52 protein-coding genes, 1 tRNA gene and 1 riboswitch (2 of these 54 cut by a window edge) are annotated in these 57671 nt (G+C 61.8%); of the genes, 20 read left to right on the forward strand and 33 right to left on the reverse strand.

The features are described 5' to 3' along the window. From FEZ59_RS16205 to FEZ59_RS16230, 6 genes are all read left to right on the forward strand, one after another. Positions 1–1386: the 3' portion of an SDR family NAD(P)-dependent oxidoreductase gene (locus FEZ59_RS16205; protein WP_242459822.1), read on the forward strand. Its footprint begins 156 nt before the window's first position; 1386 of the gene's 1542 nt are visible here — the last part of the coding sequence; its start codon lies beyond the left edge, outside the window; it ends in the stop codon at positions 1384–1386. A gap of 157 nt (positions 1387–1543) precedes the next feature. Further along, entirely contained in the window at positions 1544–1975 is a 432-nt protein-coding gene (locus FEZ59_RS16210; RefSeq protein WP_021344350.1) for a universal stress protein, read from the forward strand. A gap of 44 nt (positions 1976–2019) precedes the next feature. Then, positions 2020–3270 (forward strand): saccharopine dehydrogenase NADP-binding domain-containing protein, encoded by a 1251-nt coding sequence (locus tag FEZ59_RS16215; protein ID WP_021344351.1) that lies wholly within the window; start codon positions 2020–2022, stop codon positions 3268–3270. Between the two features lie 152 nt (positions 3271–3422). After that, on the forward strand, positions 3423–5606 hold the full coding sequence (locus tag FEZ59_RS16220; protein WP_019748551.1) for a malate synthase G: 2184 nt from the start codon (positions 3423–3425) through the stop codon (positions 5604–5606). A gap of 160 nt (positions 5607–5766) precedes the next feature. Further along, on the forward strand, positions 5767–7461 hold the full coding sequence (locus tag FEZ59_RS30415) for a VWA domain-containing protein (RefSeq protein ID WP_021344352.1): 1695 nt from the start codon (positions 5767–5769) through the stop codon (positions 7459–7461). Then, entirely contained in the window at positions 7461–8609 is a 1149-nt protein-coding gene (locus FEZ59_RS16230) for a metallophosphoesterase (RefSeq protein ID WP_021344353.1), read from the forward strand. Before FEZ59_RS30415 ends, FEZ59_RS16230 begins: the two co-directional genes overlap by 1 nt. Before the next feature lie 22 nt (positions 8610–8631). Here the strand turns inward: FEZ59_RS16230 and gcvP are convergent, their stop codons facing one another. The 11 genes from gcvP to FEZ59_RS16285 form a co-directional block, all read right to left on the reverse strand. After that, entirely contained in the window at positions 8632–11490 is a 2859-nt protein-coding gene (gcvP, locus tag FEZ59_RS16235; protein ID WP_172932882.1) for an aminomethyl-transferring glycine dehydrogenase, read from the reverse strand. Between the two features lie 53 nt (positions 11491–11543). Continuing rightward, positions 11544–11673: riboswitch (glycine riboswitch) on the reverse strand. Positions 11674–11893: 220 nt separating this feature from the next. Continuing rightward, a complete protein-coding gene (locus FEZ59_RS16240) occupies positions 11894–12448 on the reverse strand; it encodes a MerR family transcriptional regulator (RefSeq protein ID WP_021344354.1) in 555 nt (184 codons plus the stop codon). Positions 12449–12783: 335 nt separating this feature from the next. Further along, positions 12784–13257, reverse strand: coding sequence for a bifunctional nuclease family protein (locus FEZ59_RS16245; protein ID WP_003946194.1), 474 nt, complete (start codon positions 13255–13257; stop codon positions 12784–12786). 93 nt (positions 13258–13350) lie between these two features. Continuing rightward, a complete protein-coding gene (locus FEZ59_RS16250; protein WP_003946161.1) occupies positions 13351–14088 on the reverse strand; it encodes a MerR family transcriptional regulator in 738 nt (245 codons plus the stop codon). After that, a complete protein-coding gene (gene garA, locus FEZ59_RS16255; RefSeq protein ID WP_003946166.1) occupies positions 14088–14582 on the reverse strand; it encodes a glycogen accumulation regulator GarA in 495 nt (164 codons plus the stop codon). The genes FEZ59_RS16250 and garA overlap by 1 nt, the downstream gene beginning before the upstream one ends. A 211-nt stretch (positions 14583–14793) precedes the next feature. Beyond that, positions 14794–15198, reverse strand: a complete 405-nt coding sequence (gene gcvH / locus FEZ59_RS16260) for a glycine cleavage system protein GcvH (protein WP_020969688.1) — start codon at positions 15196–15198, stop codon at positions 14794–14796. A 44-nt stretch (positions 15199–15242) separates the two neighbouring features. After that, on the reverse strand, positions 15243–16022 hold the full coding sequence (locus tag FEZ59_RS16265) for a DUF881 domain-containing protein (RefSeq protein ID WP_021344355.1): 780 nt from the start codon (positions 16020–16022) through the stop codon (positions 15243–15245). 3 nt (positions 16023–16025) lie between these two features. Continuing rightward, complete coding sequence (locus FEZ59_RS16270; RefSeq protein WP_003946178.1) at positions 16026–16376, reverse strand: DUF1290 domain-containing protein; 351 nt, start codon at positions 16374–16376, stop codon at positions 16026–16028. Between the two features lie 13 nt (positions 16377–16389). Continuing rightward, on the reverse strand, positions 16390–17256 hold the full coding sequence (locus FEZ59_RS16275) for a DUF881 domain-containing protein (RefSeq protein WP_019748559.1): 867 nt from the start codon (positions 17254–17256) through the stop codon (positions 16390–16392). Next, on the reverse strand, positions 17253–17852 hold the full coding sequence (locus tag FEZ59_RS16280; RefSeq protein WP_020907837.1) for a CDP-alcohol phosphatidyltransferase family protein: 600 nt from the start codon (positions 17850–17852) through the stop codon (positions 17253–17255). Before FEZ59_RS16280 ends, FEZ59_RS16275 begins: the two co-directional genes overlap by 4 nt. A gap of 109 nt (positions 17853–17961) precedes the next feature. Further along, positions 17962–18576 (reverse strand): CoA pyrophosphatase, encoded by a 615-nt coding sequence (locus tag FEZ59_RS16285; protein WP_019748561.1) that lies wholly within the window; start codon positions 18574–18576, stop codon positions 17962–17964. Between the two features lie 139 nt (positions 18577–18715). Here FEZ59_RS16285 and FEZ59_RS16290 point away from each other — a divergent pair, with 139 nt between their 5' ends. Beyond that, positions 18716–20851 carry a DUF2156 domain-containing protein gene (locus FEZ59_RS16290; RefSeq protein ID WP_172932883.1) on the forward strand — a complete coding sequence of 712 codons (2136 nt, stop codon included), beginning with the start codon at positions 18716–18718 and terminating at the stop codon, positions 20849–20851. Between the two features lie 4 nt (positions 20852–20855). Next, entirely contained in the window at positions 20856–23123 is a 2268-nt protein-coding gene (locus FEZ59_RS16295; protein WP_141487245.1) for a DUF2254 family protein, read from the forward strand. Here FEZ59_RS16295 and FEZ59_RS16300 read toward each other — a convergent pair. The 5 genes from FEZ59_RS16300 to FEZ59_RS16320 all read right to left on the reverse strand — a co-directional run bounded on the left by FEZ59_RS16300 (position 23085) and on the right by FEZ59_RS16320 (position 29214). Then, a complete protein-coding gene (locus FEZ59_RS16300) occupies positions 23085–24374 on the reverse strand; it encodes an alpha/beta hydrolase-fold protein (RefSeq protein WP_007731985.1) in 1290 nt (429 codons plus the stop codon). The two genes, FEZ59_RS16295 and FEZ59_RS16300, sit on opposite strands and share 39 nt — an antisense overlap. Positions 24375–24439: 65 nt before the next feature. Further along, positions 24440–26923, reverse strand: coding sequence for an aminopeptidase N (gene pepN / locus FEZ59_RS16305; protein ID WP_141487243.1), 2484 nt, complete (start codon positions 26921–26923; stop codon positions 24440–24442). A gap of 48 nt (positions 26924–26971) precedes the next feature. Next, positions 26972–27772: a bifunctional hydroxymethylpyrimidine kinase/phosphomethylpyrimidine kinase gene (gene thiD, locus FEZ59_RS16310; protein WP_003946192.1), complete on the reverse strand. Its 801-nt coding sequence runs from the start codon at positions 27770–27772 to the stop codon at positions 26972–26974. Positions 27773–27865: 93 nt separating this feature from the next. Continuing rightward, entirely contained in the window at positions 27866–28480 is a 615-nt protein-coding gene (locus tag FEZ59_RS16315; protein ID WP_258537308.1) for a class F sortase, read from the reverse strand. Then, positions 28477–29214: a hypothetical protein gene (locus FEZ59_RS16320; protein ID WP_047888131.1), complete on the reverse strand. Its 738-nt coding sequence runs from the start codon at positions 29212–29214 to the stop codon at positions 28477–28479. The genes FEZ59_RS16315 and FEZ59_RS16320 overlap by 4 nt, the downstream gene beginning before the upstream one ends. A 337-nt stretch (positions 29215–29551) precedes the next feature. Here FEZ59_RS16320 and FEZ59_RS16325 point away from each other — a divergent pair, with 337 nt between their 5' ends. Next, positions 29552–29995: a hypothetical protein gene (locus FEZ59_RS16325; protein WP_020969697.1), complete on the forward strand. Its 444-nt coding sequence runs from the start codon at positions 29552–29554 to the stop codon at positions 29993–29995. A 21-nt stretch (positions 29996–30016) separates the two neighbouring features. Further along, on the forward strand, positions 30017–30838 hold the full coding sequence (locus FEZ59_RS16330) for a class II glutamine amidotransferase (protein WP_141487242.1): 822 nt from the start codon (positions 30017–30019) through the stop codon (positions 30836–30838). Between the two features lie 85 nt (positions 30839–30923). Here FEZ59_RS16330 and FEZ59_RS16335 read toward each other — a convergent pair whose 3' ends face one another. Further along, the gene (locus tag FEZ59_RS16335) at positions 30924–31481 is read right to left on the reverse strand and encodes a QsdR family transcriptional regulator (protein WP_020907848.1); all 558 of its coding nucleotides are present in this window, start codon (positions 31479–31481) and stop codon (positions 30924–30926) included. Between the two features lie 275 nt (positions 31482–31756). Here FEZ59_RS16335 and FEZ59_RS16340 point away from each other — a divergent pair, with 275 nt between their 5' ends. The 7 genes from FEZ59_RS16340 (at position 31757) to FEZ59_RS16370 (ending at position 39002) form a co-directional block, all read left to right on the forward strand. Then, positions 31757–32668, forward strand: a complete 912-nt coding sequence (locus FEZ59_RS16340; protein ID WP_241841158.1) for an ABC transporter ATP-binding protein — start codon at positions 31757–31759, stop codon at positions 32666–32668. Continuing rightward, a complete protein-coding gene (locus FEZ59_RS16345) occupies positions 32668–33642 on the forward strand; it encodes an ABC transporter ATP-binding protein (protein ID WP_020907850.1) in 975 nt (324 codons plus the stop codon). The genes FEZ59_RS16340 and FEZ59_RS16345 overlap by 1 nt, the downstream gene beginning before the upstream one ends. 55 nt (positions 33643–33697) lie before the next feature. After that, complete coding sequence (locus tag FEZ59_RS16350) at positions 33698–35305, forward strand: ABC transporter substrate-binding protein (protein WP_020969701.1); 1608 nt, start codon at positions 33698–33700, stop codon at positions 35303–35305. 80 nt (positions 35306–35385) lie between these two features. Next, a complete protein-coding gene (locus FEZ59_RS16355; protein ID WP_157920617.1) occupies positions 35386–36348 on the forward strand; it encodes an ABC transporter permease in 963 nt (320 codons plus the stop codon). After that, positions 36345–37205, forward strand: coding sequence for an ABC transporter permease (locus tag FEZ59_RS30420; RefSeq protein ID WP_020969703.1), 861 nt, complete (start codon positions 36345–36347; stop codon positions 37203–37205). The genes FEZ59_RS16355 and FEZ59_RS30420 overlap by 4 nt, the downstream gene beginning before the upstream one ends. A 65-nt stretch (positions 37206–37270) precedes the next feature. Continuing rightward, entirely contained in the window at positions 37271–38155 is an 885-nt protein-coding gene (locus FEZ59_RS16365; protein WP_172932884.1) for a hypothetical protein, read from the forward strand. Between the two features lie 166 nt (positions 38156–38321). Further along, positions 38322–39002, forward strand: coding sequence for a hypothetical protein (locus FEZ59_RS16370; protein ID WP_041686197.1), 681 nt, complete (start codon positions 38322–38324; stop codon positions 39000–39002). Positions 39003–39375: 373 nt separating this feature from the next. Here the strand turns inward: FEZ59_RS16370 and FEZ59_RS16375 are convergent, their stop codons facing one another. Beyond that, positions 39376–39831: a hypothetical protein gene (locus FEZ59_RS16375; RefSeq protein WP_020969705.1), complete on the reverse strand. Its 456-nt coding sequence runs from the start codon at positions 39829–39831 to the stop codon at positions 39376–39378. A gap of 338 nt (positions 39832–40169) precedes the next feature. Here FEZ59_RS16375 and FEZ59_RS16380 point away from each other — a divergent pair, with 338 nt between their 5' ends. Next, entirely contained in the window at positions 40170–40595 is a 426-nt protein-coding gene (locus FEZ59_RS16380; RefSeq protein WP_172932885.1) for a hypothetical protein, read from the forward strand. A 219-nt stretch (positions 40596–40814) separates the two neighbouring features. After that, positions 40815–40976, forward strand: coding sequence for a hypothetical protein (locus FEZ59_RS29845; protein WP_200865134.1), 162 nt, complete (start codon positions 40815–40817; stop codon positions 40974–40976). A gap of 463 nt (positions 40977–41439) precedes the next feature. Here FEZ59_RS29845 and FEZ59_RS16390 read toward each other — a convergent pair whose 3' ends face one another. The 8 genes from FEZ59_RS16390 to FEZ59_RS16425 all read right to left on the reverse strand — a co-directional run bounded on the left by FEZ59_RS16390 (position 41440) and on the right by FEZ59_RS16425 (position 49412). Beyond that, positions 41440–42195: a hypothetical protein gene (locus FEZ59_RS16390; RefSeq protein ID WP_029255434.1), complete on the reverse strand. Its 756-nt coding sequence runs from the start codon at positions 42193–42195 to the stop codon at positions 41440–41442. 51 nt (positions 42196–42246) lie between these two features. Continuing rightward, complete coding sequence (locus FEZ59_RS16395) at positions 42247–42576, reverse strand: hypothetical protein (protein ID WP_029255435.1); 330 nt, start codon at positions 42574–42576, stop codon at positions 42247–42249. Positions 42577–43045: 469 nt separating this feature from the next. After that, entirely contained in the window at positions 43046–43918 is an 873-nt protein-coding gene (locus FEZ59_RS16400) for a hypothetical protein (RefSeq protein WP_144440114.1), read from the reverse strand. 40 nt (positions 43919–43958) lie between these two features. Next, positions 43959–44621, reverse strand: coding sequence for a hypothetical protein (locus FEZ59_RS16405; RefSeq protein WP_029255438.1), 663 nt, complete (start codon positions 44619–44621; stop codon positions 43959–43961). Between the two features lie 18 nt (positions 44622–44639). Then, entirely contained in the window at positions 44640–44918 is a 279-nt protein-coding gene (locus tag FEZ59_RS16410; protein ID WP_029255439.1) for a hypothetical protein, read from the reverse strand. Positions 44919–46001: 1083 nt separating this feature from the next. Then, positions 46002–48356, reverse strand: coding sequence for an AAA family ATPase (locus FEZ59_RS16415; protein WP_172932887.1), 2355 nt, complete (start codon positions 48354–48356; stop codon positions 46002–46004). Then, positions 48353–48895 (reverse strand): HNH endonuclease signature motif containing protein, encoded by a 543-nt coding sequence (locus FEZ59_RS16420; RefSeq protein ID WP_051636477.1) that lies wholly within the window; start codon positions 48893–48895, stop codon positions 48353–48355. The genes FEZ59_RS16415 and FEZ59_RS16420 overlap by 4 nt, the downstream gene beginning before the upstream one ends. A gap of 121 nt (positions 48896–49016) precedes the next feature. Then, on the reverse strand, positions 49017–49412 hold the full coding sequence (locus FEZ59_RS16425) for a hypothetical protein (RefSeq protein WP_029255442.1): 396 nt from the start codon (positions 49410–49412) through the stop codon (positions 49017–49019). An 829-nt stretch (positions 49413–50241) separates the two neighbouring features. Between FEZ59_RS16425 and FEZ59_RS16430 the strand changes: the two genes are divergently transcribed. Next, positions 50242–51558 (forward strand): tyrosine-type recombinase/integrase, encoded by a 1317-nt coding sequence (locus tag FEZ59_RS16430; protein WP_075833294.1) that lies wholly within the window; start codon positions 50242–50244, stop codon positions 51556–51558. Positions 51559–51659: 101 nt separating this feature from the next. On the opposite strand, the gene FEZ59_RS16435 is transcribed toward FEZ59_RS16430, so the two are convergent. From FEZ59_RS16435 to FEZ59_RS16465, 7 genes are all read right to left on the reverse strand, one after another. Then, positions 51660–51733, reverse strand: a tRNA-Pro gene (locus FEZ59_RS16435). Between the two features lie 102 nt (positions 51734–51835). Beyond that, positions 51836–53263: a ribosome biogenesis GTPase Der gene (gene der, locus FEZ59_RS16440; RefSeq protein WP_019748583.1), complete on the reverse strand. Its 1428-nt coding sequence runs from the start codon at positions 53261–53263 to the stop codon at positions 51836–51838. Further along, on the reverse strand, positions 53260–53940 hold the full coding sequence (gene cmk, locus FEZ59_RS16445) for a (d)CMP kinase (RefSeq protein WP_029255443.1): 681 nt from the start codon (positions 53938–53940) through the stop codon (positions 53260–53262). Before cmk ends, der begins: the two co-directional genes overlap by 4 nt. 11 nt (positions 53941–53951) lie before the next feature. Then, positions 53952–55445, reverse strand: coding sequence for a pseudouridine synthase (locus FEZ59_RS30425; RefSeq protein ID WP_172932888.1), 1494 nt, complete (start codon positions 55443–55445; stop codon positions 53952–53954). A gap of 77 nt (positions 55446–55522) precedes the next feature. After that, complete coding sequence (gene scpB / locus FEZ59_RS16455; protein WP_020907863.1) at positions 55523–56251, reverse strand: SMC-Scp complex subunit ScpB; 729 nt, start codon at positions 56249–56251, stop codon at positions 55523–55525. After that, the gene (locus FEZ59_RS16460) at positions 56248–57069 is read right to left on the reverse strand and encodes a segregation/condensation protein A (protein ID WP_046379919.1); all 822 of its coding nucleotides are present in this window, start codon (positions 57067–57069) and stop codon (positions 56248–56250) included. The genes scpB and FEZ59_RS16460 overlap by 4 nt, the downstream gene beginning before the upstream one ends. Positions 57070–57119: 50 nt before the next feature. Next, positions 57120–57671: the 3' portion of a ParA family protein gene (locus FEZ59_RS16465; RefSeq protein WP_020969711.1), read on the reverse strand. 462 nt of this gene lie beyond the right edge of the window; only the last 552 of its 1014 coding nucleotides appear in the window; its start codon lies beyond the right edge, outside the window; the stop codon is at positions 57120–57122.

Here is a 57671-nt window from a genome sequence, read left to right on the forward strand (position 1 = left end):
GCCGAACTCGACGACGAGCATCCCGATTCGATCACCATGCAGCGCGCTGTCGGCCATCTGTTCAAGCGACTCAAGAAGAAGCGACGCCTCGCCTCGCGCGCAGCCGTCAACGAAGCGGACCGCCAAGTAGTCGCCGCGACTGCCACAGGTTCACCCGATCGCATCGACGACGAGACCGCAGGCATTCCGATCAAGTCGAACACCGCCGGCGCTTCCGCCGGCACGCTCATCAAGGCGCGACCGTGCTACATCTGCAAGCAGCGCTACACCGCAGTCGACGCCTTCTACCACCAACTGTGCCCCGAGTGCGCTGCCACCAGCCGCAGCAAACGTGATGCGAGCACTGATCTCACCGGCCGACGCGCACTTCTGACCGGCGGCCGCGCGAAGATCGGTATGTACATCGCGCTGCGCCTGCTGCGTGACGGCGCACATCTGACCATCACGACGCGATTCCCCAACGACGCGATCCGCCGATTCAAGGCGATGGAAGACAGCAACGACTGGATTCACCGTCTGCGCATCGTCGGCATCGACCTCCGCGACCCCGCCCAGGTTGTTGCACTCGCGGATTCCGTTGCCGCACAGGGTCCGCTCGACATCCTCATCAACAACGCCGCGCAGACCGTCCGACGCTCCCCCGGTGCCTACGGCGCTCTGGTTGACGCCGAGTCCGGAGCACTACCCGCCGGTGAACTCCCTGATGTCCTGACCTTCGGCCAGACGAGCGACGCCCACCCCGCGGCTCTGGCCGGATCGCTGTCGGACGTCGCAAGCATCACCTCCGGAAATCTGTCCGCCGACGCGGTCAGTTCACTCGCACTCGTCGCCAAGTCGGCTTCACCCGATCGCATCGAGCAAGGCATCGCCATCGACGCCGGCGGGCTGCTGCCGGACCTCGCGCACACCAACAGTTGGGTCCAGACCGTCGAGGAAGTCGATCCGATCGAGCTTCTCGAAGTCCAGCTCTGCAACTCGGTCGCGCCCTTCATCCTCGTTTCACGCCTGCGCCCGTCGATGGCCGCGGCAGCTGCGCGACGCAAGTACGTCGTGAATGTCTCCGCCATGGAAGGCCAGTTCAGCCGCGCATACAAGGGCCCTGGCCACCCGCACACCAACATGGCCAAGGCAGCACTAAACATGCTGACCCGCACCAGCTCCAAGGAAATGCTCGACGACGGCATCCTCATGACCGCCGTCGACACCGGCTGGATCACCGACGAACGCCCGCACTTCACCAAGATGCGGTTGGCCGACGAAGGTTTCCACGCACCACTCGACCTCGTCGACGGTGCAGCCCGCGTCTACGACCCCATCGTTCAGGGCGAACTGGGTATCGACCTGCACGGCTGCTTCCTCAAGGATTACAAACCCTCGCCGTGGTGATGGGCGGCACCCCGCAGTGGTGACAGGCAGCACCTAGGCGCCCCGATGTGGCGATCTCGTCACCGCCAAACCCCCGTGTCGAGTAGCTCAATTCAGGTAGGGCACAGCATTGCAGGCGATAATGGACTGCGAACCTGCTCACCGACTCGGAGGAACCATGACGATCGCCGTCGTACACAAGGACAGCCCGGAAGGCCGCGCCGCAATCGTGGCCGCCGCACGGGAATCCGTGGGTCGAAGCGAGGAACTGCTGGTTCTGCACGTCCTGGACGATGTCAACATCGGGGACACGGCCGACACCGGAGACACCGAGGACGATCGGGCCGCTCTTCGCGGCGAGATTCAGTCAGCGCTCGACGCCGGTGGATTCTCGGAGACGAAGTGGGATCTGCGCACCACCGAGCACGACGGCGATCCGGTGACCGCGCTCGTGAACCTGGTCCACGGCGCGGGTGTCGATCTCCTGATCGTCGGAACACGCCGGATGTCCCCCATCGGCAAGTTCCTCCTCGAACGCCCACTGCAGCGTCTCCTGCTCGAAGTGGAGGCTCCGATCCTCGTCGTCAAGGAACCCCTCCCTGTTGAGTGACCTCGGTCACATCACTTTCGAGTGCGCGTTTGTAGGCTGGCTCCATGACTGGAACCTCGCCCGCCCGAGAACTCGACATCATCGTCTACGGAGCGAGCGGCTTCGTCGGAAAGCTACTCGCCGACTACCTCGTCAAACATGCTCCCGAAGGCACGAAAATCGGCCTCGGTGGCCGCTCCCTCGAGAAGTTGGCAGCCACTCGCGCCGATCTGGGTACCGCCGCTGCCGATCTCCCCCTGATCATTGCCGACGCCGACGACGCCACCGCATTGAAGGCGCTCGCGCAGCGAACTCGGGTCGTCGCCACCACGGTCGGCCCGTACGCCAAGTACGGTCACACCCTTGTTCACGAATGCGCCTCCGCCGGAACTCATTACGTCGACCTCACCGGTGAGGTGCTGTTCCACCGCGAGAGCATCGACGCCAACCATGAGCTGGCGGTCTCGACCGGCGCAAAGATCGTCCATTCCTGCGGATTCGATTCCATCCCTTCCGATCTCGGAGTTCACGTCCTCCACGAGAAGGTCACTGCCGACGGCGCCGGTGAGCTCACCGACACAACGCTGGTGGTCACGGCGCTGCGCGGCGGCGTGAGCGGTGGCACGATCGATTCGCTTCGCAATCAGATCGACGTGTCGAAAGACGATGCGCGCCTGCGGAAACTCGCGGCCTCGCCGTATTCATTGAGCCCCGATCGTGACCGGGAGCCCGACCTCGGACGACAGAGCGACGTGAGCGTGGTCGACGGCAAGAAGATCGATCCGTCGTTGAAGGGTTGGAAGGCACCGTTCGTGATGGCGTCGTACAACACACGAGTCGTCCGTCGCAGCAATGCGCTCCGAGAGTGGGCGTACGGCAAGAAGTTCAAGTACAGCGAGGTGATGAGTGTCGGTTCCTCGGTGGTGTCACCGGTAATCGCGGGCGGTGTCGCAGTCGGCCTCGGCGCGCTGGTCGCCGGACTCGCTCTTCCTCCGACGCGTTTCCTTCTCGACAAGGTATTGCCTGCGCCCGGCGAGGGCCCGAGCGAGAGCACCCAGAAGAAGGGGCACTTCACGCTCGATGTGTTCACCACGACCACGACCGGCGCTCGATACACCTCACGAGTGAAGGCGAAGGGCGACCCGGGATACAGCGCGACGGCGGTAATGCTCGGCGAATCTGCGTTGTCATTGGCGAAGGACCACAAGGATCTCCCCGCGGCCACCGGCGTATTGACTCCATCGACAGCGCTCGGCGACGTCCTGGTCGAGCGTCTAACCAAGGCCGGTTTCGAGATTTCCGCGCGCAAACTCTAGACAGAACGAATTTCACTTGATCGTTTCAGCTCTTCGCGCCCGATTATCGCAGCTCAGGGCGCGGACAGCGGTGGGAATACTCCCAGGTAACATTGATGTTGGTTCATGGCATCCATATGTGGTGCTCCGCTTTCGGAAAAGTGAGGCTATTCATGACTGAGCGCGTTCAGGTCGGCAGTCTTCAGGTTGCCAAGGTTCTCTACGACTTCGTGGTCGAGGAGGCTCTTCCCGGCACCGGTGTAGACGCCGAGACGTTCTGGGCCGGCGCCGACAAGGTCATCACCGAGCTCGCACCGAAGAACCGCGATTTGCTTGCCAAGCGTGACGATCTGCAGGCTCAGATCGATCAGTGGCATCGCGATCATGCCGGCGCTCCCATCGACGCTGCCGCATACAAGGCGTTCCTGCAGGAGATCGGCTACCTCTTGCCGACGCCTGCCGAGTTCTCGGTCACCACCGCGAACGTCGACACTGAGATCACCTCGACGGCCGGCCCGCAGTTGGTCGTGCCGATCCTCAACGCGCGCTTCGCTCTCAACGCGTCCAACGCCCGCTGGGGTTCGTTGTACGACGCGCTGTACGGCACCAACGCCATCTCGGAGGAGAACGGCGCCGAGAAGGGTTCCGGCTACAACAAGGTCCGCGGCGACAAGGTCATCGCCTGGGCGCGTGAATTCCTCGACGCGGCAGCACCTCTCGCGTCGGGGTCGCATGCAGATTCGACCAAGTACGTGATCGACGGCAGCGAACTGAAGATCACGTTGGCAGACGGTACGGTCACCACCCTCGCCCAGCCGGAGAAGTTCGTCGGCTACCTCGGCGAGAAGGACGCACCGACGAGCATCCTGCTGCTCAACAACGGATTGCACGCCGAGATCCAGATCGACGCGTCCTCCCCGATCGGCAGCACCGACGCCGCCGGTGTCAAGGACGTCGTTCTCGAATCGGCCGTCACCACGATCATGGACTTCGAGGACTCGGTCGCCGCTGTCGACGCCGACGACAAGGTTGTCGGTTACCGGAACTGGTTGGGCCTCAATCGCGGTGATCTGTCCGAGGAGATCAAGAAGGGCGCCAAGTCCTTCACTCGTACGCTCAACGGCGACCGTAAGTACACCGCCGTCGACGGCAGCGAACTCAGCCTGCACGGTCGTTCGCTCCTGTTCGTCCGCAACGTCGGTCACCTCATGACCAATCCCGCGATCCTCGATGCCGACGGCAACGAGGTCCCCGAGGGCATTCTCGACGCTTTGATCACGAGCACCTGTGCAGTGCACGGCCTCTCGATCAGTGACGCCAACGGCCCGCTCGACAACAGCCGCACCGGCTCGATCTACATCGTCAAGCCCAAGCAGCACGGCCCCGAGGAAGTTGCCTTCACCACCGAACTGTTCGGCCGCGTCGAGCAGGTCCTCGGGCTTCCCGAGAACACGCTCAAGGTCGGCATCATGGACGAGGAGCGTCGCACGACAGTCAACCTCGCTGCCTGCATCAAGGAAGCCGTCGACCGCGTCGTGTTCATCAACACCGGCTTCCTCGACCGCACCGGCGACGAGATCCACACCTCCATGGAAGCCGGCGCGATGGTGCGCAAGGCCGAGATGAAGAAGCAGAAGTGGATCGGTGCCTACGAGGACTGGAACGTCGACACCGGACTGGCCTGCGGCCTGCAGGGCAAGGCGCAGATCGGCAAGGGCATGTGGGCCATGACCGAGCTGATGGCAGACATGCTCGAGCAGAAGATCGGCCACCCCAAGGCCGGCGCCAACACCGCGTGGGTTCCTTCGCCGACCGGCGCAACGCTGCACGCGACGCACTACCACCGCGTCGACGTGTTCGCTGTTCAGGACAGCCTGAAGGGCAAGCCGCGTGCGAGCGTCGACGACATCCTGACCATCCCGCTCGCTCCCAGCACCGACTGGACGGACGCGGAGAAGAAGGAAGAGCTCGACAACAACTGCCAGTCCATCCTCGGCTACGTCGTCCGCTGGATCGACGCGGGTGTCGGCTGCTCCAAGGTTCCCGACATCCACGATGTCGCGCTCATGGAGGACCGCGCCACCCTGCGCATCTCGAGCCAGCTGCTCGCCAACTGGCTGCGTCACGGCATCGTCAGCGAGAGCGACGTTGTCAGTGCACTCGAGCGCATGGCCCCGGTTGTCGACCGTCAGAACGAGGGCGACGCCGAGTACCGCAACATGGCACCTGATTTCGATTCCAACATCGCGTTCCAGGCTGCCAAGGAACTCATCCTCGAAGGCGCGAAGCAGCCCAGCGGATACACGGAGCCGATCCTGCATCGCCGCCGCCGCGAGTACAAGGCTGCCAACGCCTGATTTCACCCTCTTCGAACTCGAAGCTGAACCCGAACAGCCTCGGCACCGCTAACCGGTGTCGAGGCTGTTCGCGTAGGCCCCGAAGATTCGTCACTAGACTGGCTGAGGACACAGTCCGTTCAGCAGACATTCTTCGAGTGACCAAGGTAGGGCAAGGTACGTGGGCGAACATCGCGGCGGGTCAGGCGCCAGAGGTATCAGCAAGGGGCCGATTCTCGTCGTCGTGCTGATCGTCTTGATCGTTGCAGGCTTCTTCGGGTGGAAGGCCCTCAGCAACCGGATCGACGATCAGGGCCAGCAGGCAGCAGGTACGTGCGTCGAAGGCAACAAGACACTCGACGTCACCGCGGATCCGTCCATCGCCCCACAGATCGAGGAACTGGCCAAGCGGTACACCCAGACCTCTCCGGTCGTGCGCGATCACTGCATCACCGTCGTGGTGCACGGTGCGCCGTCCGCGTCGGTCTCGACGGCACTCGAAGCCGGTCCGGCGGCATCCTGGGACGACGCAGCATTGGGACCTCGTCCCTCCCTGTGGATCCCGACGAGCTCGTTCGAACTCGCGCCGCTGGCGGGCAAGGCCGTGATCAACGGTGATCCTCGCTCGCTCGCGAGTTCCCCGATCGTTCTGGCAACCGGCCCCGAGACCGCGGCAGCATTGGCCGGCGCAGCATCGAGTTGGAAGTCATTGCCTTCCGATCTGACGGTCGCCCTGCCGGTCGGAAGTACCGAAACCTCGATGGCCGCACAGGCAATCGCTGCCGACGTCGCCGATGCGGGTGCCGGTCCGGTCACGACGGATCAGGCGAAGTCCGCGCAGGTCAACGCTGCGCTCAGTGCGCGGGCATTGCAGTTCCAATCCTTGCCGACTCCCCCGACGTCCACCGCCGAAGCCCTCGGAGCACTGAGCGCCGGAACACCGGATTCGGTGAAAGCCGTTCCGGCCACGGAACAGTCGATAGCGCAGAGCGCGAACGCGGCGATGACGACGTACTCCCCCGCCGGCGCAACGCCAGTCGCGGACTATCCGGCGGTCATCGTCTCGGGCAGCGGGATCGACGAAACTGCCTCGCGCGCAGCGGCGCAGTTTGCCGATTTCATGCGTGAGCCGAATCAGTCACAGTTGTTCGTCGGCGCCGGTTTCCGGGTCGAGGGTCAAGATCTTCCCGATCTCGGTGCGGTGTCTCCGGCCAAGATCTCGTCCACGTTGAAACCGGCTTCGGCCGAAACCGCAGCTGCGCTCGGTGACATCGTCGCCAATCCGGTCTCTCCGCGTAGTGCCACCATCCTGATGGACACGTCGGCGTCGATGGGTACCGACGACGGTGGCACTACCCGCTTGGCGAACGTTGCCGCGGCAGTGAACACGCAATTGGGTCGCAGCCCTGACGCTTCGGACATCGGCCTTCGCGAGTTCAGCACGGGCACCGACGGAAAACCGTCCGAGCGCATCCTGGTTCCGGGCGGTTCACTGTCCGAGCCGAATCGGCGTGCCACCATCACCGATTTCCTCAACGGGCTTCGAGCCGGCGGAAAGACCTCCAAGTACCCGGCGCTTGCCAGTTCGTACAAAGCCGCGGTTGACGGTTTCGACGCGGGACGAGTCAACTCGGTGCTGCTGATCACCTCGAGTACACCTGACGAATCCACCACGACGCGAGCCGAACTGCTCAGCGCGATCGCCGCTGCGGGCAATCCGTCGCGTCCGGTACAGGTCGACGTGATCGTCGTCGGTGCGGGCGACGACGTCTCCACACTCCAAGACGTCTCGGATCGGACCGGCGGAACCTTGGTTCGCGTCGATTCGACGTCCGACCCCGCTCTCGCGGCCGCAGTGACCAAGATGCTGTCCTGATGGGGCGCGTCGCGGTTTTTGCGGTCCTTCTCGCCCTTCTGACCTGGTTCCTGCACCGCCGACTCGTTCGCGCCACCGGCATCCCGAGGCGATGGGCTCGTCTTGCCGACACTGCGCTTGTGGTCTTGGCTGTCTCGACGCTCATCGGGGTCGGCAGCGGCGAAATCTTCCCGACGTCCTGGGCGCGACCGATCGGATTTCTCGGATGGGTCTGGCTGGCTTCGTGGCTGTACCTGATTCCCGGACTGCTCGTGATCGGGCTGTTTGCCGGGATCAGTCGACTACGTGCACGCCGCACGGATACCACGACCGAAGTCGACCCGGCCAAGCGTCGTACGTTGCAGTTGGCTACAGCAGCAGTCACTCTCGCGGCGATCGGCACCGCCGGCTACGGCGTCTACGAGGCGTCGGGCCCCAAGATTTCACGCGTCCGCGTGCCGCTTGCTCGCCTACCTGAGGGCTTCAACGGATACCGGATCGCCTTGATCACCGACCTGCACGTGGGACCGGCCCGCGGGGTCGACTTCACCCGCAAGGTGGTCGAGATCGTGAACTCGCAGAATGTCGATCTGATCGCGATCGGCGGCGATCTCGTGGACGGCACCGTCGCAAAAGTTGCTCCCGATCTTGCTCCGCTCGCCGATCTTCAGGCGCCGGACGGAATCTTCGGAGTCAGCGGAAACCACGAGTTCTACGCGGACGACGGTGGCAAATGGCTCGACGTGTGGGAAACATTGGGGATCACCACACTTCGCAACAGTCGCGCCTCGATCAAGCATGACGGCGACACCATCGACATCGTGGGCATCCACGACTACACGTCGCCGGCCCCGTACGAGCCGAACCTTACTGCCGCGCTCGCAGGTCGCGATCCGAATACTTTCGCCTTGCTTCTCGCGCACGAACCGCGTCAGGCGATCGAGGCGTCCGAGATGGGTATCGATCTGCAGCTGTCCGGGCACACTCACGGCGGTCAGATGTGGCCGCTGAGGTATCTCGTTCCGCTGCAGCAGCCTTCGGTGCAAGGCTTGGACAGGGTCGGAAACACAGTGCTGTACACGACGCGTGGCGCCGGGGCTTGGGGCCCGCCGGTACGCGTCGGCGCAACGCCGGAGATCACCGTTCTCGAACTCGTACGCGAGAGGTGATGATCTCCGGCGGGCACACGCCTTAGTTGCCTGCGAACGCTTCGATCGGCGGGCACGAGCAGACCAGGTTGCGGTCGCCATGTGCACCGTCGATACGACGCACGGACGGCCACACCTTCGGGCGAGCCTTGCCTCGCGGGAAGACGGCGATCTCACGCGAGTACGGGTGATCCCACTGCGCTGCAATGCTTCCGGCAGTGTGGGGAGCACCGCGTAGCGGGTTGTCCTCCACCGTCCACTCGCCGGCGCCGACGCGATCGATTTCGCCGCGAATAGCGATCATCGCCTCGCAGAACTCGTCGATCTCTTCGAGGTTCTCGCTCTCGGTGGGCTCGACCATCAGTGTGCCGACCACGGGGAAGCTCATGGTCGGTGCATGGAAACCGTAGTCGGCCAGACGCTTTGCCACGTCGTCGACGGTGACGCCAGTGTCCTTGGTCAACCCACGGAGGTCGAGGATGCACTCGTGCGCGACCATGCCGTTCTCGCCGGTGTAGAGAACCGGGAAGTACTCGTCGAGTCGACGCGCGATGTAGTTGGCCGACGCGATGGCGGTCAGGCTGGCGCGGCGCAGGCCCTGAGCACCCATCATCCGGATGTAGGTCCAGGTGATGGGCAGAATGGACGCACTGCCGTACGGCGCTGCCGAGATCGTTCCTCTACCACCGAGTTCGGGGGCCATCGGGTGTCCGGGCAAAAACGGCGTCAAGTGTGAGCGCACACCGATCGGGCCGACGCCGGGTCCGCCGCCGCCGTGCGGGATGCAGAAGGTCTTGTGCAGATTCAGGTGGCTGACGTCGCCGCCAAATCGGCCCGGACGGGCAAGGCCGACAAGCGCATTGAGGTTGGCGCCGTCGACGTACACCTGGCCACCGGCGTCGTGTACCGCTGCGCAGATGTCGGAGATCTCATGCTCGTAGACACCGTGTGTTGAAGGGTAGGTGATCATGATCGCGGCGAGACGCTCGGCGTGATCGGCGATCTTCGCGCGCAGATCGTCGACGTCGACGTCACCGTTGGGACGGCAGGCGACTACCTCGACGCGCATCCCGGCCATGACGGCAGACGCCGCGTTGGTGCCGTGAGCACTCGACGGGATGAGGCAGGTGTCGCGGTGGTCGTCGCCCCGGCTGAGGTGGTAGTTGCGGATCGCGAGCAGGCCCGCGTACTCCCCCTGGCTGCCGGCGTTGGGTTGCAGGCTGACGTTGTCATAGCCGGTGACCGCGACCAGCCAGTCTTCGAGATCCTTGATGATCTTCAGCAGACCGGGTGCATCCGACGTGGGCGCGAACGGATGGATCGCGTTGAACGCGGGCCAGGTGATGGATTCCATCTCGGCGGTCGCATTGAGCTTCATGGTGCACGAACCCAGCGGGATCATGCTGCGATCGAGGGCGATGTCCTTGTCGGAGAGCGCGCGCAGGTAGCGAAGCATTGCCGTTTCCGTACGGTAACGGGTGAAGGCTTCGTGCTGCAGGTAGTCGGAGGTGCGCTCCTGAGCAGCCGGAACCGAATTGCCCTCGGCTTCGATGGCGACAACAGCATCCTCGATCCCGAACGCGTCGAGCACGGCAAGGACGTGGTCGGCGGTGGTGGCCTCGTCGCAGGAGATACCGACATGATCGGCATCGACCAGACGCAGGTTGATCCCGGATTCCTTGGCCGCAGCGACAACGCTGGCCGCCTTACCCGGAACCTGAGCCAGCACAGTGTCGAAGAACGAATCGTGGACTACGGCCACGCCGCCCTCGCGCAGGCCGTTTGCCAACGCGTGTGCGCGGGCAGCGACGCGCAACGCAATCGCCTTGAGCCCCTCGGCGCCGTGGTAACTCGCGTACATCGCAGCGAGGATCGCGAGGAGCACCTGCGCGGTACAGATGTTGGACGTCGCCTTCTCACGGCGAATGTGCTGCTCACGTGTCTGCAGCGCGAGGCGGTATGCCTTGTCTCCGTCGGCGTCGATGGAGACGCCGACCAAACGGCCGGGCAGCTGACGCGCGTGCTTGGAGTGCACGGCCAGGTAACCGGCGTGCGGTCCGCCGTACCCCATGGGAACACCGAAGCGCTGGGTGGTGCCGAAGCACGCGTCCGCACCGAGTTCACCCGGCGAGGTGATGAGCGTCATCGCAAGAAGGTCGGCGCCGACGGCAACTAGCGCGCCGCGCTCGTGAGCTTCCGCGATGATCGAGGTGTAGTCCACGACGCGTCCCGAAGCGCCCGGGATCTGGGCGATGACACCGAAGAAATCACCCTCGGGCAGTCCGGCAGTGAGATCTGCGGAGACGATCTCGATGCCGAGCGGCTCGGCGCGTGTCTCGATGACGGCGAGGGTCTGCGGATACAGGTCCGCGTCGACGACAAAGCGTGGGGACTTGCTGCGGTTCGCGCGGCGCAGGAGCGTCATGGCTTCGGCAGCGGCGGTGGCCTCGTCGAGCATCGACGAGTTGGCCAGTTCCATGCCGGAGAGATCGGCGACCATGGTCTGGAAGTTGAGGAGGGCTTCGAGGCGGCCCTGGCTGATCTCCGGCTGATACGGGGTGTACGCGGTGTACCAGGCCGGGTTCTCGATGATGTTGCGCAACAACACCGGCGGCGTCAACGTGTCGAAGTAGCCGAGGCCGATCATCGACGTCGCGACAGTGTTCTGGGCTGCGAGTGCAGTCAGTTCGGCAAGTGCCTCGTGCTCTCCGACCGGAAGCGGCAGAGCGTCGAGTCCGGCCGCGATGCCGTTCGGGGCAGCGTCGAGGATGACGGAGGGAACGGCCTTGGTTGCCAGTTCGTCGAGTGAATCGACACCGACGAGTTCGAGGATGCGCGCGAGTTCCGCGGCGTTCGGACCGACATGGCGGTCGGCAAATATACGGCTTGCAGCGTCGATCACGACAACTCCCAGACAGATCGGAGGATCAGGACACACACCGAACTGCGGTGCGTTCCTCCCCCTCTGTCGCATGCTCGATTCCCGAGCGCCTGAGAGATTCGGTAGTGATCCGCCGATAGACGGAAGCCACAGCCTTTCCCCGTCGGCGGGTGGGTTGTCCCACCGCTTTCCAGAGGCGTCGGAGCCCGTACGGTCCTTGGTGCCTGAGAGATTGACGGGGAGGTATTGCTCCTTCGGCGCCCTGATCCCGCTCACGACTGACCTTTGAGACAAAGACTGAAACAAAGACAAGTTCGGTGAATCGGTATCCGAGGCTCTCCCGTACGCCGGCGACGCAGGCCCAGTCTAGTTGACCGAAACGCCTACCTGCACCGTGGCATCCTCCAAAGAGATGTGACGTGCGTTATCCGGTTTTGCGGCTGGCGCGATTCTTGCGTCGCGAAGCCAACTCGTCTTCCGGGTTGGGATCGCTTTCGCCGCCGTCAGCCCGCTCGGCTGGGAAGTCGGCGATCGTTCCGGTGAGTTCACGCATCGCTCCACTGACTGCGATGCCGAATACACCCTGCCCACCCTGGAGGAGGTCGACGACCTCTTCGGGAGACGTGCATTCGTACACGGTGGTGCCGTCGGAGAACAGGGTGATGTTGGCAAGATCGCGGACGCCACGCTTACGGAGGTGATCGACGGCAACGCGGATGTTCTGCAGTGAGATGCCGGTGTCGAGCAGACGCTTCACGATCTTCAGAACGAGGATGTCCTTGAAGGAGTACAGACGTTGGCTACCGGATCCGGCAGCGCCACGGATTGACGGAACAACCAACGACGTCCGTGCCCAGTAGTCGAGTTGGCGGTACGTGATCCCGGCGATCTGGCACGCACTGGGTACTCGATATCCGACGAGGTCGTCGGGGATGGAATCGTCCGGGAACAGGCCTGGCTGCAGCTCTTCGGAAGACATTTCTGCAGTCGGCTCGGCACTATCGGCTATGCCCGTTCCGCGCTCATTCGACTGTTCTTCCACTGCCGTCTCCCTCTCGCTTCGCCATCATGTAACCAACCTGTGCTATCAGCAGTCACGAGAATCCCGTGCCGACCGAACTTTCAGATGTGAATCCAAGGCAGGTAATTCCATGAGTGGACTTACCCAGAGTACGCCTCGATCGACAAGGCGAGAAGATCTCCACCGCACGCAACGGTAAGACCACGAGGGTGCTCGGTCAACGCAACACGCCGACCGAGACTCAACCTCTACTTGAGAGTTGAAGACTAAAGCCTGATTACGGACAAACAGGACTAACCGTCAGTGGCTTTGAAGTCGTCCGGCGAGATGGTGTCAAGGAATTCCTTGAACTTCTCGACCTCGTCTTCGCGCTCGTCAGGAATGACCAGACCGGCCTCGGCGAGAACAGCCTCCGACGCGAAGATCGGAACGCCGATGCGCAGGGCCAATGCAATCGAGTCCGACGGACGTGCCGAGACGGTGGTCTGCTCGTCGAAGACGAGATCCGCGTAGAAAGTGCCCTCTTGCAGGTCCACGATCCGCACTTCCTTGAGGCTCCGACCGAATGATTCGATCAAGATCTTGATCAGGTCGTGAGTCAGCGGCCGCGCCGGCTCGACTCCCTGTTGTTCGAGAACAATCGCGGTAGCTTCGGTTTGCCCGATCCAGATCGGCAGGTACCGATCGCCGTCGGACTCTCGCAGCAACAGGACCGGCTGATTCTGAGGCTGCTCGACACGAACTCCGATCACACGCATTTCGCCCATCGAGCTTGCCTCCAACCTGACGTGATCCAGCCGACCGACTCCGATGCGGTCGTACTGAAATTCTATTCGAGTGTGCCCCGCTGATCGAGGAACTCAGCGATCGAGACTTCCCCGAACCGCCGACTTGACCAGACATGTGTGCAAAGTCAGCGACAGCGCAGCCAGTTCCCGGACCATTTCCTCGGCACGATCACGTGCTCCGGCGTCACGACCCTTGGCAACCGGTCCGGCGATCTGGGTCACGAGTCCCGCTTCACGATCAGCAGCCAACTTGAACGCCCGCAGATGACGAACCTCCAAGCCGTACTCGGACATCGCCTTCGCGGTGCGCGCCAGCGTCACGGCGTCCTCGTCGAAGAAGCCCGCTGCGCCGGGAACGACCAAACCGGTACGGATCAGATCGGTCAGAAACCGATCGTCGATGTCGGCGCGAGCGAGAAGGTCCTGACGACCGACTCGAACTTCGCGATCGACCCGGAAAGCCTCGGGTGAGACATCGCCCGTAGCGATCGACAGGACGCGAGCACGACGAGGCGCAGGAACTTCTGCACTCACCGTCGCTGCGCCGCTGTCGATCGCTTCGAGTTGTTCTTTGATCACTTTGAGCGGCAGGTACTGATCACGTTGAGCGGTCAGCACGAAGCGAAGACGCTCGCAGTCCTCGACAGAGAATCTGCGGTATCCCGACGGTGTCCGTTGTGGGCTGATCAAACCCTCGGACTCGAGGAAACGGATCTTCGAAATCGTCACGTCGGGAAAATCTGGACGCAACCGATCCAGCACGGAACCAATCGACATTCCGGGCTGGCTCTGCTGCCGCACTGCCGTCATTAGCTACCCGCACCTGCTGACGACTCGCCGACCTGCGAACCGCCGGCACGAGGGCCGGTGAGGAACACCAGACGGAACTTGCCGATCTGAACCTCGTCACCGTTCGCGAGAACTGCCGAATCGACAGGCTCACGGTTGACGTAGGTGCCGTTGAGGCTTCCGACGTCGACGACGTGGAAATCCGCATCTTCCTGACGGAACTCGGCGTGACGACGGCTGACGGTCACGTCGTCGAGGAAGATGTCGCTGTCCGGGTGCCGACCTGCCGACGTCGTCGGCTGATCGAGCAAAAAGCGGGATCCTGCATTCGGTCCCCGCTTGACCACCAGAAGGGCGGCTCCGGCGGGAAGGCCTTCCACGCCCGAAACCGGCTGCTCGGCGGCCGGTGCTGCAGAGGAGGTGTTGTCGAGCTCATTGAGGAAGTCCGCACGGAAAACCGAAGTGGTCTCCGCCGGCGACTCCCCATAGCCCGCGTCGTTACCGTTCTCGCTCACTGTTTCTCCTCCTGGGTCAATCATCCAGATCATGAATCACTGGACTACGCAGTGCACTTTCTTCACGAGCATCTTTCACAGTCACGTTCGATACGGCCCTGCGCCCCGACTCGGCACATGCGTACCTAACGACCGTACCCTGCGCAGACCGCCGCGTGCAGCGAGACAGGCCGCGACACAACACGAGTTGGCCGGTCCACGCGCAGGTTTTCTACTCGGACGTGAGTCCCTTGTATGCCTCCGCGTCCAGCGTTGCCGCGAGTGCGGCGTCGAGTGTGGCCTCGTCGACGACCTCGAGCTCGACCAACCAACCCGTGTTGTACGGATCGGTGTTGACGAGGTCAGGCTGTCCGTCCAATTCACCGTTGGCTGCAAGAACTTTCGCAGTGAACGGAGCAAAGATGTCGGAGACGCTCTTGGTCGACTCGACCTCACCGAGCGATTCACCGGCGGTCACGTCTTCGTCGACAGCAGGAAGCTGGACGAACACGACGTCACCGAGCTGCGACTGAGCAAAGTCGGTGATACCGACTCGAACTGAGGTCGGGCCGGTCCGCTTCACCCACTCGTGCTCCGCGGTGTAGCGCAGATCGGTAGGTGTATCGAGCTCACTCACAGTGGCTTCCTTTCACAGGCCGTCCGAAAGTCGGACGCAAAAGATCAATTTCCGGGTTGAGCGTATTGGCGCGGATTCAATTGTCGCAAGACGGAGATCGTGACCTGCTGCGATTGGTCGACTGAGGAAGTTCCGCCGTTGCGTGCGACGTTGTCGAAAACGCCTCCGGGAATGTTCAACGCTGCTGCCAACGTCGGTGGATCCCCGATCGCGGTCACAGTGTACGGCTGCTCGATCCGGGTTCCGTCCAATTCGATCTCGCCGCCGCGCCCACTCACCCACGAGTTCACGCCGATACGAATGGGTTCGCCGTTCGCACCTGCGATCGAGATGGCTTCGGCACCGGCAGCACGTAGTTCCTGGATGAGATCGAGAATCACTTCGGAGCCGACGCCCCCTGCTGGATCCGTCAGGGTCATCGTCACACCCGGTCCGGTAGCAGGAGCGGTCCCCACCTGAATGGAGAGCGAGGTCAGCCGCGCCCGCGCCTCGTCGAGCGCTGCTCCGGTGTTGCCGCCGGCTTCCAAAGTGGCAAGCGATTCCTGAAGATTCGCGACTTCCTGCCTCAGCGCGGCTTCACGCCGATTCAAGTTGTCGAGAACCACCAGGAGGTCGGCAGGGCGCGCGGCGTCGAGTGAATCTCCGGCCACGGTGCTGCGTACCTGTGTGGCAATCGCGACGCCGAGCACACCCAGGAGCACGGCGGCGAGGATCGCGAACACGACGTTCGTGCGATGTTTCGACGGCGAACGCAACTCGTGACGACCTTCACCCGTAGTCGTCACTGGCGGTTCTTCGGGGTCAGTCGTGGCGTGGTCGGACATGGCTCACGCTCCGAACAGTCGTCGTCGCAATGCCGCTGCGTTGCCGAAGATCCGGATACCCAGCACGACGACGATTGCCGTCGAGAGTTGAGTACCCACACCCAACTGATCGCCGAGCCAGACGATCAACGACGCGACGAGCACGTTGAAGACGAAGGAGACCACGAACACCTTTGCGTCGAATATCTCGTCCAGATACGCGCGTAGTCCGCCGAAGACGGCGTCGAGTGCCGCAACGACAGCGATCGGAAGATAGGGCTGGATGACGTCGGGGACCTGCGGGCTGAAAACGACGCCCAAGACGATGCCGACGACCAGTGCTGCGAGTCCGTACAGGGCGGAACCGGCCTTCATCGAACTCCTTCTGTCACTTGGGTTCTGTGGGTTCTGTTGCCACCCGGACCGCACGAGGCGTCGCGGGTGGCAGTGTCAACGAGTCGTCCTCGGCCACTGCGAAACCGACTCCGTACAGTTGCGAGACGCTCGACATTCTCACGTAGGCGTCGCTGACGACGAACTCTCGCTGCAGCGCGCGCGTGTCGCCGATCGCCTCGACGCGGTACGGCGAGAAGACAGGTTGGTTGTCGACGAGCATCGCGCCGCCGGCCTGACGGATGGTCACCGTCGGCCCGATTCGCACGCCGCCGACGGCGATTGCCTCCGCTCCGCCAGCCCACAGGGCGTTGACGACGGTCTGCAGATCGCGATCGAGGACAACTGTCTTACCGCCGACGCTGCGCTGGGACGCATCCGAGAGGTTCGGGCGCCCGGCCGGGTCCGTCAACGTCACCACCAGCCCCTCCCCGTGAACAGCTTCGGCTCCTGCGCCGGATTCGACCGCTCGCAATTGATCGAGGACCGCGCTGCCTCTGGCATCGCCTTCGAGCGCCAAGCCACGGGCGGCGTCGACGTCGCCGCCGAGTGAATCGCGGGACGCGGCCAGCGAATCGATTCGATCCTCCGCGTCACGGACCTTGGCGACCAACTCGCTTCGAACCTCCTCGGTGCCGGTCACCTGCTTGGTGGCCTGAACTGCAGAGACCGTGACGATGAACCCGATCAACAGTGCACCGAGGGCCAGCCACGGCCCCGTCTTCGAGGATCTGTTCGTCGTGTGCTCGTGTTGGCGTTCGAATGCCGTCGCTTCGTAGCCCGGATCGAGATGTTCGGTCATGAGCGACCGAAGCAGCGACGGTACCGGGTTACGACGGACGTCCTCCCCGGTCGACTTCATCGGCGCACGACCTCGTGCGTTCGCGCAACGTCAACGGCTTTGAGCACGTAGATCGCAGCAGTCCACACGTACAGGACGGTTCCCCAGATCAGGAAAGCGAAACCGAAGGCATGGGTGAACGGTCCGATGGCCCAGTCTCCGTGTCCGGCAAGAATCAAGGGCAGAGCGAACATGAGCAGGAAGGTCGCGGCCTTGCCGAGGTAGATGACCTCGGGCGGTGGCAGTCCACGCCGGCGGTAGATCGGCAGCGTCAACGCGAGTAGAAGATCACGGCCGATCAAAATCGCCGCGACCCACCAGGGAATGAAATCGCGGGCAACGAAGGTGACCAGTGTCGTCACGACGTACAGGCGATCGACCAACGGGTCGAGAAGCGCTCCCAGACGCGAGGTCTGCCCGAGCACCCTGGCCAACTTGCCGTCGAGCCAGTCGGTGAACCCGCTGAGCATCAGCAGCGCCAATGCCCAGCCGTCCGAGTGCGTGACGAGCAGCAGGTAGGCGAACAGCGGCAGAGCGAGTAGACGCACGATACTGAGCACGTTGGGAACAGTGAGAATCCGATCCGTGGGGACCAGTTCTTGTTCGCCAGAGTTCACTGCACACACCTCGCGTCTTTCGATTGCCGTGCGGCCAGCTTTCCACAGCACGACGGACTATTCGCCGAGGCGCCGTAGCCCGAACTGTCCCGAGCGTGTCGAGCCGACCTTATCGCCAGGCGAACACCGGCTGCTCGAGGTTGTCGATGCGCGTGTTCCGTCCGTTCAGCACTTCGCGGAACTGATAGATGACGGCTCCGGTCGGCGCATGGATCAGGCTCGTTCGGAAAGGCCATTGGATCACCGGGTTCGGTGATTCCTCGATGGTGACGAATCGCGAGTCCACGTCGAGCTCCTCCGACGTCACGGCATACACCTGGGCCACCTCGTCGGGATTGGGTACCAGTCCCCCGATGTCCTCACCGGACCAGACGACGAACGGTCGGATCACAAATCCCGAACGGGTGACGTAGTCGTCGAGCCGGCCGATGATGTTCGACTCAGGGACGTCGACGCCCAACTCTTCGGACAGCTCCCGAACCGCTGCTTGTTCGGAAGACTCACCCGGGTCGACGCTTCCGCCTGGCAACGCGAACTGACCGGGGTGAGCGCGCATCTTGCTCGGCCGCTTCGTCACCGGGAACACGGGTGTTCCGTCCGCACTCCGCATGACGACGATGACCACCGACGCCGAGCGCCTTCCGTCCAATTCGACCGACCGAGGTTCGAAAGCGGCAAGTGAGGCGACCAGGTGGTCCCGATTCAGTAAATCTCCGTTCACCATGGCTCGACAGTAGCGCCACGAGACTGAGACCCCCAGTCAGTCTGGTCCATTTTGACCGCTTCGCCTGATTATCGGTCTGTATTCCTGTCATGCTGAACAGGCAGAATCCACCGTGCGGTATGGCGAGAAGAGAACCTCGATGGCTGAGCAGTCCCAGACCCCCACCCCGCAGACCGACCAGAGCGCGCCGGGCGCGCCGAACCGGGCCTCTCGCTTTGCCTCCGACGCGCTGAGCGTCCTGCGGCGCGTGCCGTTCACCTCGATCGTCGTGCTCACCATCACCATCGTCGGGATCGCGACCGGCGCCTTGTGGAATCACGTCCGTACCTACTCGTGGTTCGACGACATCGCCTACGGAGTCCCTGCCTTGCAGGAAGGTAAGTGGTGGACCCTCGTCACGGGTTGGTTCTTCGGCTTGACGCCGGGTCAGTATGTTTCGATCATCGTCGTTTTTGCCTTCGCGGTCGGCTGGTGCGAGTGGCGCCTGGGAACCAAGAACGCGGCCATCGTCACGATCAGCGGTCAGTTGGCGGGCGAACTGGGTGCATCGCTCCTCCTCTGGGCGGGCAGCCACACCGATTGGGATTGGGCTCGCAACCTCGCCACCCACCGCGACGTCGGTGTCACCACCGCCATCATCGCCGCACTCGCCGCGACCACCGCAACTCTGCGCTCGCCTTGGCGAATGCGAGTGCGCGCCATCCTGTGCGCGTACATCGCGATCGCCTTTCTCTTCGAAGGTCGCCTCGCCGACGTACAGCACCTCATCGCGGTCGCGATCTTCCTCCCGGTCGGCGAAAAGTTCTTCGGCGACGGAGAGCGCGGCTTCATCCCCCGAACCCGACGCGAGATCCGTCTGCTCGGATTCATCGGCCTGCTCCTGATCGGAGTGGTCGAGATCGCCGTGTGGTTGTTCCCCGGCAGTGGACCCTTCGGGCCGACGGAAGCCGAAACCGGTTCGGGCTGGACCGCATTGGTCGACGTGATCATCGTTGCACTGATCGCGGATCAGTTGCGACGAGGTCGCCGCTGGGCCTGGTGGGTTGCCGTGGTGTTCGGCTCTCTGACGGTCTTGACCACCGCCCTCGTCCTCGGTTCGGTCATCTTCTTCGACTACGAAAGCGCCGGAGCCGTCACGGTCGGTACCGCGCTGCTCTGGCTTCTCGAACTCATCTTGCTGATCAAGGGCCGTCACGCTTTCCACGTGCCGATGCGGCGCAAGATTCGAGGCGGACCGCTGTCCGGGAACGATCCTCGCGCCGCCGCTCGGGAACTGCTCAAACAGCACGGCGGCGGAACCATGTCGTGGATGACGACGTGGGACGGCAACAGTTACTACTTCGGCGAGTCGGGTGAGAGCGTCGTTGCATTCCAACGGCATGTCGGTGTCGTCGTGGTGCTGGCCGATCCGATAGCGAGCCCCGAGCGACTTGCCGCGGCGGTCGACGAGTTCACGACGATGTCCGAAGCCAACGGCCTCACTCCCTGCTTGTTCTCCGTAGGAAAGGAAACAGCCGATGCCGCCACCCGGCGGGGGTGGCGCACCGTTCAGGTCGCCGAGGACACGATCGTCGACCTGCCGGAATTGCAGTTCACCGGAAAGTCCTGGCAGGACATCCGTTCGGCACTCAACAAGGCCAAGAAGGACGACATCACCTTCCGGATGACAACACTGGCAGACGAACCGTTCTCCGTATTGGCTCAGGTGCGCGCTATATCCGAGGAATGGGTGGGCGACAAGGGACTACCCGAGATGGGGTTCACCCTCGGCAGCGTCGAAGAGGCGCTCGATCGCGACGTCCGGGTCGGTTTGGCCGTCGACCCGACGGGAAGTATTCACGGCGTCACCTCGTGGTTGCCGGTGTACGGCGAAGGCGGCGTTGTCCGGGGTTGGACGCTCGACGTCATGCGTCGACGCCCGGACGGCTTCCGGCCGGTGGTCGAGTTCCTCATCGCATCGTCGGCCCTCGAATTCAAAGAACAAGGTGCCCAATTCGTCTCACTGTCCGGCGCGCCACTGGCCCGCAGCGACGACGGCGCCGACGCCGCATCGATGGACCGCCTGCTCGACATGCTCGGAGCCGCGATGGAACCGCTCTACGGCTTCCGGTCTCTTCACGCGTTCAAGAAGAAGTTCAAGCCGAGATACGAACCCGTTTTCCTGTGTTTCCGCGACGAGGCCGACCTGCCTCGAATCGGAATCGCGCTCACGCGTGCTTACCTTCCGGACGCGACGGCTCCTCAGCTGATCAAGCTCGCCACCAGCAAGAGCTGACGCCGTGCGGTCCTGGTTCGAGCACACGGTCGTCGACACCGGCAGACTCCCGCTGTTCTTCCTTCTGCTCGCCTTTGTCCTGACGTTCCTGTTCATTCGGTTCAGCGTTCGAATGATCCGAGCTGAGGTCTCGTGGTGGCCAGGCAATGTCACGCCCGGTGGAATGCACATCCACCACATGGTTTTCGGTTTGATGATGATGCTCGTGTCCGGCTTTGCCTTCATCGCTCTGGCCGACTATCACACCCCGATCGCCAACTGTGTTCTTGCGTCGGTGTTCGGTATCGGCAGCGCGCTGGTCCTCGACGAGTACGCACTCGTGCTACATCTGCGCGACGTCTACTGGGCCGAGGAGGGGCGCTCGTCCATCGACGCGGTGTTCGTTGCCATCGCGATCTCGTTCCTTTTCCTTCTCGGAGTCCACCCGATCGGGTTCGCGGGAGAGTTCGACCCGTATGAGCAGGACCGTAGCCTGGCGACGTTGATCGGCGTTGTCGTCGCGATCGTGATCCAACTCGGACTCGCCGTGATCACGTTGATGAAGGGCAAACTCTGGACCGGCTTGATCGGACTGTTCTTCACCCCGCTTCTGTTGGTCGGAGCAATTCGGTTGAGTCGCCCGGGTGCGCCGTGGGCGCGTTCGCGTTACCGCGACAAGCCCGCGAAGATGAGCCGGGCAGTCGCCCGTGAGCAGCGGTATCGCGAGCCGATGATCCACGCGAAGATCTACGTTCAGGAAACGGTGTCAGGAAGTTTCGGTTCCACTCCTCCGACCCCACCACCACTCCCCGTCGTCGACACCACGACGCCTACGACGAAAGTCGGACTAACACGGCGGCTTTCGGACAGAATTCGCTGGCGCCGAACTCGCCGACGATTACGAACAGTCCCGGTCTGGCGCCTCCCCGTGATCCTCGTCGTGCTGTCCGTCGTCACCGCGAACATCCTCGTCGGGATCGACGGAGACCTGGTGAGCGACGGCGACGTCGGTACCATTTCCGAGGGCGTGGACGCCGGTGCCACCGCAACGCTGCTCAGCGTCATCGCCGGCGGGATGATCACTCTCACCGGTCTGGTGTTCACCGCCATCACCCTCGCAATGCAGTTCGGCGCATCGCAGATTTCGGTGCGGGTGGTCCCGATGCTTGCGCAACAGCGAGTGATGCGGTGGTCGATCGGCATGTTTCTGGCCACGTTCGTCTTCTCCTTGATCATTGCGCTCGATCTGGCGCTCGATTCGGAGAATTCCTCACCGACCATCTCCACGGCGATCGCACTGCTTCTGGCATTGGCCAGTGCGATCCTGTTCATCGCGTTGGTGGCGAAGGTCGGGTCGATTCTCAATTCCAGTCGGTTGCTGCGTTGGATAGCGGCCCAAGGTCGCAGCGCGACGATTCGTGCCTATCCGCTGTACGAGGACTTACCTTCCGGCGCACCGAAACCCAGTCAGCCGCTCCCACTCCCCCAACCGCGCGAGTCCGAAACCTCCGAGAGCGCCGACGCACTGGTGATTCGCCTGCGCCACCTCTCACCCGACGGCCGGATTCTGCTGGCGATCGATCTCGCACGACTGCAGCGGTTGGCGAGCCGCTGGGACGTCTCGGTCGAGGTCGTCCCCAGCATCGGCGAGTTCGTCGCCCAGAACGCGCCCCTCTTCGAGGTACGCGGACCGTCGCTGAAGGTACGTCCTGACACCTTGATGTCGTGCTTGATCTTCGGTGACACGCACAGCCCGGTCGTCAGCCCCGGTGCAGCGCTTCAGTCGATCGTGGACATCGCGCTCAAGGCGCTGTCACCCGCCATCAACGACCCGGGCCGAGCCGTGCAGGCTCTCGACCACATCGAAGATCTTCTGGTACTTCTCGCCCCGCGGGTCCGCTTCGACACGTCAACCTCGGATCTCACGCTGATCCGAGGGCAGCAACGCACCTGGACCGATTACGTGTCCGTCGCCACCGACGAGATCCGGCACTTCAGTACCAATTCCGCGCAGGTCCAGCGTCGTCTACGCGCGGTATTCGCCACCTTGCTCGAAGCCTGCCCGCCGGACCAGCACCCTCCGCTACTCGAGCGCGTCGACGCACTCGATGCGCAATTGACCCGAGAATGGACCGGCGCACTCGACCTTCGGCTCGCGAGTGTGGCAGATCCGCAGGGATTGGGCTCCGAAGCCGGGGCGACCGGAAGAATTCACCCGCTGATCATCGGGTCTTCGGAACTTCCAGACGAACGTTCATCCGGGCAGGCCGAGTCGCGTTCCCAGCCAACCTAATTGACTCGCCAATCCAGCCGACCACACCTGGAAGCTGTGTCCTCCGTCGACCTCGGCGTACTGGACGTCCATCCCTGCGGCTTTTGCGGCTTCGTAGAGCGTTTGAAGACCTGGGCGGTAGTCGTTGTCCTGTTTGCCGACCACGAACACTCCGGCGCTGTCGGGGAACTTCTTCTCCCGGAGCAGATCCTGCGGATTCACTGCCACGAACGCGGCTTCGTTACCGCCGAACGCTGCATCGACCGTCTGCTTCCGATCACCGAGGGTGGGTTCGATCTGACCGGACAGATCCAGGAACGTCGGATATACCGCGGGGAAGTTCGTTGCCATCTGGAACGCGCAGGTACCGCCGTAGGAAAGTCCCCCGATCGCCCACTTCCTCGGGTCGGGATCCACCTGGAGGTTCCCGCGCACCCAGTCGGGGACATCGCGCGAAAGGTACGTTGCGACGTTCCCGAGTTGGGAATCGACGCAGAGCGGATTCGCCAGTTCCGACCCGGTCCCGTCAGCAACGACGACAACGGGAGCCAAGCCCGAATGCGCAGCGGCGTAGGCATCCATGGTCTGGACGAGACGTCCGCCCTGTAGCCAGTCCTCGGGCGCGCCTGGTTGGCCGGCAAGCAGTACCAACACCGGCAACTCCGGTCGTGGGTTGGTGAAATACGCGGGCGGTAGGTAGATCTCGGCGTCGCGGGCGCTGAATCCGGAGACCGTCCCCGCAATCGTGACCGTGCTGACCTTGCCGGCCGACGGCATGTCCGCTGGAGCCTTCCATTGCGAAACCGGTACCGCCCCGTCCTTGCCGTCGTCCAGGTCGGCGAGTGAAACCTTCTCCGCGTCCGAGAGTCCCAGCGCTGTTCCCAACGTCGGATACGACTGGAACTGCAGATTCACGTGAGCCGCGCTCGACACGACCACCAGGAGCACGGAGACCACGGTGAGCACGCGGCCGTCGATCCGCGTCGCCGCAAAGACCCGCGAAACACCCAGCAGCACGCCGAGAATGCCCAACCCGATCCACACGTAGACCGGACGGGCAATCGGATCGGGGAACGGGTGCCACACCTTCTCGATCAGCCAGTACAGCACGAGAGTGATCGCAATTGCCGCGACGATGCAGACCGGAATCGAGATCAGCACGTGACGCCTCGATCTCGAGAAGATCAGCCACAGAAGTGCCAGAATTCCGAGCACCGTCACCACGGGCGGAACCGGGCCCGTGACCAGCGACAGATCCGTGATCGTGTGCACGTCGTCTCCCGTCGCAGCCCTGTTTAGACAATATCCAAGAACAGGACATTTCGGAGCTGATGGCGTCAGATCACTGCGTTCGACGCCTGGGCACGTAGGTCTCGGGCCAGGTGATCCCGACGCTCGAGAACAAGCCTCCGCAGCGACGCGGGCGCCTCCGCATTGGCCTGGATCCAGGAATCGACAGCAGAGGTGTCTTCAGCTGCCGGGAAGAGCCCGTTCACCAACCGTCGCGCGATCTCGATGCTGCGTTCGGACCACCACTCCCCCAGGGACGAGAAGTACTCGACCGCATATCCCTCGATCAACGACGGGTCCGTGCCCGAACGGAATCCGGCGATCGTCGCATCCAGGCGGTCGTTCGAGAGTGAGGCATCGGTGGTCGCCGACGCCCAGGCAGCCGCCTTGGTCTCGGCATCGGGAATCGACGCCGCGGCGCGGACGTACGCCGTTCGACCCGCTGACGTGCTGTCCTTGCTCAGCTCACTGTCAAAGTCGCTTACACTCGCATGCCCGGTCGCGGACAGGGCGATCCACAATGCCCACCGCAGATCAGGATCGAGAGCCAGTCCGACCGGTCCCGGGCACGTGCCGTCGAGTATCGACCGCAGCTCGCCGGCACGAGCATCGTTGACCGCTGCTGCGGCCGACAGAGCCCGTGCCCACGCCAGCTGTCTTCCGGACTCCGGTTCGGCTTCGAACACCGCCTTCCAGGTCGTTTCCAACCAGCCCGCACTGACATTGGGCCGCAAGCTTTTCGGAACGTAGTGAAGAACCGCGTATTGGGCATCGGTCAGGATCGCGCTGAGAATCGCAAGATCTGTCTCTGCGGGAGCGAATCGTTCCACCATGTCGAGGTATCGGAACACCGAGAGCTGCGCATCGCGCACCGAGTTCCACAGCGACGACCAGATCACACCGCGCGCAAGCGGATCGCTCACGCGGTCCAGGGACGCCTCGACCGTGGACAGAGATTCCGCGTCCAATCGCACCTTCGCGTAGGTGAGGTCTTCGTCGTTGAGCAGTGTGAGCGCTCCGGGCGGAAGGTCAACCGACGTGCGGGATTCGGTGATGTCGAGTTCGACGCGTTCGGTGCGAACAAGATCTCCGGACTCGTTGTAGTCGTAGATTCCGACTGCGAGCCGGTGCGGCCTCGGGTCCGTCTGGACCAGGTCTGTTCCGTCGAGCGACAGCGTGGACACTCCGGTGGTCTGCAACCAGATTCGGGCCCATTCGCGCACATCACGTCCAGAAGTCTCCGCGAGCACGTCGAGCAGATCAACAAGCGTGGTGTTCCCGAAGGCGTGGGCCTTGAAGTACCGTCGTGCCGCTTCGAAGAACGCGTCACGGCCGACGAAAGCCACGAGTTGCTTGAGGACACTAGCGCCCTTGGCGTAGGTGATTCCGTCGAAGTTCAGCTTTGCAGCTTCGAGATCGACGATGTCGGCGACGATGGGATGCGTGGTCGGCAGCTGATCTTGGAGGTACGCCCACGCCTTTCGCTTGATGGCAAATGCTACCCAGGCATCGGTGAAGCGAGTGGCTTCGGCGCTGACCAGCGATCCCATGAAGTCGGCGAAGGATTCCTTGAGCCACAAGTCATCCCACCAGACCATGGTCACGAGATCGCCGAACCACATGTGCGCCATTTCGTGCAGGATCGTGTTGGCGCGACGCTGATGCTGCTCGTCGGTTGCGGTGCCGCGGAACACATACGCCTCGGTGAAGGTCACCAGTCCCGGGTTCTCCATGGCGCCGAGGTTGTACTCGGGGACGAAGATCTGGTCGTACTTGCCGAACGGATACGGATAGTCGAAGTGCTCGGCGTAGAAGTCCAGCCCCTGACGGGTGATGTCGAAAACATTGTCCGCATCGAGATGAGGAGCCAAAGACGCCCGGCACAAAGCGCCCAACTCGACAGTGAGTTCGCCGCGACTCCACGACGAGGCCACGCGGTGATACGGCCCGGCCGCGATCGCGGTGATGTAAGTCGAGATCGGCAGCGTCGGCGCGAAAGTGACGCGTTGCGCACCGTCGACGGAGAGAGTCCGTGTCGCGGGCTGATTCGACAGGACTTCCCAGCCGTCAGGTGCTATCACCTCGAATGTGAAGGGCGCCTTGAGGTCCGGTTGCTCGAAGCAGGCGAAAACACGCCTGGCATCGGCGGGCTCGTATTGCGTGTACAGATACGTCTGATCGTCAGCGTCGTCGACAAATCGGTGCAGCCCTTCGCCGGAACGGCTGTAGTGGCCGTGTGCTGCCACCCGAACGACGTTCGATCCGCCGAGTCCGCGCACCACAATCCGGGACCCGTCGTACTCCACCGGAATGGACGCACCGTCGACCTCTACGGAATCGACTGCAGCACCGATGAAGTCGAGCCACGTGGACTCCGCCGACGACTTCAGATCAATTGTCGTGACGGTCGAAAAGGTCTTCGCGGCAGAGTCCGCCGCCGATCGCAGATCCAACTCCACCCGGTACCCGGTGACGTCGATGGTTCGAGATCGTTCGGCGACTTCGCTTCGATTCAGGTTCGCAGTACTCACGCACTCGATCCTGCCAGGCCGCACGCGGCGATGTGAGCCGCAGTGTGCCTATCCCTTGAAAGCGCCCTGCCAGACGGTGTCGAACGGCGTGTGTGCCGAGACGCGGCCTTCGATGCCCGCCGTGACGAACTTCTTGGCCAGAGCGACGGCTTCTCCCACGTCGGCGCCCTTTGCCAGTTCGGCGGTCACCGCGGCGGCCAGCGTGCAACCGGCACCCGAGACGCGCTCTTCGCCGACCTTGGGGGCGGAGAGAACCGTCACGTCGGTGCCGTCGAACAACACGTCGACGGCGTCGCCACCGGCGAGTTCGACACCACCCTTTGCGAGCACGTACTTGGGTCCGAGGTCGTGGATACGACGTGCCGCCTCGATGAGGTCGTCCACGCTTTCGATACTGTCCATTCCGGCGAGGGTGCGTGCCTCGAACAGGTTGGGTGTGACGACGGTGGCGAGCGGGAGGATCGAATCACGAAGTGCTGTATCGGTATCGAGAGCCGCGCCGGGCTCCTGGCCCTTGCAGATCAGGACCGGGTCGAGGACGACGTGGCGCCAGGACTGCCGACGCAGACCCTCTGCCACAACCTCGATCGTGGCGGGAGTGCCCAACATGCCGATCTTGACGACGTCCAGATCGTGAGCCGCAGTGGCAGCCTCGATCTGATCAGCGATCACGTCAGGAGCGATCGGCACGAAGCGATGACCCCAGTTGTTCTTGGGATCGAACGAGACGATGCATGTGGTGGTCGCTACGCCGTAGACGTCCAATGCCTGGAACGTCTTCAGGTCGACCTGCAGGCCGGCACCGCCAGTCGCTTCGGACCCAGCGATGACATAGGCGAGGTCAACCACAGCACAATCTCCTTCTTCGGACTTTCGAAACGTGCGTGGATGGCCACGAACGCGGGGCCCAGTTTATCAACCGTTCCGACGTCTGGTTTTCGGCTATGCGGGCACCGGAGTTCCCCACGCGACGTCGTTGTCCTCGTAACCGAAGGGTGGACCGACGAACTCGCCGCCGCAGGTGATCAGCGCGAGGGTTTCCGGTCCGTCGAGGCTGTTCAATCGCTCGACCGGCAGCTCGCCGTCTTTGCCATAGTGATCGACCGCGTCGATACGGTAGTTCCAGGTCTGTCCCCCGGCGCCCGCCACGGTCACGATCGAGCCGATTTCCAGTGTCGAGAACTTCTTTCCGAAACCGTCACCCTGATAGATGTCGTTGATGTGTCCGGTGATCACCACGGTGCCCGCGCCCGAACCCGGGAATGCCGAATCTGCCCACCATCCGATCTCACTGACATCCTCGGGCGGAATGAGCGAGCCGTCTGTCGTCGTCTTGATCGACAGAACGTCAGCGGTGCTGTCGACTATGCGAAGCGTGGTCGGGACATCCGGACCGTCGACCACAGCGCGAATCTCTGGCCGCAAATCTTGTTGGCCGGTCGCGAGGACGCGGGTCGGCGAGTCACCGTCGTCGGAACATCCGCCGATCAAGAGCATTGTCGCCACTACTGCAGCGGCCCATGTTCGACGGACCGTGGATCCAGGTGCCGCTGTCACGGGCGAGAAGTCGGGCCGGACGGAATCTGGGAAATTGGTACTCGGTTTCCGACGTCACGACCGGGAAGTGCGTCACCGGAATCCCCACCGTTCCCACCGGAACCGTCACCACCGACGTTCCCGCCACCGCTTCCATTCCCGCCGCCGCCGGAGCCCGGGCCGGGGCCGGGGCCGGGGCATTCACCTCCCGGATCGGTGGTGTCGCCTGCCAAGACAATCTTGACTGCCGAGAGGTTGACTGTCTGGTTCTGTGCCACTTGTCCAGGAGTTGTGACGTCGAATGCGAGCTTGGCACGAACCGGAATGACCGAGCCGTCGTCGGCATCGGTGACCGTCGATCCTGAGCGACCGAGGTCTTGGGTCAACGTCATTCTGGAGATCAAATCCTGATCTCCGGTCAAGCCGGCGCCGTCGATCCGAAGGGTCCCTCGGACGGGACTTCCGTGGGCTCTGATCGTCACCGATGCGCGAAACTCGAGGATGTCTCCCGGCACTGTCCGCCAAGCCTCGATCGAGTTGATCTTCGTTCCCGGTGAACCAGTCGAGATGTCGTACCAACCGTCTATCACTGCCGGATCGAGTGACATCGAATTGTCGTTGATCTCGGGAGTGCACGCGTGAGTGAGTGCGACCGGTGCTGCCGACCCCACCGCGGGAAGTGCCGTCGATACAACAGCTGCCAAGACGAAGGCCGTCGCGGAGATGCCCGCGGAACGCCTGCCGAAGATCGTCATTCTCTCGCTACTCTTTTCCGCGGACCGTAGCTTCCGGTCAATTCAGTCAAAATACCAGTACAGCTGGACAAATAGGTCGAATTCCGTGCCGAATTCTTCTTGTTTTCTGTGAACTTCGGTTACGAGCAATTCCTCCGCACACGCGTTCCGGCAAGGGGTACATCGCATCAACAGGGGCCAGAAGTTACATTTCGCCCGTACATCGGAGCAGAACGCACTGATTTCTCACCGAACCGGACCGGCATTTCCGTTTCACGGCAGTCGGCCGGTGGAACAACGATCGGTACAACGTGCCGGGCACGTGTCCGGTCACCCCACCGAATCAAGGGAAACCGCCATGTCGGATACAACGTCAGTCAAGCAGGGTTTCGCGGTAGGAACATCAATCGGGGCAGCAGTCATCCTGGTGACGGTCGGCATCGTGCAGTTCTTTCAAGGACTCGCTGCCGTCGCCGAAAACGAAGTGTTCGTAGTCGGGATCGACTACGTCTATCAATTCGACCTGACGACGTGGGGTTGGATCCATCTCGTGCTGGGCGCGCTCGTCGCTCTCGTCGGTCTCGCACTGTTCACCGGAACGGCGTGGGCACGGGTATCGGCAGTCGTGATCTGTGCGATCTCGATCATCGCGAACTTCTTGTGGCTGCCGTATTACCCCTGGTGGTCGACTCTCATCATCGCGCTGAACATCGTCGTGATCTGGGCTGTGTCGACATGGAAGCCCACCCAGACGACGCACGCCGCTGCGCATGCACCGACAACGCCGACTCAATCTGTTTGAGTTGAAAGCATGTGTAGGTGGATGGCGTATTCGGGAGAGCCGATACTGGCTAATGACTTGCTGTTCAGGCCACAGCACTCGCTGATCGACCAGAGCCTGCATTCTCAACTCGGGGCAACGACGACGAATGGTGACGGCTTCGGAATCGGTTGGTACGGGGAGGGGTCCCAACCAGCAGTGTTCAAGAGCATCGAACCCGCGTGGAACGACTCGAACCTGCGCGAGGTCACCTCTCAACTGCGCACCCCTCTCATGTTCGCCCACGTGCGCGCTTCGACGGGCACTGCGGTGCAGCGCAGCAACTGCCACCCATTTCGGCACGGCAATTGGTTGTGGATGCACAACGGTTCACTACGCGGATTCCACGACATGAAAAGGGAATTGGTGACTGCCATTGATCCGTCGCTCTTTCCGGATCTCGAAGGATCGACGGACTCGGAAACCTTGTTCTTCCTCGCACTGACATTCGGCCTGACCGACGATCCGTTCGAAGGTGTCGCGAGGGCCGTTGGATTTGTCGAGCACACGGCTCGCTCGCAGGGAATCGACAATCCGGTCCAGATGACCGTTGCTACGTCGGATGGCGTCTCCACCTGGATCTTTCGCTATTCGAGCGAGAACCGATCGAGGTCACTGTTCTTCTCCACCGAGATCTCCACGTTGCGCAAGCTCCATCCTGAGGTGGATGCCCTGCACCATCTGAGTGAGGAGACCCGAATCGTCGTATCCGAGCCTCTGCGCGACCTTCCTGGAGCATGGAACGAGGTTCCCGAGTCCGCCGCAGGCGTCATTCGGCCCGGACGGGACGAGATGCGGAACTTCGCGCCGATCCCCGCGGCCTGAATTCCTCACACGGGCAGACGTAGCTATGAAATAGCTTGCGCTCGAGTTGTTTTCACGACCACCTAGCAAGCCAAAACTCGGCGCGCTAGTTACGCGAGAGGATGAGCCGGAACGCCAGGCGAGCCTTCTCAGTGTCCGGAGTGCCACCGGTGAGCAAATCGTTGTAGATGAACGACTCACCCACGCGAACCAGCAGATATGCCATGTCCTCGACGGGCAGGTCAGGCCGAATCTGCTCCGGTATTTCGGCTTCGATCAGCCTCCGCACGGATTCGACCATCGTCCCCTGAATCGGCCCGAGTCCAGTAGTGAGTATGCATAACGCCTTCTGCGGCTCGCGAGTCAAATATGCCCGGAAGAATTCGGTCTCGATCGTCGCCCGCGCATGGTAAGTGAGGACGTCGACAACCCTTGACACCCCGCTTCCGCCGCACTCCGCGAGGCCCATTCGCCACGTTCGACGCGCCAGAGAATCGAGTACGTCCCCGGTAATCGTGTCGCGATTCCCTGCGCGCCGGAACAACGTAGTCCGATCCACGCCCAACTCGGTAGCCAAAGCATTCACATCGAGCGGTTTTCCGGCTGCGAACTGTCGGCGGGCAGCACTCAACGCCTCCGCGCGAACGTCACGTGTCTCGGCCATGCAGTGAATGTATCCCTGACGACGTGCTGGTCGGTAGCCGGAGACAGTGAACGAGAACCATCAACGACAATCGTTGCAACATTCATTGACTTTGTTGCAGGTGAGTGTTTATGGTTCCCCGGTACGTGATTCCAGTCACAACAATTCAGTTGTTTACGGAGGAATGCGATGAACGATCACCAGTGGACGACTCGACGATGAGCCCACTTCTGCAAGTCCGAGATCTCACGGTTGACATTGGGACAGAAACGATTTCGAACAGGCTCCTCGACGGTGTGAGCTTCGAGTTGGGAGCCGGCGAGGTCACCGGCCTCGTGGGCGAGAGTGGGAGCGGAAAGACACTGACCGGACTCGCTCTGCTCGGGCTCTTGCCACGCACGGCGACAGTCAACGGAAGTATCCGCTTCGAGGAACGGGAACTTGTCGGCCTGCCCGCCGCCGAGTTGAGGAAAATACGCGGTCGCGACGTCAGTATGGTGTTCCAGGACCCGAGTTCGGCGCTCAATCCCTCCGTCAGCATCGGTCGCCAGATCGTCGATGTATTGAAGGCCCACCGCGACATCACGAAGGCCGACGCGGAGGACGTAGCTACAGATCTTCTCCACCAGGTCGGTCTGGCAGACCCGAACAGAACCTTGAAGTCGTACGGATACGAGCTTTCCGGTGGGATGTGTCAGCGGGTGATGATCGCGATGGCCCTGGCGTGCGGTCCGAAGTTGCTGATCGCAGACGAACCGACAACAGCGCTCGACGTGACGATCCAAGCTCAGATTGTCGATCTCCTTCGAGAACTGGCCGAACAACGCGATCTTGCCGTGTTGTTGATCAGTCACGACCTAGCGGTTGTCGCCGAGGTCGCGGATCGAGTAGTCACGATGTTTCGCGGCGAAATCGTCGACGTCGCGCCGCGGGACGCGCTGCTTCGCCGGCCCGCGCATCCGTACACGTTCAGCCTTCTCGAAGCGGCACGATCGACCTTCGAAGACATCTCCTACCGATCACCCAAGTTTCGAGGCGATTTCACCACCAGCGCCCGTGCTGACGGCGTGGGTTGCCGATACGTCGCCCGGTGCAACTACTCCGAGGAGCGTTGCGCATCCGATCATCCACTTCTGATCGGATCACCGGAATCGGCAACGAGATGTCATCGCAGTTCCGAACTCCAGTTGCTCGGACTGGTGAGCTGATGCGCAACACCGACATCATCGTCGATGTTCGGAATCTGGCCGTCGAGTACGGACGAGGGCGCAAAACTCTTCGAGCGGTCGACGACGTCAGCTTCTCCGTGCACAGAGGTGAAACCCTGGCGATCATCGGTGAATCAGGGTCGGGAAAATCTTCGACGGCCCACGCTCTGGCCGGCCTGGTCGGTACGGCAGCAGGCTCCATCACGACGAACCTCGACAGCCCGGCTTTCGGCAAGGGCGGATCGTCCCATCTCATCTTTCAAAATCCCACGTCGGCTTTGAACACACGGATGGCCTCTTGGGCTTGCGTGGCCGAGCCGATGGCGCCAGGACGCGTACGCATCCCGCAGTCGTTGCGGCCGAAAGCCGTCGAGCTGTTGCGTCGAGTCGGTCTCGGCGCCGAGCTTGCCGACCGTCTCCCGACCCAGCTCTCCGGCGGCCAACGCCAACGCGTGACCATCGCTCGCGCACTTGCCTCCAAGGCACCCTTGATTCTCTGCGACGAACCTGTTGCTTCCCTCGATGTTTCACTGCAGGAAGAGGTGTTGCAACTTCTTGCCGAGCTCCGGGATGAGCACGACCTCACGTACATCTTCATTTCGCACGATTTGGGTTCGGTGGCACGGATCGCCGATCGCGTCGCGGTGATGTACCTCGGGCGAATCGTCGAGATCGGACCGGTTGCCACGGTCCTGAGGACTCCGTCGCACCCCTACACGCAGGCACTTCTCGCCGCGGCCCCGCACATCGAACTCGAGCGCCGCAGTCGTCGAAAAGCATTGGTGCGCGGGGAGTTACCCGACCCTCGTAATCCACCCTCGGGCTGTCGATTCCGCACCCGCTGTCCGTTTGCGATGGATCGCTGCGCGTCGGAATCGCCGGCACTTCGCGCGGCCTCGAATTCCGCACACAGCTCCGCGTGCCATCTATCGTCCCCGGCCACATCGACCGGCATCTCGAACCTGCCGCAGTAAATGCGTGCCGCGTCAGTCTCCCCATTCCGAGAAGACCAAAGCGAAAGTCCACCATATGAATCCACGTCTGTCTTTGCGATCCCGATATCCGATCACACGCTTCCAGAATCATGGGAAGCGTGGACCCCATGTCCTCGTTGCTGCGTTCGCACTTTCTGCCCTCGTGCTCAGCGGCTGTTCGAGCAGCGCCACCGGTACCGCCGGCGGTACCGGACCTGCTGATCCGAACGCCGAACTGAAGGTCGCGACTTCACACGTCCCAGCTTCGCTCGACCCGTGTGCGGGAAACATCGGATACGACATCGACTACCTACAGTTGATGTATGCACCACTGATCGATGCTGAACCTGCCACCCAGAAACTGCGGCCCGGAATCGCCAGCGAGTGGGGTTTCTCCGGACCGGACAACCTCACGTTCGAGATGACGTTGCAGAACGGCTTGACCTTCCACGACGGAACAACTCTCGATGCAGCAGCAGTCAAGGCAAGCATGGAACACTGCTTGAGTCTCGGAATCGTTTCCGTCCCGACGATCAAGAGCGTCGAAGCAACGTCCCCGGATCAGATAAAGATCTCGTTGAGCGCACCTACCTCCGGCTTACCAGGGTGGCTCAACGGCAGACTGGGAATGATTGTCTCCCCCACTGCACTGACAGCGGCCGGGACGGACTTCGCCAACAAGCCTGTAGGCGCCGGGCCGTACACGTTCACCAGCGCAGTCCCGAACAGTTCGTACACATTCAGTCGATTCGACGACTACAAACCGGCAGGTCCTCCCAACCCCCAGCTCGCCAAGATCCAGATCCAGGTGATCTCCAACCCCACAGCGCTGACAAATGCCCTTACATCGAACGCCGCGGATTTTGCATACGGGCTCACACCGTCGAGTGCTCCGATCCTCGAACGGAATCCCAACCTGAACGTCAGTCACGACCCGAGACTCGGAGTTGCGCTCGTAGTGATCAACAACAAGAACCCCGTGGTTAACGACGTCCGGGTTCGTCTGGCGATGCAGTATGCGCTCGACCGCAAAGCAATTGCGCGAGCTGCACTGGACAGCGCGGAAGGTACTGCGGCCTTCGGTCAATATCCTCCCGGTTCGCAGTTCTACGACGAGGAAACCGAAGATGCATGGCCGTACGACCCGGAGAAGGCCAAATCGCTGCTAGCGGAGGCTGGGTATCCGAACGGGGTCACCGTGCGCGGATTAGCAGGCAATCTACCGCCGTACTCGACCAACGCGGTCCTTGTCGGAGAACAGTGGGAGAAGGTCGGCATCAAGGTCGACTTCGTCGAAATGAGTGGACCTCAGGCGATTACGGAGTTCGTCGCACACAACAGCGCGGACGTCTTCAGCGTGGGATGGCCCACGCGAGCATCCGCACCGCTCAATTTCGAAGCCTCGCTGGGTTCGCGGTCGTACTTCCGGCAGAATTCCGTTCCCAACGAGGAGTTGGAGAAGTTGATCGCACTGTTGAACAACACGTATGACGAAAGCGCTCAGCTCGACATCGTCAAACAGATCAATCAAGTCGTGATCAAGTCCGCTGAGTACGTACCGTTGTACTTCACTCCCGACGTGGTCGCTTACACGAAGAACGTCCACGGGGCCGTTCCCGCACTGAACGGCTCCCCCAATCTGACGTACCTCTCGAAGTCATGACGACGACCGTTGTATCGCAAGAGAATTCGTTGGCCCCCGAGCCTGAGAGCGTTCCGACCCGAAACCCTCACCGATCGCCGGTGAATCCTTACATACGGATGATCGGCGTCCGGTTCGCACAGATAATTCCTACCGCGATTATCGCTAGTTTCATAACCTTTGCCCTTATCCGGATAATCCCCGGTGGACCAGCCGAGGCACTTCTCGGTCCGAACGGCAGCGATGAAGCGATCGCGGCACTCAACGAGCGCCTCGGATTGAATCAACCTCTGCTGGTCCAGTACTGGAACTGGGTGGTGTCGGCTCTGCACGGAGATCTGGGAACGTCGCTACAGAACAGCGCCCCCGTCGGCCCACAGATCCTTGCGCGCCTGCCGGCGAGCGCCGAGCTCGTTGTACTCGCACTGTTACTGTCCGCCGTCGTCGCCATACCGCTCGGTGTGTGGACCGCGACGCGGCAGGGACGACGCAGCGATGGTCTGACTCGCACGGTTTCGGGGATCGGACTCGCGGTACCGGACTTCTTCCTCGCTATCGTGCTGGTCGATGTCTTCGCCCTCGGTTTGGGAGTTCTACCGGTGCTCGGCTGGGTTCCTCTCGAGAACAGTGTGATCGACAACCTGAGCCATTTGGTCCTACCAGCAACGGCGCTCGCTGCCGGCGCAGCATCGATTGCGGTTCGGCAGACCAGGGCTGCGATGATCGAGACACTGTCAAGTGACTACGTACGAACTGCGCGTGCGATGGGCATCGACGAGCGGAAGATCGTGTGGCGCTACGCGCTACGAAACATCGTTCCCACGATTGTCACTGTCTATGGATTGCTCGCCGTGGCGATGCTGGGTGCGACGGTCATTCTCGAGCAGATCTTCGTGCTGCCGGGCCTCGGGAGCGCTCTCGTCATTGCGATCGACACGCGAGATTATCCGATGCTTCAAGGCATTGTGTTGCTGTTCGTCGTGATCGTGCTTCTCGTGAACATCCTGGTCGACGTCGCCAACAACATGATCAGCCCACAATTAAGGAAGGGAACGATCTCGTGAGCCAACTCGCGCTGACCACCGCAGGCGAGACCCGCTCCAAGTGGGCTCTCCCTCGACTGCACCCCGGATTATGGCTCAGCTACTGCTTTCTCGGAACGCTGATAGCGGCGTCCGTCTTGGCCTCGTTCGTGGCTCCGCACAGTCCGACCGATCAGAACCTGACCAACACGTTCGCCGGTCCGAGTGCACAGCACCTGCTTGGCACTGACGGCTTCGGTCGTGACGTGCTCAGTCGATTGATCTGGGGAGGACGCTCCGCCTTCTTCGGCGTCGCGATCGCTGTCGCCGTCAGTCTGCTGTTGGGAATTCCGTGGGGGTTGATCGCCGGATATTGGCCACGCTGGATCGGCGCGTCACTCCTCCGGGTGGCGGATGCATTGCTGGCATTCCCAGGTTTGGTTCTCGCAGTGGCTATTACCGGTGTTCTGGGGCCGAGCCTGATCACGTCGATGTCCGCGCTCGGAGTCGTCTATGCACCCACAATTGCAAGAATTCTGGCTGCCGGGGTCAGCGAAACGAGGAACCGAGACTTCGTTCTGAGCGCGCGACTCTCAGGATGCCCTCCGCACGTAGTGCTCCTGCGTCATCTTCTTCCGCACGCAATCGGGCCGGTTGTCGTTCAGGTGACCGTGCTCACCGGCCTGACTTTTCTCGCGCAGGCGGCACTCTCATTCCTGGGGTTGGGAATACAGCCCCCCACTCCGAGTTGGGGCGGTGACTTATCCGATGCGTACCTGCACATCTTGAGTGCACCACAACAGATTCTCCCCTCCGGCATTCTGATTTCATTGGTCGTCCTGGCCGTCTACCGAGTGGGTGATGCCGTCCGGGACCGCATGTATGTCAGAGGGAGATAGCTGGCGTAGAACAACCATCCGACTCGACTGTTCGAAGACCACACCACCAGCATGAAGGAATATCGATGACCTCGATCCCACCAGAAACCGCGCGCCGCGTCTTCCGTGGAGCCGAACCGATACACGGCATGATCTACTTCACCCCTTTCGGCGCGGAAGCATATGCCGCACTGGGCTTTACACACCCTCGAATGGGTTACTTCGCTTCGCGGTCTGCGCCCATGGGCGCAGTAGCGGCTGAAGTCACCATCGCTACGTTCTTCAACTTCAACCCAGCACTGGTATACGCGGTGCTGCCGGAAGCCTGGACAATCGCCACCCCCGAACAGATCCTCACCGCTCGACTCGACGCTGTCGACCGTTCGCTGCGCAAGGCCTGGGGAGAACATGTCGACGGCACCGAAGTTCGCGAAGCTGCCGAACTCGCACGTCGAGCCGCGGAACGCGCCTGCAACAGACCACAAGGGCGACCCCTGTTCGGTGGGCACGCATCATTGCCGTGGCCTGATGAGCCTCATCTCGTGTTGTGGCATGCCCAATCCTTGCTCCGGGAGTTTCGCGGAGATTCTCATGTCGCACTTCTTCACACCGAAGGACTCAACGGTGTCGAAGCGTTGGTAGTCCACGCCGCAACCGGTGATGTTCCTGCTGCTGCTCTGCAAATGAGCCGGGCATGGGACAACGATCAGTGGGCGGAAGGCGTCGCCAGTGTGCGGGCGCGTGGATGGCTCGAAGACGGTCCCGAGCTTCACCTGAACGAGGTGGGTCGTGATCGCCGGCAGAGGGTTGAGCATCAGACTGATGTGCTGGGGTCGTACCCGTACGAAGCGATCGGTGAAACCGGATGCAGTCGACTCCTCGAAATCTCGGAACGTCTCTCCGGTGAAGTGATCGATGCAGATCTCGGATTCCCGGCAGCTCTGGCAGCGCGTCGCCGATTGCGTGCGTGACAGCAAGAGGTGAGTGTCGAACGTGGCTGGTGGTGATACGACGAGGGCATCACCACCAGCCCGTTCACCGAACTTCGACTGAGCCCCGAACCTGCGCAGCGGGTCGTCATCCGAATGAGACTGCCGTTGTGCCGAATCCTCGCGCAGGATGGGTCAAGATGGCTTGATGTGGAAACAGGCACTCGGGTTTGCTTTGTTCGGTGCGACCGTTGCCATCGTCACGGCGGCGCTGACACAAGGATCGTCACAGGCGTCGGCCACGATCACCCTCTTTTCGGGTGGCACGACAATCTCGGGCTTCGCGGGTGAATCGCAATGGGCCTGGCCCATCGAGGCTGCGGTGATCGGCGCCGTTCTGGGCGCGCTGACCGGGCTCGTACTCCACCTCGCGGGTGTGCGAATCTCCGGAGGTCAGGACAATCGAATGCTTCGAACTGTGGTGGCAGGCCTCGTGGGAGTCACGCTTGGGTTGACGCCCCTGTTGGTCTTGATCAGCATGGCATTCACCAGGTCGGTTGACATCGGATGGTCCCCGCTCCTGGTTTATGCCGTCAGCGGTTTCCTGGCCTACGGTCTGGCGGTCGCCGCCGTGTTCGGAGTTCTTCGCGCTGCCGGGGATCGACTTACTACGCGTACGGCGCAGGCGGTGGCGGCGATGCTTCCGGTCGGGGCATTGGCGGCGACGACTGTAGGTGTCGGTACTGCGTGGAGGCTGGGCTTTTCCACCGCCGCTCCCACCTGGATCGCGGTCGTACTGCTGGTGGTTCTCGTATTGGCCATGACGTTCGTTGCGGCCCGGGCGTGGGCTCTACGGATTCAGCCTCGTGACTTACCAGAAGTCGCATAGGCAGTGGGACGATTGATTCGGACGGGTGCGTCGAGATGAGGGGCGAACGAATCTTCGCGGGACTCGTCGTCGGCCTCCTACTGGGGCTGTTCGGCTACCTGCCATTGGTACTCCTGTGGCAACACTTCGCGGATGTCCCGCAGCCGCAGCTGTATCCGAACCGTTCGTTCACGTCGTTCGGCCCTAACCCACCACCGCTCACCTACTGGATAAGTTGGGCGGCGCCTGCCGCCGTGTTCGTCTTGCTCGGACTTGTGACTATTCCCAGCCGCACCGGCCGGCAATTTGCATTGCCATTAGTGCTCGCGTTCCTGCCGGTCGCGGCAATGGTGGCGTCTGGATCTCGATGGAACTGTTCTTCAGCCCCGACTGATCACTCACTCGACCGCGGATCGAGAACTACACCGCGCGCACGCGCAATGGCGCCCTTGTTGCGCAATGCGATCCCCTGATGCACCGCGGCAAGTACCAATGCCAGCACTGCCGCAGGGAGGCTCCCCACCATCGAGAGCAGAGAAGGCATATCCGAGCTGAAAGCGGTAAAGAAACCCACTACTGCAGCGCAGAGCATTGTCGCCGAGACGATCCAGGAAACTAATGGTCGCGGGATCACAGCTGGAATGACGCACAGAGCCACCGGCAACGCCAGCACCAAGAAGAGCTCCCGCCCGAAATAGTCGTGAATCGAGCGGTAACAATCGGCAGAACTGAGCGGGCCGAGGCCTATTTCACAATCGGTGATCTCGTACAGCGGCCACTGTGCCGTCGCGGATCCTAGAATCCCGGTGGCAACCGCCAATACAACCCACGCGATCCGAATCCCCGTCATACGAAGAGATCATGCCAGTAGGGAAAATTGCGCTCCGAAGCAGAAAGTAATCAAATCTCGAAATGGACAAAACAACCTCCTTGCGTCGGAGCGGTTCTCGACAGGAGTGGCACAACATGTTCGGCGTGCGCAACTCGCAGGTTGGGTTTTGAGCCTGATCGGGACATTCCCCGTCGTTGACAACTATTGGGAGACAGCACCTCTTTTGAGTGCGGGTATCGCAGTCGCTGTACTCGGAATAGTTAACGGCCTGCCGAGTTTGACTGTCACCCTGATGCACAATCGACGGCCGCAACAGGCTTGAAGTTTTCGAACATGTTTTATGGAAGGGTGCTTGCATGGCAACACAACCGCATGGCCAGTCCATAAGCCCGGCGTGGAAAGTATTCACGGCCATCGGTTTTGCAGGTGTTGTGGGCGCTGCCGTGACGTACTTCCGAGACGGGTCCACTTTGGCGATCATTGGCGGGATGGTCATCCTCGCGATTGGCCTGCCGCTTACTGTCTGGTCCTTCCTGCGAATGCTGCGTGAGAATCGAGGACATCGCCTTCATTGGTGGAGAACACCGCCGGTCAATCCGAGGAACGTCGACCTGTCTCGTGCTGTCGGCATTCCGACTACAATTTTCGGTGCATTGATCATTTGGCTGAATACAGCAGGTTCGGCGCAGTGGTGGTTGGCAGCAATCTTTACCGCCATTCTGATCGCGCTCTTCGGAGCAACCGTTGCCGTCCACAATATTCGCCTCAGTCAGCGAAACTGAGCTAGCCTTCCGCGCATGCCGGTTTCTGCGGATGCTCGCGAGCGCCTTCGGTCTTACCTGGATCCAGATGACGAGATCCGGTACGTATTTCCAGCAGACGTTCTGATGAGCGCGAAACCGAGTGTGTTTGTCGTGGTGAGCCGAAAGGCGATCACCGTGTTGTCGACGAGCTTTCGGTCCAGAAAAGTGCCGAGGTCGATCCTCACCCAGTTTCCGAGAATGACCGTTCTCAGCCCGGTCGATACTGCATCCACACCGCACTTCACTGCGGCGGGCATTACGTACGAGATCGACGAAGAATATGTTGCAGTCGTGAATGCTGCCGACGCGGAGCTCACGTCACCGCAGGACTTCCCACGAGATCCGTTGCCGAACCTGTGAGGCACATACAAAAAAGGCAGTTTCTCATTTCTGAGAAACTGCCTTTTTGATCTAACTTCGGTCGGGCTGACAGGATTTGAACCTGCGACCACTTGACCCCCAGTTATGTAAGTAGGACTCACCTAGGTTTTTCTCGATTCGCTACCGTTTGCAGTAGCTAACGTCTGAACTGCATAAATGGTAGCAGAAACGAGAGGTCGACCTGTTCAACTTTGACTCCTAAGTGACCGCACTGCGGTCTCTCTGCGGTCCATCCGGCGAGACAACCACAAGCGCTAAAAGAAGGCCCCCACGCTGCTCGAGACAACAGTGTGGGGGCCTTCCACTCAGAACTGCATCCCTTGTTACTCCGTAATCGGTCCATGAATAAACGAGAGTGTTTGAGTTGTTTCATCTGAGTTCACCGGATGAGGCACAGGGTCCTCTCGGTGGGTTTTCCCTAGCGTGAGCCGGGGAAGTTTGGTTAGGCGGGCACGAGTCCGGCCTGCGCTTCATAGAAGGTGTTGACGGTCGGTCGGGCACCGTTCACCACCGAGTAGGCGACCCACCAGGTTTCGCGGTGCGCCTTGTTAGGGTCTGCACTCAGATGAGGGCGTCCGAATCGGTACGACCGTGGGTCAACAAGTTCACCAGCCGTAAGAATTTCGTGTCGCCGCAGGACGTCGACGTCCTCCCACAGTCCGAGCATCTCCTGCGCCAGCGCTTCCGCCGTCGTGTACGCCTCTGCGACCTCAGGGGTGCGTTCGGCGGGGTTGGGACCGTGCTGAACGATGACCGGTGCGATGTCGCGCAATTCGTCGACGATCCGTTCGCACCATGGCCGGAACAGTTCCGGAACGAGAACATCCCCAACGTCTCGCATCGCCGCTGTGGCTTGCTTGTTGTAGCGGAACCGAACTGCGTTGCTGAGCTGCTGCAGGTTCCTGTCCGTACCGACCGCGAGGGTCTGCAGGTGATTGACGACTTCTGCAGGGGCGAGAGACTGTTCGATCAGTCCGTCAGCGATCCTGCCGAGGATCGCCGCTTTGGCTTCGTCGTTGGGCGTGAACTCTCGGAGTGCCGCGAGGATCAGTTCCTGCGATTCCTGCAGGTCGAGCAGCTTCCGGTGCAACGCGACGACGCGCTTTCCCGGTTTGATCTTCACCCCGGCGAGCAGCCGTTCGACGATGGACAGTGCAGCGGAAAGGTCGTACACGTGATGCTGCGGAGGAGTAGCCATTTTGGTGCCTGCTTTCGCGGTAGACGGTGTGGGCCGGGCTGATGTTTGCGGTCAGCGACGCTCGAGGATTCGGTCGCGCATCGAGCCAGCAGTGAGGTCGGTGGGGGTACACGCGCACGCCAGGTCCACCAGCGCGATGTCGGTCAACTCCCGCGCACGTTGGGCGTCGACCTTTTTGCGGGTGCGATGCAGCGGACGGGTGTCGGCCTGCAGCTTCGTGAGGATCGGCCGGTAGCGGGCCATCGGCTGCAGTCGAGTCAGTCGTTCGTAGACGGGGCTGAGACCTTTTCGCGATCCTGCAAGGTACGCGAGGCAGCGCAGCAGGTGGTCGTCGGGAAGTTCCGGGACCGGCCTGGTGATGATCGCGGGAACCTTCGTCATTTTCGGACGTTGTTCCACGCGATCCTTAGCTTTGCTAACCATATTGATGAGACTAGTTGTCGGCAGCGGCGAAAGATAGACCGGTCAGCTAATTTGTGCCGAATTCGACTGCCGTTCGGTGACATTCACCGAACGGGATGACGGTGTCGGGATCGTGGAGCGGGCCATTGCCCGCAAACCTGCAGCTCGGAGGCTGTTTCCAGATGGAAACCTCCGGAAAGTTTCGCGCCGCTATGTGTCGATATTTGTCACGCTCGCGCGGAATCGGATCGAAGTGAAAGCCTGAACACCGAAGGTGCATAGTGTCTTTCGATACCTTAAGTCAGATGGTCGTCAACACAGCTGAACTCAGTAGCGGTCCGTTCGGCAAAGCGAATCCCCGACGTTCGACCGGAAGTTCAGGGCGATTGCGGCAGGACGGTCACCCGCTCCGCGCGCGTGTACATGTGCGCGCGAGCGGGCGAGTTTCCTAGCTAGCCGCGATCGTCGATAGTCGCGTCAGGGCTGGCAGAGCCTGTGCATCGAAAGGCCCTGTCCGCTGACCGAAATATGTCATCGTTCGTACGCAACTCGTGTAGAACGCGTATGCCGGTATCTGCACGTACTGCGCCATCTTGTCGAGGTCAACTGTTACCGAGTAGTCGCCTACGCCATCGCGATGCGAGCCGTTCGGCTCATACTGCGTATGCACCCCGCTGTTCAGGTTCGCGTGGATTGAAGCTGAGTAGATCCGATAAAGGAACTCTGCAGATAGCGGTATGTCTAGGTGGTCAACCAACTCGCGGAGCATTCGGGTATCAGTAGGAGCCAATTCGCCCACGAAATGACGCCCCTTCTTCGTCTTCTTTGGCGTCAAACCCGCTGACTGTGCTGCACGTCGAATGTCTTCGATCTCCTTCTCAATCTCCGCACGAAACACATCATCATTGTCTTCGTCCGCGTACATTCCGCGCTCTTGCAATGCACTCAGTTTCAGGTTCATGCTGCGCCGAATGCGCTCCGTCAGATCAATCTCAGGGTCGAGCATCCAGTACGTGGTTGCACTTGCGGTCAGCACGGGTCGACCTAGTGACACCGGGCTGTATGCCGTGCCATCGGCAGCGATAAGATGCGCGCAACCACGAAGGTGGTCTTCTGCGCGACCTAGAAATCCAATCGCTTGAGAGTGAAGATTTCGAAACGGCATTCGACTCCACTCACCCGCGAACCGCCGCTCAGCGTTGCGGTCGTCCCATGCTTGGCAACGGGACTTGTACGGTGGCCCAAGATCGCCCTGATGTTTGCGATATGCGTCGACAACCGTCAGCACCAATGTGCTCAGTTCTTCGAAGGTAGCGTTCACTGAGCGACCGTATTCTGAACAGCTCGAGATAACCACGTGATTATCCCCGTCGCCGCTTGCCTACGTCAGTGACGTTCGGCGGTTTGAACTGGACGTCGGGCAGGTCCAACAGGCGTTGATAATCCCAATGCTCGAGGGTGGCCGCGATCTTGTCGCCCACCGTGTCAATCTCATTCAGCACCCACTTCATTGCATCCCCGATCAGATGCTGAAGGTTCTCGAGGTCGGTGCCCCCGTTCTCCGTCTGGACGAACATTCCGAAGCACACTGCCTGCAGGATTTTCTTCTCACCGTCTTCAGGTCCGATCACGACCCCCGGCTTCGCCTGAGCGAAGGCGTTTTCGTCGTGGGCGATGTGCTTGTCCCGCAGGGCTTTGAAGTGCCGGAACACCGCGTCAGCTTCCGGTGCTGGGTAGATATCTTCCTTCAGCAGCCGGAACCGACCTGCGTGGGACGTCCCGAAGCATTTCGACCACGCCACGATCGCAGATCGCCACAACGCTTGCCTGATCACCGGCACTTGAATTTCGGGTAGTTGCAACGCTGTAGCGCATTGGTGAGCGAACTCGAGGTCTTGACGGTGAAGCAGAAGGTGACTGAGCCGTTTCGCATCTTCCCCCTCGATCTGGGCGAGCTTGACGGCTGTCGGGAACCCTTCGACTTGAATCCGTCCGTCCTCGAATCTCATGCCTTCCAACGTCATGGTGGTGAGCGTAAAGGGTCACCGATCAGCCCCGCCACGGAACGCGGCCTGTACGTGCTCCAGGACCGCGAATGTGGGCTTCCCGTCGACCAGTGCAGGGCGACGACTATTCGCGGCCAGAGCACTCCCTGGGGTGTTGCGATGACGCCATGCCGGGCACGTCGGGTCGTGGCTGACGGTGACGTGAACGAACCCGAGCGGGTCGACGGACGGCGGGCCGAACATTCCTGTGCAGTCGACACAACCGGCATGTCCACTGCGCGCGAAAACCTCGATGATCGGTTTGGTCGTTTTCATGGCTTCCTCTCCACATCCGCTCGGTGCGGATGAATGCTGTTGGCTGAAATATCAACGGGTGGGGTGTCTTTCGGTACCTCAACCCACTTGCTTGTCGACGTAGATCACTTCGGTACCGCGTTCTGAACCGGATCGAATCTGGGAAGTCCGACCTTGGGTTCTAAGCGGTCTCAGCTCTGTGGCGTTGCCGTCCTGCAGGGTCGGCTTAGCTGGTGCCCTCCAGGGCGTCTCCGACCGTGCGAGGCCCCTCTAATCAGGCCCCTCGAGTCGGGCGGTTCTGATGGTCGGCGTCGCTTTGGGCTTACCATCTGTCGGCATCGCCGTTAATTGCACGATCGCGCATAGTTGCAGCGAACTAACGTGCTGGTCAACACCGCATTTTCCACCGATGGCCGGGTGAAATTCGCCGGCCATTTTGGTGCCGCTGTACTGGGGTCTCGAGCCGGGACAGCGGCACATCCTGCCGTTGACTTGGCATGCCTAGCTGGGCGCCTTGCGCACCTCTTGCCCCCTCCGCCCTGCAATGGTGCCGCGAACTTGGATCAGCCCCGTATACGTAAGCGCTGAAAGCACGTTGTCGAAGTGCTCTTTGTCGGTTCCGTGGATGAGCTTCTTCACAGTCGATGTCCGTCGCCATTCGCCACCGTCTGTGTGCCTGAGGATCAACCTCGAGACGCGCGTATATGTTGCTTTGTCTTTCACAGTGAGTGCCTCTCTCTTCGTCACCCCTGCAGCGGTCGCTCGATGCGGCCATATGGACCCGCCCTATGGATGCCGTCCTAGGAACCCCCTCTTGCCCCCCCGAATAGGCCCCGTAGTTCAGGTTTTCCGGGCATCCCGTCCTCCCGTTCCATCCCTTAAGGGATGGAAACGTCGGAACGCTACGGAATTGGCGCTTCGTTCCAGACCGTTCCGGGAACGAATTTTCATATGTTGACCTGCTCGTATAGGTGAAGAATTTGGGGCCGCTCCGCACCGTTCCGGCCGTTCCGGGGAACGTTCCGTGAGGGGGTACCGTTCCGCGCCATTCCGGAACGGTTTTCCGGCGTTCCGGAACAGCACCGAATCGGCTCCTTCCGGCTCTCATTCGAGCGCTTTCGGCATCTCGTCGGGCACTGTTTTGGGACGCTCTTTCCGTAGCACTAGAGCCTGACGGACTTTCTCAGAGTTGACGTTCTGGCCGTGCGCCTTCAACAGTGCCTTCGCCTTCGCATTTGAAATGTCGTCAGGTGCATCCAACTCGTCGAGGGCGATATTCACCGCCTCGACTTCACTGCTGACAGCGTGTATCGGTCCCCATGCGATCGCCCCGGTCCCCGACTTCCCGGCGTTCAGTTCATGCCTCAGCGGACTGTCCACGCGACGGAGTTGGACTGATTCAGCGTGCTCACCAAGCCTGGACCGCTCGAGGTCCAACGTAAGGTTGTTGCGGTTACCTGCTTCGGCGGTCAACACCCAATGCGTGTCGATGTCGGACATCTTCTGCGAGCTACCTCGGGCACCCTGTTTAGGGTCCTTACCTGTGTGGTCGAGCCGGATGATCGTCGCGTCCGGATACGCTTTACGGATGGGCATGATCGTTAACCGGTAGAGGTCGGACCACGGTTTCGAGTCGTTCTCATCGCCATCCACTGTGCGACTGATGGTGTCGATGACGATGACATCCGGGTTGATGCCTTCGATCAATGCGTGCAGCTCCTGCGCACCTTCACGTGTGTTCAACGGGTGAAAATCCGGGTACGAAAGAATTTTCAGATGTTCGCTGATGTCCTTAGATGCGAAGCCCATCTTCGTCAGGGTGCTGTGCATCCAACGGTCCCCGTTCTCGAAGTCGAGGTACAGAATCGTCGGCGGTTCGAAGGTGATCATGGGATCGATCGCTGACCGTCCCATCGCCCAATGCCCGGCCATCCAGTACGTCAGGATCGATTTACCGGCCTTCGCTGCAGCCGTCAGTCCCACGTAGCTACCCCGCGCGATGATGCCCTCCTCGAGCCACACCAACGGCTCCGGTGGGTCGGACATCAGGACGTCGAGGTCAACGGTTGGGAAGCGCGCGAGCGCAGCGTCGATCAGTAGCTGTCTGGCTTCCATCTCCGCTGGCGCTGCGCTGCTGGTGGTCGCTAGTTCGCTCCCAGGACTGTCACCGACCCCGATCCCGGACATAACGGCATCTGTACCGACACCTAGCACCGACGCCTGCAGCGGTGGAAGGCTGGTCATTGGAAGTTCGGTGACGTAATGCTTGCGGACATACTTTTCGGTGTCGTAGCGCAGCATTTCAAGATGAGTGGCGTACTTCGCCTGAGCTTTCCCGAGTGCCCACTTCAGCTGATCGATGTATTCGCGTTCCGCGCCATCCTGATCTTTCGCGTTCCCGCCGCGCGTGTCGTCGGTGCGCAGTGCGACGAACGCGTCGCCTGCAGCGTCGATCGCGTCGGCAGCGTTGACGTACCCGAACAAAGCCATTTCGATCAGGCTGATCAAACCAGGTAGCCACGCGTTGTGCAGACCCTTAGTGTCGGACTGCTGCCGCATGAAACCGACGTGGTCGTCGATTATTTCCGGGTGCGACGCGTTGGTGCAGTTCTCACGAAAATAGGTGATCGAGTCGAGTGTCGCCTCGGATACCTCGATGACGGTGCCGTTCCACGCCACCTTGTCTATGCGGGATTCGAGCCACTGCGCCAGCTCTTCGGACATCTCGGGGATAGTGCCGACACGCTTCCAGCGGTAGGCGCGGCCGAGCGATGCCCAACGGTGCTTCGACGGGGCTGATACGGCGATCGCGTTGCCGTGCCTGATTTCACCGGCCGAGTCCATCCCGTCGATACCGGGAATAGCGGACGTGTGCCCGAAGTGGAACCCCTGGCGGGGCCGGAAGTAGTAGTGACCGCGTCGGTGGTCGATCGTCGACGACGACTGGAAGGGGGCGTCCTCAAGCTCGTCCCAGAACCGTTCGGGGATGTTCTGTGCGTTGTCCGCGTCGACGATCAGGATGTCGGGTCCGGCGTGGACGCCGAGACCGAGCGTGTCGAACGGAACCCACCTGTAAATATCTGTCTGCGTGACGACACCCTCGAGTGTCGTCGTGTCCGGTTCGGTGAACCACTTTTCGATGACCTCGGGATCGGTCGTCGATTTGTTCTGCCAACCCCGACCGAGCAGTCCGCCCGGATTCTTCGACGCGTCTTCGCCGGGCTTGTTGGCCGTCGGCTGACTCGTCAGCGGCAGAACTCGGAGACCAGCAGCGGCCAGAGCCTGCGCCGCCTCGAGCAATGTGAGGTCATCGGAAAGCAGAGTTTCGGGCAGTACGTACGTCGGTGCAGCAGCGCTGACCGATGCGGGGGCAGGTTGAGTCACGGTGCTCTCAGGGTCCTCAGCGCTGGCGGCGCTTCTGGGTGTCGCATGGTCGAGGGTGTTGCGGGCGTCGGTCATGCTGTCGCCTCGCCGTGCTCTGCCAGCCACGCTGTCTCGAGCTTCGCGACCTTTCTTTTGGCCGCATATTTGCGGTTCCGGCCGTCACGGCACATGATGCAGACGCGCCAGCCGTTAGGCGCGGTGTAGAGGTTGTCCCCGAATAAGGGGTGCCCACGGTCGCAGAAGATTTTCGCGGCGTTACGGGCTGATGGGCCGGAACCGAGCAGGATGTTCATACGACGGGTTATCTCGTCCAAATGGTCCGGGTTGACGCACAGCGGCGTACGGCACGTGTGGTCGATCTGATGTCCCGGCCGGATGGCACGGCCATGTTCGAGGGTCCAAGCGAGCTGGTGACCGTAAACAGTCCTGCCGTTGAGCGACAGCGTCGGGTAGCGCCCGTTGTGAGCGCCCTGCCACATGTGGCAGCCGGTGCCGTCGACCACTATCTTCGCCGTGAACCGGCGCTCGAGACGTTCCCGTTCGTCGGGGGTCATGGCGGTCACGATCGTTGCCATCCACGGCTGACTGCCATGCTGGTGAGGTTGCCTAGGCATGAAAAAGGCCCCTTTCAGGTAGTTGGTTGGCAGTCCCGAAGTCCGGGGTACCGGTCGTTCTGTCACCTGTGGGGGCTGGAGATTGGGTAGAGCGTTAAAGCACTCGCTGCAGATGTGGCAGCTATGTCCGTCGCTCTTGCGGAAAGAAACTCCGCAGGGCAAACCGGTTGAGGGCTTTGCCGAGCTGGTCGATCACTTCGGCTTCGGACAATTCGCGCGGATGGATCACGCCGACGACGCGGCTACCCCTGCTGTCGGTGGGCAAGGTCGTGACGAACACCCATCCGGGCATGAGGTCGAACACTCCGTCGAAGGGGAAAGCGAATGCGCCGTGCTCGTCCCGAATGCGCTTGGTGACTTCGTCCACCGCGAGCCCGATCCGGGTTGCGTTGGACCGGAACCGAAGCCTGTTGTCGAACGTTCCGAATCGCGGGTTGTGCAGAGCGATGAAGCAGTAGTTGGGCATCGGGTCCGGGGCGATCGGTGACGTAGCGGTGAACGTGGATGTGTTCGTCATGATTCGTGCCCTTTCTTGGCGGGGCCGATGTCGCGTCGGGTCATCGAGTACTCGAGTAGTGAGCCGAAGTGGTCGACATCTTTGCGACGTGGACGGAGCGAGCGCAGGACGCCAGCTAGGGCGCGTGACCTGGGCGTATCATGATGCATGTGAGTTTCCAATCTCTCTAGGCGGAGTGGGGCTTGCAGGGTGATCAACCCAACGGAATGCCGCGAGCTACGGTTCGCGGCATTTTGCTTATGTCAGTGCCCCCCGCGTAGCGATGCCTCGAAACGGGCGTTGTTGTATGCGCGCAGGTCACCCAACCTGTACGTAATGCGCCCGTTGCGTAGAAACGATGCTGGGCCTCGGCGGTTCCCATCCGTGCGATCTTGGCGGCATGTTGTTACCGCTTTGCCGATGAACACCGCCGTAGCGTGAAGTGTCACGAGAGCACTGTCCGGTGTCGACTCATCAATCTCAGCCGGATCAGTGATCAACCTCTGATAACTGCCCGGCAGCTGTGGCGAGGCTTGCACCATTTGTTCGACCCTTTCGTACGGTTTTTCGACCAGAATCCACTGATCGCTTGCCGTCAACAGACAAGCACAGGCGTCATGGTGCCACAACTCCCATAAGTACGAATTATGCTGTGCCACAAGCATTTAAGGTACGTCAGACATCCAGCAACGGGAGAACCTACACCCACCGTGAGCTGCATATCTGCTTATTTGTAACTACCGATTGGCCAAGTGGACATGCACCCAATATCAGTGGTGTGATCTATCCCACAATGCAGCTCAAGGTTAAGTGGTCACATGTTGATCAGACCGTTGCTAGGTTTCTCGGTATGACAGATTCTCCATCCACCCAGAGCACCCACCGACAGACCAAACGAAACAGACGCGCTGGTGTCATTGACCGCTGGCACACCCACGAAGATCTTGTCGACGAGAACCGTGAACCGATCCATACCGCTTGTAAGTGCAGGACAACGAAGAAACCAAGCGCGCGGCATGGCAAGGGCCTGCAGTATCAGGCGCGGTGGGTAGACGACAACGGCAAGGAACAGGGCAAATCGTTCCGAACCAAAGCAGAGGCAAAAGCCTGTGCAGACAGCGAGACAGCCAAGCTGGAAACAGGCCGATACGTCGACCCAGCCAAGAGGGGGACGACGGTCGCTGAGATAGCCGACTCGTGGGCGCACCGTGAGTTCAAAGCAGTCGGGACCCGCACGACCTACCTCACGTTGGTACGCGCCTATATCTTGCCGACATGGGGTTCGACGCCGATAGCGGAGGTGAAACACTCTGCCGTTGCGCGCTGGGTCACGACGCTCTCCGCTACCGGAAGCAAGACAGGATCAACTCTGGCACCTTCCACGGTGCGTCAAGCTCACAAGGTGTTCTCGCAGATTCTCGTCTCCGCAATGCGTGACGGATTCATTCATGCGAACCCCGCCGACCACGTCCCGCTCCCCCGACTGCCGCGCAAGACTCCTAAGTTCCTGACCCCCGTAGAGGTCGAGCGAGTCGCTTGCGCTGCAGACTATCGAGCGGCCACCAAACGGCCGGGTTCGCGTACCGACCTAAAGCCTGTTGCGGAGTTACCGACGGACGACGACGGTGTGCCGGTCATCCCCCCGTCACCGCCAACCACGAACGGGTTGATCGTGCGATTACTCGGCGCGACCGGTCTACGTGCTGGAGAACTGTTCGGATTGCGCGTCGGCGGCATCGACCTGGTGAATCGAAAACTTCACGTCGTGGAGGGCGTCGTCGAGGTCCACAAGCTCGGCTTGGTCGTCGGTGAAACCAAATCCCACCAGGAACGCTGGGTGCCGTTCCGCTCGTCGCTGGTGGAGCCTCTGCGGGTTCAGATCGCAGACAAAAAGCCAGATGAGTTCCTATTTCAGTCAGCAAAGGGTGATGCGGTGCGACTGCGGAACTGGTCCCGTCGCTACTTCTCCCCCGCTGCAGCCTTGGCGGGCGTATCCGACGACGTAACGGTCCACTGGCTACGGCATTCAGCGGCCACCCAAGCTCTCGCTGAGGGCATGAACCATGTCGATGTCCAGCTCATCCTCGGGCATGCAAGTCCAAGCATCACCATGGATGTCTACGCTCACGTCGACCCAACCAAGCTCAAAGCCATCGGTGATGACTGACTGCGGTCTATTGCGGTCCGGAAAAACTACTGCGGTCCGACTGCGGTCCAGACAGCAGTAGAGGCACTACCCAATGTTCTGGATAGTGCCTCTGATCTGCGTCGGGCTGACAGGATTTGAACCTGCGACCACTTGACCCCCAGTCAAGTGCGCTACCAAGCTGCGCCACAGCCCGTCCCACGCCCTTGTTTCGGGCGCTTGGAAAGATTACATCAGGGACGGGCCGAAGTACCAATCGGCTGGTCAGAGCCGTTTCAGTACCGAATTGGACGCAGAATCAGCGGCCCTTACGGTCACGCTTCTCGCGCACTCGGACGGATACGCGGATCGGGCTGCCGTCGAAGTTGAACTCTTCACGCAGACGCCGCTCGATGAAGCGGCGGTAGCCGGCCTCGAGGAAGCCCGTGGTGAAGAGAACGAATGTCGGCGGGCGCGTGCTTGCCTGAGTCGCGAACATGATGCGAGGCAGGCGACCACCACGCATCGGAGGCGGCGTGGCCGCCACAACTTCCTTGAGCCAGGTGTTCAGGCGACCCGTGGGGATGCGCTTGTCCCAGGACTCCAGAGCCGTGTCGAGAGCCGGCACGAGCTTCGCCACAGCGCGACCGGTGTGGGCGGAGATGTTGACTCGCTGAGCCCACGGAACGCGGACCAGATCACGGTCCACTTCCTTGTCCAGCATGAGTCGACGGTCCTCGTCCACGAGGTCCCACTTGTTGAATGCGATCACCAATGCACGACCCGTGTCGGCCACCATGCTCAGAACACGGAGGTCCTGCTCGGTGATCGGCTCGTGTGCGTCGATCAGCAGGATCGCGACCTCGGCGGCCTCGATCGCGCTCTTCGTACGCAGCGACGCATAGAACTCCGCACCGCTGGCATGGCTGACGCGCTTGCGCAGACCAGCCGTGTCGACGAAACGCCAAGGGCGCCCGCCGAGTTCGACGATGGAGTCGACCGGGTCGACGGTGGTGCCGGCAACATTGTGCACGACGGACCGCTCGTCACCGGACAGCTTGTTGAGCAAGCTGGACTTTCCGACGTTCGGCTTTCCGACGAGAGCAACACGACGCGGACCGCCGCCGGGAATACCTTCACGCGGGGTCTCCGGCAGCTTCTCCAGAACCTCGTCGAGCAAGTCGCCGGTACCGCGGCCGTGCGTCGCACTCACCGAGTACGGCTGACCAAGGCCCAAGGACCACAGCGCGGCAACCTCGGACTCGGTGCGTCCGTCGTCCACCTTGTTGGCAACGAGGATGACCGGAGTCTTCGAGCGGCGAAGCACTCGAGCGACAGCTTCGTCCGTCGTCGTAGCGCCGACAACGGCGTCGACGACCAGGAGAATGGCGTCAGCCGTTCCCATGGCCAATTCGGCCTGGCGGGCAACGGCCTGCTGAAGACCCTTTGCGTCGGGTTCCCATCCGCCGGTGTCCTGGACGAGGAAGCGTCGTCCGGCCCAGTTCGCCTCGTACGAGACGCGGTCACGGGTAACGCCGGGGATGTCCTCGACTACCGCTTCACGGCGGCCGATGATGCGGTTGACGAGCGTCGACTTGCCGACGTTCGGTCGACCGACAACAGCCAAGGTCGGGACGGCAATGTGCGCTTCGCCTTCGCCGTCCGCTTCGAGATCGGCGTAATCCCACTCCGATTCCTCGGACCAAGTTCCGTCACCGGCATATTCGGTTACCAGATCGTCGCTCACTGCACTGCTCCAGTTCTGTCGCTGACCACCAACAGCAACTTGGCGATCACATCTTCAATTCCCAATTCGCTCGTATCCACCAGGATGGAATCCTCGGCAGGGCGCAACGGCGACACTGCCCGAGTCGAATCGAGATGGTCACGGCGCTGCACATCAGCCAGCACCGCTTCGTAATTGTCTTCACGGCCTTGGCCGACGTTCTGCGTATTGCGCCGTGCTGCACGGGTTTCCGCCGATGCGGTCAAGAAGATCTTGACGTCTGCATCGGGGAGTACGACGGTTCCGATATCGCGACCTTCCACGACGATCCGCTCCGCTCCGGCCGCCAGCTCACGCTGAGTGGCGACCAGCAGGTCGCGAACCTCGGGTACGGCCGACACCGCGGAGACAGCTTTGGTGACCGCGTCGCCGCGGATCTCCTCGCTGACGTCCGCGCCGTCGAGGTGCACCTGCTCGCTGCTCGGATCGGTACCGATGGACCACGGCAATGCCGCAACGGCGGCGGTGATCGCGGCGGAATCCGCCAGATCAATTCCCTGACGAAGCACGTGCAGGGTCGCGATCCGGTAGATGGCTCCGGTGTCGAGGTAGCGAGCACCCAAACGCTGCGCCAACGCGCGAGAGACGCTGGACTTGCCGGTTCCGGACGGTCCGTCCATAGCGACTACCAGCGGCATGGACGAATCGGTCACAGGCCGACCGCCTCGTACAGTCCACCGACCTCGCTACGTCCGAGGACGCGCTGCGTTCCCGGACGCTGATCGCCGAGAGCGACAACTCCGACGTTGGTGCGAACCAGACGGACAACGGGGTGACCGACGGCATCGAGGAGGCGACGCACGATGTGCTTACGGCCCTCGTGCAGTACGAGCTTGACGAGCGTCTTGCCCTCGTTGATCTCGAGCACGGTGAACGCGTCCACCTTTGCCGGACCGTCATCGAGAGTGACACCGTCACGCAGCTGCTTGCCGGTGCTGCGCTCGACAACGCCGTGAACCGTGGCGAGGTACGTCTTCGGAACCTCGAACGACGGGTGCATCAGGCGGTGAGCCAAGTCGCCGTCGTTGGTGAAGAGGAGCAAGCCTTCGGTGTCGGCGTCGAGACGGCCGACGTGGAAGAGCCGCTGACCCGACTGAACGCGCTCGGAGACGATGTCACCGACGCACGGACGACCGAGATCGTCGGACATGGTGCACTGCCAGCCACGCGGCTTGTTCATCGCGAGGTAGACGAGGTCCTTCTGCACGACGACGCGGACGCCGTCGACACGAACCACTGCATTCTCGGGGTCGACACGCAGACCCTGTTCGACCACGATGCGGCCGTCGACCTCGACGCGCCCCTGGTCGATCAGTTCTTCAGCTGCACGGCGTGATGCGACGCCGGCCTGAGCAAGCACCTTCTGCAAGCGGACGCCGTCGCCCTTCGGCGGGCCGTCGTGCTTGGTGATCTCGGCATGCTGATGACGTGCCGGCTTGGCGTTGGAGACCAACGGGTTCTGAGAGACGACGCGCTGCGGCTTCTCGGTCTTCGGCTTGCCACGCTTGTTGGTCGCCGGCGGTGTCGGGGCTGCCGGGCGCTTGCGCGGAGGTCCGTCGAACTTGGATCCACGAGGTGCGTTCGACCATGCGCCGCCGCGAGGAGCGTCGGGGCGTGCGCCGCGCTGATCGTCACTACGACGGTCGGCGCCACCGCGCGGTGCCCGACGGGCGTCTACGTGGGGGGTACGGCGGTCATCGCTGCGGGGTCCGCGGCGGTCGTCAGTGCGCGGTCCGCGACGATCGTCGTTGTAGCCACCACGACGGTCGTCCGTACGTGCGGGGCGACGGTCGTCGCTGCGCGGCGGGCGACGGTCATCGCTGCGCGGCGGGCGACGGTCATCGCTGCGCGGCGGGCGACGGTCATCGCTGCGCGGCGGGCGACGGTCATCGCTGCGCGGCGGGCGACGGTCATCATTGAATCCACCGCGACGGTCGTCCGTGCGGGGACGGTCGGATCCGGCGTTGCTGTCGTATCCGGAGGTACTGCGGGAAGTGTTGCTGCGTCCACCACGGGGCGCTTCGCTACGTGCGCCGCGAGGGGCGTCGCTGCGACCACCACGGGGGGCATCGCTGCGTGCGCCGCGGTTGTCGCGGGAGTTGTTACGGTCCGGTGTGCCATCTCGGCGAGCGGGATTGTTCACTTTTTTCCTGTCAGTTTTCTACTGTTTCCCGAGCGTGGTCGGGTCTTTCTCGGTGCTGACGACGGCCGGAATTCCGGTCAGTCGTCGACTTCGGTGTCCACTACCTCAGTGGGCACGTCTGCCTTGTTCATTCTCGCAAATCGCGGATCGGATTCCAGGCTTTCGCTGATGTCGTCGATGAGATCGACATCAGGCAAGAGCGGGGCCAACTCCGGGAGCTCGCTGAGCGAGGCCAGCCCGAGCCGTTCGAGGAACAGTTCGGTCGTGGAGTACCGTGTCGCGTTGGTGTCCGGGTCAGGCCCGGCTTCCGCGATCAGTCCGCGGGCAAGGAGGGTGCGTACCACCCCGTCCACGTTGACGCCTCGTACCGCACTGATCCGCGCACGAGTCAACGGTTGACGGTATGCGACTACGGCCAAAGTTTCCAATGCCGCCCTGGTCAATTTGGTGCGTGCGCCGTCCAATAGCAGCTTTTCCACGTACGGGGCAAACTCTTGTCGCGTGTACAGACGCCATCCGTCGCCCGCGTAGCGAAGGTCCATTCCGCTGCCGCGAGCGGTCAATGCGGCCGACATCGACGTCAGGCGTTCTTCGACGCGCTCCGGCGCGGTTCCGGTGACAGATGCGAGTTGGTTCACTTCCGCCGGCGAATCCACGACAAGCAGAAGCGACTCCAGCACTGCGTCGAGTTGATCGTCGTCGAGGTCGAAATCGGGTGCAGACTCTTCGGACTCCGAGGCGGGGTCGGTAGGCTCGATAATCTCGTCTAGCTGCGAAGACTCTGATTCCGTCGGCTCGGCATTCATCCGTAGTCCTCCTCTGTGACCGGCGCGGCCGGGTCGTCTCCGGTCCAACTCACCATCAGCGGTCCGAGAGCCTCGGGTTGCTCGAATACGATGACCTGCCGGCGATACAGCTCGAGCAATGCGAGAAACCTTGCCACTATCTCGACGGTGATTTCGCACTCGGCAACGAGGTCCCCGAATGGTGTCCACTCCCCGATTCCTCGCTCGCGCAGCAACTCGAGAATTCGCTCGGCCTGTTCGGGTATCGAGATATTGGACACATGGAGGTGATCGAGGCCCACTGTCGGCACCGGACGCGGTGTGAACACCGTCGCCGCGATCTCCGCAAAACGCTGAGGGTCGACGCCCAACAACACCTCGGGCAGGAGTTCGGTGAACTGATCCTCGACGGCAACAGAGCGCGGATAGCGCCGCAGCGCTGCTTCCTCCAACTCACCGAACAGTGCCGCAACCTGTTTGTACGCCCGGTACTGCAGCAGTCTCGCGAAGAGAAGATCACGTGCTTCGAGAAGCGCCAGATCCTCCGCGTCCTCGACCTGCCCGGCGGGCAACAACCTGGCCGCTTTCAGATCCAGAAGCGTAGCTGCGACGACCAGGAATTCCGTCGTCTGATCAAGGCCCATCGCACTGCCGAGTTCCTTGGTGTACGCGATGAAATCGTCCGTGACGGTGTGAAGGGCGACTTCGGTGACGTCGAGCTGCCGTTGATTGATCAGGTTCAACAGCAGATCGAACGGGCCTTCGAAGTTCCGGAGAGTGACTCGGAAACCGGCAGCCTTGGCTGCGGTCTGAGCGTCGGTCGGGACGTTCGGATCGATCGAATCCGGCTCGACTTCGACCGGATCTTCTTGCGATGCAATCAGTTCCACTAACGACCAGACCGGTGAATGACCTCGCGGGCCAAGGCTCGATATGCCTCGGCGCCAGCCGATTTCGGCGCCCACGTCGTGATCGGCTCACCGGCAACGCTGGTTTCGGGGAATCGAACGGTGCGGTTGATCACCGTGTCGTAGACGACGTCGCCGAACACCTCGACCACTCGCGCCATCACCTCACGAGCGTGCAGGGTCCGGGCGTCGAACATCGTGACGACGATGCCGGCCAACTCGAGCTTCGGATTGAGACGGTCGTGCACCTTTTCGACGGTGTCGTTGAGAAGTGCCAGGCCGCGGAGGCTGAAGTACTCGCATTCCATCGGAATGATGACCGAATCGGCGCACGCCAGCGCATTCACCGTGAGCAGGCCAAGCGACGGCTGGCAGTCGATGAGCACGTAGTCGTACCGATCGAGAACCGGGTGTAGCACGCGCCCCAAAGTCTGCTCACGCCCGACCTCGGTGACCAATTGAATCTCGGCGGCCGAAAGGTCGATATTGCTGGGGAGCAGGTCCAGACCGTCCACCCGAGTGCGCATCAACAC

It is taken from the genome of Rhodococcus sp. MS13, assembly GCF_013277835.1.
Taxonomy (GTDB): Bacteria; Actinomycetota; Actinomycetes; order Mycobacteriales; family Mycobacteriaceae; genus Rhodococcus_F; species Rhodococcus_F erythropolis.

Excerpts from the sequence above, each read along its gene's own strand:
- FEZ59_RS16210 (WP_021344350.1), top strand. The coding sequence starts at position 1,544 with ATGACGATCGCCGTCGTACACAAGGACAGCCCGGAAGGCCGCGCCGCA.
- FEZ59_RS16215 (WP_021344351.1), top strand. The coding sequence starts at position 2,020 with ATGACTGGAACCTCGCCCGCCCGAGAACTCGACATCATCGTCTACGGA.
- FEZ59_RS16220 (WP_019748551.1), top strand. The coding sequence starts at position 3,423 with ATGACTGAGCGCGTTCAGGTCGGCAGTCTTCAGGTTGCCAAGGTTCTC.
- FEZ59_RS16230 (WP_021344353.1), top strand. The coding sequence starts at position 7,461 with ATGGGGCGCGTCGCGGTTTTTGCGGTCCTTCTCGCCCTTCTGACCTGG.
- FEZ59_RS16240 (WP_021344354.1), bottom strand. The coding sequence starts at position 12,448 with ATGTCTTCCGAAGAGCTGCAGCCAGGCCTGTTCCCGGACGATTCCATC.
- FEZ59_RS16245 (WP_003946194.1), bottom strand. The coding sequence starts at position 13,257 with ATGGGCGAAATGCGTGTGATCGGAGTTCGTGTCGAGCAGCCTCAGAAT.
- FEZ59_RS16250 (WP_003946161.1), bottom strand. The coding sequence starts at position 14,088 with ATGACGGCAGTGCGGCAGCAGAGCCAGCCCGGAATGTCGATTGGTTCC.
- FEZ59_RS16265 (WP_021344355.1), bottom strand. The coding sequence starts at position 16,022 with ATGTCCGACCACGCCACGACTGACCCCGAAGAACCGCCAGTGACGACT.
- FEZ59_RS16270 (WP_003946178.1), bottom strand. The coding sequence starts at position 16,376 with ATGAAGGCCGGTTCCGCCCTGTACGGACTCGCAGCACTGGTCGTCGGC.
- FEZ59_RS16275 (WP_019748559.1), bottom strand. The coding sequence starts at position 17,256 with ATGAAGTCGACCGGGGAGGACGTCCGTCGTAACCCGGTACCGTCGCTG.
- FEZ59_RS16285 (WP_019748561.1), bottom strand. The coding sequence starts at position 18,576 with ATGGTGAACGGAGATTTACTGAATCGGGACCACCTGGTCGCCTCACTT.
- FEZ59_RS16290 (WP_172932883.1), top strand. The coding sequence starts at position 18,716 with ATGGCTGAGCAGTCCCAGACCCCCACCCCGCAGACCGACCAGAGCGCG.
- FEZ59_RS16320 (WP_047888131.1), bottom strand. The coding sequence starts at position 29,214 with ATGACGATCTTCGGCAGGCGTTCCGCGGGCATCTCCGCGACGGCCTTC.
- FEZ59_RS16325 (WP_020969697.1), top strand. The coding sequence starts at position 29,552 with ATGTCGGATACAACGTCAGTCAAGCAGGGTTTCGCGGTAGGAACATCA.
- FEZ59_RS16330 (WP_141487242.1), top strand. The coding sequence starts at position 30,017 with ATGGCGTATTCGGGAGAGCCGATACTGGCTAATGACTTGCTGTTCAGG.
- FEZ59_RS16335 (WP_020907848.1), bottom strand. The coding sequence starts at position 31,481 with ATGGCCGAGACACGTGACGTTCGCGCGGAGGCGTTGAGTGCTGCCCGC.
- FEZ59_RS16345 (WP_020907850.1), top strand. The coding sequence starts at position 32,668 with ATGCGCAACACCGACATCATCGTCGATGTTCGGAATCTGGCCGTCGAG.
- FEZ59_RS16350 (WP_020969701.1), top strand. The coding sequence starts at position 33,698 with ATGAATCCACGTCTGTCTTTGCGATCCCGATATCCGATCACACGCTTC.
- FEZ59_RS16365 (WP_172932884.1), top strand. The coding sequence starts at position 37,271 with ATGACCTCGATCCCACCAGAAACCGCGCGCCGCGTCTTCCGTGGAGCC.
- FEZ59_RS16370 (WP_041686197.1), top strand. The coding sequence starts at position 38,322 with ATGTGGAAACAGGCACTCGGGTTTGCTTTGTTCGGTGCGACCGTTGCC.
- FEZ59_RS16375 (WP_020969705.1), bottom strand. The coding sequence starts at position 39,831 with ATGACGGGGATTCGGATCGCGTGGGTTGTATTGGCGGTTGCCACCGGG.
- FEZ59_RS16380 (WP_172932885.1), top strand. The coding sequence starts at position 40,170 with ATGGCAACACAACCGCATGGCCAGTCCATAAGCCCGGCGTGGAAAGTA.
- FEZ59_RS29845 (WP_200865134.1), top strand. The coding sequence starts at position 40,815 with ATGACCGTTCTCAGCCCGGTCGATACTGCATCCACACCGCACTTCACT.
- FEZ59_RS16390 (WP_029255434.1), bottom strand. The coding sequence starts at position 42,195 with ATGGCTACTCCTCCGCAGCATCACGTGTACGACCTTTCCGCTGCACTG.
- FEZ59_RS16395 (WP_029255435.1), bottom strand. The coding sequence starts at position 42,576 with ATGACGAAGGTTCCCGCGATCATCACCAGGCCGGTCCCGGAACTTCCC.
- FEZ59_RS16405 (WP_029255438.1), bottom strand. The coding sequence starts at position 44,621 with ATGACGTTGGAAGGCATGAGATTCGAGGACGGACGGATTCAAGTCGAA.
- FEZ59_RS16410 (WP_029255439.1), bottom strand. The coding sequence starts at position 44,918 with ATGAAAACGACCAAACCGATCATCGAGGTTTTCGCGCGCAGTGGACAT.
- FEZ59_RS16415 (WP_172932887.1), bottom strand. The coding sequence starts at position 48,356 with ATGACCGACGCCCGCAACACCCTCGACCATGCGACACCCAGAAGCGCC.
- FEZ59_RS16420 (WP_051636477.1), bottom strand. The coding sequence starts at position 48,895 with ATGCCTAGGCAACCTCACCAGCATGGCAGTCAGCCGTGGATGGCAACG.
- FEZ59_RS16425 (WP_029255442.1), bottom strand. The coding sequence starts at position 49,412 with ATGACGAACACATCCACGTTCACCGCTACGTCACCGATCGCCCCGGAC.
- FEZ59_RS16430 (WP_075833294.1), top strand. The coding sequence starts at position 50,242 with ATGACAGATTCTCCATCCACCCAGAGCACCCACCGACAGACCAAACGA.
- cmk (WP_029255443.1), bottom strand. The coding sequence starts at position 53,940 with ATGCCGCTGGTAGTCGCTATGGACGGACCGTCCGGAACCGGCAAGTCC.
- scpB (WP_020907863.1), bottom strand. The coding sequence starts at position 56,251 with ATGAATGCCGAGCCGACGGAATCAGAGTCTTCGCAGCTAGACGAGATT.